This window comes from Microcystis sp. M_QC_C_20170808_M9Col (assembly GCF_007095495.1).
Taxonomy (GTDB): Bacteria; Cyanobacteriota; Cyanobacteriia; order Cyanobacteriales; family Microcystaceae; genus Microcystis; species Microcystis aeruginosa.
In genome coordinates this window covers 1-57,671 of sequence record NZ_SFBZ01000082.1, presented here as the reverse complement: position 1 = coordinate 57,671, position 57,671 = coordinate 1, and the positions used below count along the sequence as shown (strand labels likewise).

The window sequence follows — 57,671 nt, the reverse complement described above, 5'->3', positions numbered from 1 at the left end:
AAGGCTGGGAAAAATTAGAACCTTTCACTCAAGAGATTTTTTATGGTGCTTTAACTTTCTTTCTCCTTGATATGGGATTAGTGGCGGCGAAAAGAATTCGCGAATTAGGCAAAACTGGTGCTTTTCTCATCGGTTTTGCGGTATTCATTCCCGTCATCAATGCTATGGTGGGGATTCTCATCGCTAAGGTTCTCGGATTTGAACAGGGCAATGCTTTATTATTCGCTGTTTTGTGTGCCAGTGCCTCTTATATTGCTGTTCCTGCGGCCATGAGAATGACTGTTCCCGAAGCGAATCCTAGTTTATACGTTTCTATGGCCTTGGCTTTAACTTTTCCTTTCAATATCATCATCGGTATTCCTCTGTACCTAGAGATGATTAAAATCATTGGCTGTGGAGTCTAAAAGGCCCGGCGGTTTTTAAATAATTCCGGTCAAAATTGTTCTCTTGCACTTGTACCTTTTTTACTTAACTACCATGTTTGAATCCCCGCATCCTTCCCTACAAACTGTCAAAAAAGTGGACATAATTGTTAGTCATGCTCTTCTGGAAGAGACCTTAAGCGTTCTTGATGTTGTCGGAGTTTCCGGTTATACCGTCTTTGGCAGTACTTCGGGAAAAGGTGATCGAGGTTTATCCTGTGATGACTTGGATTGTGATTACAGTGGTAACTACATTATGACGGTTTGTAATAGTGACGAACAACTTGGTCGTCTGATCGATAAAGTTCAGCCTATTTTAAAAAAAGCTGGCGGAATTTTTGTGGTGACTACGGGCCAATGGCTAACTCATTAGACCTCTCGTAAAAATCAAAAATTGTCGTAAGTAGGGAGGCAAAATTATTTGTAGGATGGGTTAGCGGTAGCGTAAACTATGCGGGTGTTGGGTTTCATGCTTCAACCCAACCTACGTTCATCTTATATTTAATTCCTCCACCTACTTAGTTAATTAGGAGTCAGTCCCGATGAAAAAATTTTCACCCCCACAGATGAAAGAGGTTTCTTTCCCTACACCCCACACCCCACACCCTACACCCTCTTTTAAGTCAGGAGAACGATCTTTTCCGGTTTAGAATTTATCTGTATCTGGTCTGGGGCCAACAGCGCCGGCGGGATTAACAAAAAGATTACCCCCAGCTTCATTTTGGAAGATACAATCGATTTTCGGTTTGCCTTCCAAGGGGCCGGTATAACCAAAGGTATTCATCCGGTTTTTACAACTTTGTACCTGCTGTCCATCGACTAATTTTTGTTGTTCTAAAATTGACCAGTTATTGCGTCGCAAAACGCAACCGGGTTGCATGACTGGTTGGGTAACAAAAACATTAAAGGGGTTAAGAGTGACATAAACCCGCAAATCGGTGACAATGGCACTGGCCCCAAATTGCACGCATAATTCCGCATTGGGGGCGCTGCGATCGATTACTTCCCGGGAAGCGACGTTTTCGGGGCTAAAATTAGCGGTAGAACTGAATACCAGACCGAGACCCACCCCTAGTACAAAAATACCGCCAATCAGGGCGATCATGGCATAGTTTAATTTTGCCAATAGGCCTCCGGGGGACGAAGCGCGGGAGTCATCGCCATAGGATCGGTCATAATCACGATCGCGCGATCGGGGAGGAGTATAACGAGGTCTTCTATTCATAGAAATTTCTGATGTGGCCGCTATGGCGGTCAGTCGTTAGCTATTAGCTTATCATTGTTCTATCCTAGCAACCCGGGGGATAACCGACAGGATAGGTCTAGTATAGAGCTATATCGTTTTTTTTTGAGGTTAGTATGCTATGGTGGATGACTAAATAGAGTAAGTCAGCCTAATCCAAGTTTCTATGCTAGATATTAGCTAGACAAATTCGGAGCGGAGGAACCATATTTGGGGCGTATTTCTAGATTTTTTAGCCTAGAAAAGGATATCTCTCTATCCTAGCCCGTCAGCTAACTTCGTCGGCGTGGGGGGGAAGACTGAAACATCACTACATTCCTAGCAATGTCTTGATCGGTTCAGTTATGTCGCTGATACTACTTGATAGTCATAACTTACAGGAGACATTGTATATGGGGATTCTCATGCAGGTTCACCGATCGCAACAATTTTAAGATTTTCCGTAGATAACCATATTTTTTGTGAGTTTGCTATATAGTTCGGGCAAACTTTTAGTCGTATCGAGAAACCGAAAGTAAAAACAGGATCAAAAATGCTGGAATCTTTACCAATGTGGATTGCTGCAATGACTTTTATTGCAGTCATTGTGGTGATTATGTTCGAGTGGCTTCATATTACCGTAGCGGCTTTACTGGGGGCTTTAATCTTAGTTTTTACCCATATCATGACTCTCCAGGAGGCGATCGGTTATATCAGTCGCAGTTATGCCACTCTCGCCCTATTTTTTGGGGTAATGGTGTTAGTGAGAGCCTTTGAACCAACGAAAATTTTTGATTATTTAGCAGCACAAATGGTGCTTTTAGCCAAGGGACAGGGCAAATTATTATTAATAGGAATTGTCGCCATTACTACCCCAATCTGTGCGGTGTTACCCAACGCTACCACGGTGATGTTATTAGCCCCGCTGATTCCCCCCTTAGCTCAAGATATCGGTGTGGATTTTGTGCCGCTCTTAATCCTGATGGTTTTCGTGGCCAACAGTTCCGGGTTATTAACGATTGTTGGTGATCCCGCTACTTATATCGTCGGTGATTCTATTAATATCACCTTCATGGAATACCTACAGCGTTTGAGTTTAGGTGGTGCCTTGGCAGTGATTACCATTCTGGTTATGTTACCTTGGTTATTCCCGAAAATCTGGCGGACAAAATTCGAGCATTTAGAAGAATTACCCCATCCGAAAATTAATCATCCTCGTGTCTTAGCTCTGGGGGGAATTATCGTCTTTTTAGTCTTATTTTTATTCGTCGTCGGTGAATCTTTTCCCGTACCCCTTGCTCCCGCGGCCGTTGCTTTGATGGGGGCAACTTTAGCCCTACTTTTAGCCCAGCAATCGAAAATCGATACGGTGCATAATATTCTCCGGGATGTGGACTGGAGTACCCTATTATTTTTTATGTCGATTTTTGTCCTAATTGGCGGCTTAGAAAAAACTGGTGTAGTTAATAGTTTATCGGGATTTCTGGCGATAATTTTAGGCAAAAATATCTTTTTAGGTTCTCTAGTCTTGCTGTTTTTTGTCGGTTTTATTTCCAGTGTAGTTCCGAATATTCCCCTAGTGGTGGCCATGGTTCCACTACTGAAACAGTACCTTGTTAATGTTAATTTAGTCGGGACAGAGGTTCTTTCTCCCGATTATGCCGGTTCTTTTCCCCCGGAAGTTTTACCGCTTTTCTACGCGATGATGTATGGGGCCACCCTAGGGGGTAATGGTACTTTAGTGGGGGCTTCTTCTAATATTGTCGCCGCCGGCATCGCTGAACAACACGGGGGCAAAATTACCTTTCATACCTTTCTGCGCTACGGTTTACCAGTGATGTTTACTCAGTTAGTCGTCTCGGCAATGTATATGTTAATTTTCTTTGTCTAGTCTATCTCCGGTGGCATTAATGTTAAGTTCGCCTAAGATTGACAAAAACGTTAACATTGATTAACATTCTCCTATCGTGCTAGATAATCTGGATTGATCGGCGATCATGAACAAAAAAATCTCTGTTTTAGCACCAGATTTATCCGGTGGTGGTGGCACAAGAGTCTATTTGATTGCTCAAGTCTTGCAACAGCTAAACTGTCAGGTGACGGTCTATGGCCCGATTTTTGGCCGGGAAATCTATCCAACCCCACCGGGGAATTTACCGGTGGTATCGGTCAAAGGCAATAATTATCCCCAGTTTTTTGGCCAGATCAAAACTTTACTCGATCGCCTCTCCGGAGAGATTATCTATGCGGTTAAACCCCGTCCCACCAGTTTCGGCATCGGTTTACTGAAACGTTTTTTTTTCCCACGTCCCCTAATTCTCGATATTGACGATTGGGAAATGAGTTGGTTTGGTGGCGATCGATGGTCCTATCGTCCTCATCCCCGACAATTAGCTAGGGATATCCTCAAAAAAAATGGTGCGCTTAGGGACCCGAATCACCCTCTCTATCTGCGTTGGATGGAAAATTTAATTAACCGCGCCGATGCGGTGACGGTTAATAATCAATTTTTGCAAAAGCGTTATGGGGGGATTTATTTACCGAATGGCAAGGATACGCAACTTTTCGATCCCAATCTCTACGATCCTGTCGCTTGTCGTCAAAAATACGGTTTATCTGCCTATAAAGTCTTAATGTTCCCGGGTACTGCTAGACCTCACAAAGGTTTAGAAGATGTCTTAATCGCTTTAGATCAAATTGGTGATCCTGATTTTAAATTGGTGGTGGTCGGTGGTCGCCAAATCGGGGATGGCTATCTGGATAGTTTGCTAGAAAAAGGTCAACCTTGGTTAATTCATTTACCTGCTCAACCGCTCGAGCGAATGCCGGAAGTTGTGGCCGCTGCTCATGCTATTATCGTTCCCCAGAGGGATGAAGCCACGGCTAACGCCCAATTTCCGATTAAACTCACCGATGGTATGGCGATGGCTAAACCGATTATTTCCACTAAAGTGGCAGATATTCCCGAAATTTTAGCTGATATTGGCTATTTAGTCGAACCTCGATCGCCAGGGCAACTAGCTGTCATAATTAGAGAAGTTTTTAATCATCTCGACTCGGCTAATGCACGAGGACTAAAAGCGAGAGAGCGCTGTATCGCCTCCTATAGTACCACCGCCATGGCGACAACTCTCTCTGGCATAATTACTTCTCTGGAAGGGAAATATTAGATTGTAGCGAGTAGGATAATTGACCGTTGACTATTTACTTTATTACTTATAGCGATGAATCCTAAGCAAATTCTCCTTAAATATACGCTGAAACACTGGATATTAGTGGTTTCCAGTATTGTTATCGGCTTTGTCAGTACCATATTTAATGGGGTAGGAGCTATTTTAGTTATCCCCTTACTAATTTCTTTTATTAATCCCGAAAATGATATCTTAAAAAATGCCCCCCAAATTATCAAAAAGCTGCTCTCAGTTTTCGAGGTTTTCTCGGTCGAGACTCGTTTTTTCTGGATGTTTGCGGCGATATTATTGATTTTAATTCTCAAGCACATTACCAATTTTGTCAGTAATTTGCTAGGCACTTACTTGTCTTTAATTATGGCAAAAGATATGCGAATTGATTCAGTTATTCTGCTGCTAGAAGTGGATATAGATTATTATGTAAAAAGTAAAATAGGAGATATTTTTAATCGTTTCATGTCGGAGATTAATCGGGCTGTAGCATCAATTAGAAATTACATAAACCTGATTAAGATTATCGCTACAGCTTTCATGTACTTAGCTATTTTATTATCAATTTCTTGGCAATTAACTATTCTTTCAAGTGTTTTGGGTGGCTTTTTAGGTCTGCTTAATCAATACTTTGTCAAGAGATCGAAAAAGTTTGGAGAGATTATCACCGTAACGGCTAAACAGCAAACTAATAAACTGTTGGAACTGTTAACGGGAATTCGCCTAATTAAAGCGGTAGGCAATGAGAGATACGAATTAGAATCTATCGTGGAAGATATCGAAGCCCGGGAGAAAGCGGGTTTAGATGCCCAGATTAATAATGCTGTAATCGCTCCGCTCAATGAGATCGGTGGGGTAATTATTATTGCTTTAATTATCATTGCTGGTCGTTATCTTTTTAATGAACAAATCCAAGCTTTAGCGACGATTTTATTAACCTATCTCTATGTACTTTTCCGGGCCCTGCCGATAGTTAGTCAAATTAACAGTGCTAGGAGTAGTCTATTGGGTGATGTTTCCGCAGTAGAGGTGGTAGCGGACTTTCTCATTCGAGAGAATAAACCATTTATGAGCAATGGCTCTATTCCCTATCAAAGATTAGAGACAGGTATTCATTTTGATAACGTCCAATTTTCCTATCCTGGTCATCAAGAATTAGTTCTCAAGGGCATCGATCTTTGGATTCCAAAAGGAAAAATGATCGCTCTTGTTGGTGCTTCGGGGGCGGGAAAATCGACAATTGCTGATTTATTACCACGCTTTTATGATCCTACAGCCGGGAGGATTCTTTTTGACGGTCACGATTTACGGGATTATGAGATCAAATCTCTGAGAAAAGCCATGGGAATAGTCAGTCAAGACACTTTTCTCTTTAATAATTCTCTCCGTTTTAATATTGCCTACGGATTAAGCGATGTGAGTGATGCAGAAATTTTAGCAGCGACAAAAAGGGCGAATGCCTACGAGTTTATCTCCAAACTGCCAGAAGGACTGGATACGGAAATTGGCGATCGGGGAGTGAGACTTTCGGGGGGACAAAAACAAAGATTAGCGATCGCTCGTGCCTTACTGCGAGATCCGGATATTCTCATTCTCGATGAAGCCACCAGTGCTTTGGATACAATTTCTGAGCGTTTAGTACAGGAAGCGATCGATGAACTCTGTCGCGAGCGGACTACTCTTGTGATCGCTCACCGTCTTTCCACAGTTCAAAAAGCCTATCAAATTGTGGTGCTGGACAAGGGAAAAGTGGCAGAAATCGGCAATCATGAGGAATTATTAGCTCAAGGTGGTCATTATGCCCGTTTACACGCTCTGCAATTCAGTGATAGCAAAGGGGCTGACTCTAAGAATAGGGAAGATGAGCAAAAAAGAAAAGCTTATTTATCCTACGAAGCGAGAAGCAGTCTTAATAGTCTTTTAGGTTCTCTGCGTCTAGTATCTGAAGATTTAATCGATGATTCTCAGGAGAAACAGGAAATTTTAGAAGAATCCTGTAGTTCAGCCATGCGACTTCTCCATATTATCGAAGACTACGAGTATTCCTCGACTCGATAGCTCTCCTGCAAAAATCAAAAATTGTTGTCATAGTAAATCCGGTTATTAAAAACTGATTATTTATTCTCCCTTTTGCATGAGTGCCTGTCCTAATATGTAGCCTATACTCAACGGATTTAGTATTAGTTGAATAATCGTTGCAGAAAAGTGCTTCGATCCCGCAGGAAAACCTGAGCGCAATTGCGCCCCGGCATTCCCGAAATTGAGCCGCCGGGGTGAGTTCCTGCCCCAGTTAAATAAAGGTTTTTAATTGGGGTTTTGTAGTTAGCTATTTCCGGCAAAGGACGCAGGAAAATCATCTGATCTAAGGTCATATCCAGATGATAGTAATTACCTTTATAGGAACCCAAACGATTAGCTAATTCGGCCGGACTTTCCACCCGACGGGCAATAATGGCGGATTTGAGATTTGGGGCATAATCGGCCAGTTTATCAAGAACTCGATCGGCCACGCGATTTTTTAATTCTTCCGTCCATCCCGTGCCGTTTAATCCTGTTCCCTCGGCCCCGGCAATCTGATAGGGGGCAAAAAATTCGATCCAGAGGGTATGCTTACCTTGGGGAGCCATGGAGGGATCGAGAATAGTGGGTACATCTAGGTACATCGAGGGATTTTCGTCGGGAATCTGCCCCAAAATCGTTAAAGCGTGGGCCTGTTCAACGTGACGCACGGAATCGGCGATGAGAATCGTTCCCTGTAAATACTCCTCTTTGTGATCGTAAGCCTCGAACCTTGGTGCTTCGGCGAGGGCGCAATCAATTTTAAGAATTGTTTCATTGTTATTGACAATTCGCCGTTCTACCCTTTCTCGCAATTCTGGATCGGCGGCATCCACATCGGCGGGGGCGACTAACTGTAAAAAGACTCGTCTAGCGTCAATATTAGAGATAACACCCGCTTTTGCCAGATATTCTTGTCCAGAGTCCACTCTAACCCCGATCGCTTGTCCTTCCTCCATTAGAATCTGTTTAACCTTCTGCTCGGTTAAAATTACCCCACCGAGACTGACAACACATTTCACCAGAGCCTCAGTTAGTGCGCCCGTACCACCACGAGGGCGAGCCACTCCGGGAGAATGACGCATCGCCATCATCATCATCCCGGAGGTAATGCCTTTTTGGGAGGGAGGAGCGCCAATTTCCGCCGCTAGACGAGCCAGGGGTGCTTTCACAAATTCGCTCTCAAACCACTCATTGAGGACATCTTCGGGGGAAGTAATCATCGTGCGGATGAAGTCGAGCAGTTTCTTTTTCGAGCCGATCGCATTCCAGACACTAGCTAAGGCACTAGAGTTATAATTGCGGGCGATTCTGAGCAAATCTTGGGGCGGAGCGTTAAACCAAGGCCCAATCGCATTCATCAACTGTCCCCAATAGTCGATAAACTGAAGGTAGCGATCGGCATCTCGCGGACAAAACTGGGCAATTGCGGCGTGAGTTTTTTCCAGAGAGCGATAGGAAAGAAAATATTGGCCGGGGGGATGGGGACAGAAAACGGTAGGATCGAAGAATAAATACTCTAATCCGTGGCGTTTTAGCTCTAATTCCTCAATTACCGGTCCTAAAAAGATAAATTCGTGATCGATCGCACAGAGATTAAACTTAAAATCGGGGGCCAGATCTGGGATAACCGCTTCTGTGGTAGCCGCTCCTCCTGGTACGCTACGCTGTTCCAGAAGGAGGACGCGATAACCGGCTTTGAGGAGATAGGCGGCACAAACTAAACCATTATGCCCCGCACCGATGAGGATGACATCGTAACTTTCCATACAGTTTCAAAAATTCCTATTTTTAATTTTGCGCTTTTCTTGGCCTTAATATGTTAAAAATAGTTAAAGATTAGCTGCTGTCAGCAGATTTCAGCGAGCAGTTATGAGTGAGCAGGTAGAAAACATTTAATTTTTCCTTTTTTTTATGAGTTCTTCCATCAAAGTTATTCAACCATCGGGTATTTTAGATGCCAACCAAGCTGGCCAATTTCGCCAAGAAATTGCCGAAGCCGTGCAGGGAGGTTCAGAGGTTATTATCGTTGATTTCAAGAATGTCACCTTTATGGATAGTTCTGGTTTAGGGGCGCTAGTTTTATCCTTAAAAACCGTGCGTTCTGCGGGGGGTAAACTATTGATCTGCTCGATTAATGAGCAGATAAAAATGTTATTTGAATTGACCGATATGGATCGAGTTTTTGAAATTTTTAATAACCGAGAAGAATTAGAACAAAAAATCCTCGGAAGTTAATTAACGAAAATCCACCTGCATGATCGAAAGATCATCCCTAAAATTACCATCAAATTGTAAAGCTTGAATTTTTTCAATAAAATTATCGAGATTTTTAGCATAATTACCGTGATAATTTCGCAAAGATTGAATAAAGTTCTCCAGTCCCCACATCCTACCATCAACACAATCGATCTCGTAAATTCCATCGCTAAAAAGATAAAGGCTACTGGGGAAATTCAGGCATTTAACCTGATTAATATATTCCGCTTCCGGAAACATTCCGATGGGAAAACCGGGGGCTTTCAGTCTGGTTTCAATCATCTGGCCAAAAGGTTTTTGAGTCAGGAGAACTGCCGGGGGATGACCAGCACTGGCATAGGTTAACTGTTGTTGTTTCTGATCATAAATTCCGTACCAAATAGTAAAATATTTATCATTCTTAGGGCTGATTTGATAAACTTGATTTAACCCATGTAAAACCTGATTAGGTTGATAGTAATTCACCTGAGTTAAACCACGAGAACGGAGTAAATTAATCACCGAAAGGGAAGGTAAAGCCGCTCGCAAACCATGGCCAGCCACATCTAAAAGATATAACATCAAATGGTCCTTATCTAACCAATAATAATCAAATCCATCCCCCCCCAATCGACGAGAAGGAAGGAAGCGAAAATCGATAGCAAGTTTTGGAGAAATGAAAGGTTCTGGTAACAGCGATCGCACATATTCCGCCGCTTCCGCTAACTCCATTTCTAGTAATTGTTTTTGCGCTTGCAGATCATGACTTAATTGATGCAAACGAATTCCCGCCCGCACGCGCGCTCTTAACTCATTAATCTCGATCGGTTTACACAAAAAATCATCTGCCCCCGCATCCAATCCCTTGACCCGATCCTCCACCGATCCCAAAGAAGTTAAGAGGATAAAAAAAGTCGTTGACAGTTGGGGATTGAGCTTAATTTGCCGGCAAACTTCCAACCCATCGATCCCCGGCATCATCCAATCACAAATAATCATCGCTGGTTTTAGTTGCCCCGCTTGCTTTAATCCTTCTTCCCCATCACTGGCAATAAAAACCTCGTATTCCTTCCGCAAAGCGCGGCTCAAAAACGTTTGAATTACTCCATCATCATCAATTACTAGAATTCGTACCATCTTTTTTGTGACTTGATTATCTCAATCTTACTGCCTACCCCCGACTCCCTGACAGATGACTTTGCTTGTCCCTCAACCAGGGATTAAATCCAGAATCGAGCTAACACATCAGTCATAGTTTGGGAAAAATGGTATAACTTCTAGCGTAAGGCATTGGAGAGGTAAGCCGGGGGTGAAGATTTCTTTTCAGGTAGATAGCGATCTCAAGTCCTTAGATACCGTTTTAAAATATTTTGAGCAACTTGAACCAGCGGGCATTCCCCAAAAAGACTGGCTCCAGTGTCAGCTTGCTCTTGCCGAAGGTTTTACCAATGCAGTCCGTCACGCTCACCGACACCTACCTCCCGAAATCCCGATCGAGATCGAGATCGAGATTACCCGATCCCAGATGCGAATTTCCATCTGGGATCGGGGTTCCGCCTTCGATTTAGAGGACTTTATCGAGAAAAACGCCTATCATGACTATAGTTTCTCTGGTCATGGGCAAGGACTGCCGATCCTCCAAAAAATCGCCGATCAACTCAGTTATACTCGCAGCGAAGATCAGCGCAACTGTCTGTTAATTATTAAACAATTTTCCCGCCATGAATCCGATCGCGCCCCTCGTTTCTCCTAGTTGGTTAGTGACTAATCTCGATCGCCCCGATCTGATGGTTATTGACTGTCGTTTTCAATTAAATGATCCCGATCTCGGTTATCAAGAGTATTTAGCCAATCATATTGAAAATTCCTTCTATTTACACCTAGATCGCGATTTATCGGCTCCCGTTGCCCGTCATGGCGGCCGTCATCCTTTACCGAATCCGCAGACAATAGCCGCTAAATTAAGCTCTTTAGGGGTGATTTCTGGTGAAACCCATGTGATCGCCTACGATGCCTCCCGTTTTGCCTTTGCCAGTCGTCTCTGGTGGTTATTACGTTATCTGGGCCATGAACGAGTCAGCATTCTCGATGGTGGTTGGCAAAATTGGTTAAATGCCGGTTATCCCGTCTCTAATCAGATACCTGTGCCGAAAACCGGCGCTTTTCTCCCCCAAGTTCAACAGGATTGGGTAGTCACAATCGAGGAGGTAAAAAGGCAAAAAGAGCAAGCGGGAGTGGTGTTAATTGATGCCAGGGAAAGCGATCGCTATCGGGGCGAAAGGGAACCGATCGATCCGATCGCCGGCCACATCGAGGGGGCGCTTAATTATCCCTGGTTGGAAGTCACCGATAGTCAGGGTTTTTCTCAACCCCTGGCCCAGCAAACACAACGTTGGCAAGAGCGGCAAGGCGATCAAGAAATTATCCTCTACTGTGGTTCGGGAGTGACAGCCTGTGTCAATATCCTTTCCCTTACCCTAGCCGGATACGAGAATGTTAAGCTATATTCTGGAGGTTGGAGTGATTGGTGTTCCTATCTGATCTAACCAGCCTTGTTGATACCCATCTATCAAGAAAGATTATCAAAATGACCTAATTACTGTACAATCCCCCTATTATCACTTTTAATTATTCCGATGGGTGGGTGGAATTAAATATAAGATGAACGTAGGTTGGGTTGAAGCATGAAACCCAACGCCCGCATGGGTTACGCTACCGCTAACCCATCCTACAAATAATTGTGCCTCCCTACTTAGACAAAAAAGCTAATTTTTATTTTAGTTGCTATCTTTTTGCTCTCAAATCACCGCTATTCCTCAAAGAATAGTCGTTTTCCCCCGTAAAATTACTTTTTAGTAATTTTATAGTTAAACTCTATAAAAAATTAGGTATGTATTTTGTATGACAGAAGCCGGTCTTTGTCATTGTAATGGTGGCGGCCGTCCGAAGGATCGCCTTTCGATTTTTGTGGATGGCAATAATATGTTTTATGCTCAACAAAAAAATGGTTGGTTTTTTGACCCGCGCAAGGTGTTAAATTACTTCACCAACGACCCGAATATTATGTTAATTAATGCCTTTTGGTACACGGGTTTAAAAGATTCCCAAGATCAAAGAGGTTTTCGCGATGCTTTAATTAGTTTGGGTTATACGGTGAGAACAAAAATTTTGAAAGAATATTATGATGATAGTTCCGGTCGTTTTTCCCAGAAAGCTAATTTAGATATCGAAATTGTCGTCGATATGTTTAATACCGTCGATCAATACGATCGAGTGATTTTATTTAGCGGTGATGGCGATTTTGAACGAGCGATCGAACTATTGCGCTCTAAAAATACTCATATTACCGTAGTTTCTACGGAAGGGATGATCGCTAGGGAATTACGCAACGCCACCGATCGCTATATTGACCTGAATGATATTCGCAAAGATATCGAAAAAAGTGATTATTAACCGGCCGTTTTCTCTTTAAACCGGCTATTTATCCCATTTTTCTTTATTGGTAGTCCTCACCCCAATCCTTCTCCCAGAAGGGGATAGGTGAGGGAATTAACCATCTCTTGTTTATTTTTCCTTGAGTCGAAATAGTAAAAACTGATTGACCTGATTCGGATTAAAATTATCATCACTGACTAAAATCAAAGAGCGACTGCCATCAGCTAATCTTGGACCGAGGGTCATTCCTTCCAAATTATCTAAATCAATCCCCAAAGTCCCTAAATCTAGTAATAATTTTTTCCGCAAGGGTTGCACCTGTAAAGCTTCTAATTCTCCCGGTATCCGAGCAATTTTCGAGGTATCAGTGGCACTCCCATTAACTACCTGAAATAGTTTCGCTCCAAAACCTTCTAAACCAAAAGTTCGCTCTAAACTGAGAAAATAACCCTCTTTTTCTAAAGCTAATAATTCCGTTAAACCGTAGTATCTCGCACCACTGGGTGGCTCATCTAACACATACAATTGTTCTGATACTAACACAGGCGCACCAATCGGATCAATAACATAATGAAGAAGTCGCACTCTGAGATTTTCTGCTCTTTTTCCCGTGGGACTATCTTGAATTAAAGCGTTTTCTGTGGCAGTAAACAAACGAAAAGGATCGTCTTTGAGAGTGCTGGTAATCCCTAAAGTTAAGGATTCAAACCCTAAATTATCCTGTATTCCTTTTTGATTGCTATCATCCGGTAAAAAGCGATTAGAAATTAACAAAGACTCCTTTAATTGTCCCTGCAAATCAAATTCAGCAATAAAAGGAGCAATTCCCTGTTTAACCGCACCTTCACTGGAAATAAACAAAGTTTGTCGGGGCGAAAAAGCGATACCTTCCGGGTCGATCGATCCCTTTTTAAACGTTTCTCCCTTGCCATCTTTTAGGAACGTGACTGCCTCTAAATTCACTTTTTCGATTTTTTCACCATTTATCTGCAAACTAGCTCGATAAAAGCGGGCCGGAGCTTTCTGAGAACGATCATCACTGAGGAGATAAAAGCGGTTATTGGCACGATCATAGGTAATTGCCGATAATCCCCCCACCCTTGTCCCTTGATAATCCGCTTGTGGCAATTGATATTCTCCCAAAAACTCGACCGAGAGGGGTAGAAACATTCGTTGTTCTGCTAAAACTTGCGGGGAGACACCACAGGCCCCCAGACTAAAGGTTACAATCAAACTAGCAATTAAACCCAAAATTGGGAAACGCAAATTTTCGGCAGTCAGTGTCTTATAGAATCGATCGATCACAAAATATCATCCTCTACTACGCTCCTATCAATCTATTATGCTACGTTTTTCTCTCAGTTTATGGCTCTGTTTGATCGGTACTTCCCTTCCTCTCCTAGCACAAACAGAAACCCCTGCACCCAATCCCCTCGAAACTCCCCTACAAAGTCCTTTATTACCCGGAATCGATCGCCCTTTAACGCCCTTGGAGCGTCGTCAACTGTTATTATACATCGATCAACGCGATGCTGAAGCTCAAGCTAAATACGATGCGGGATTAAATGAGGAAGCTTTTCCTATCTGGTATGAAGTGATTAAATTAAATCGTTATTTAGGAGCAAAAGAAGAAGTAAAATCTTTGGGAAAAGTGGGTTTAGCAGCTTGGAATCGAGATCGAACCGAGGATGTTAAATTAATTACTGCTCGTTTAAAATCTCTGCAACAAACCGCAGAAAATAACCAGACAATGGACGGGGAATTATTAGCATTACTAGGTACATCATATCAACAGGTACGAGCTTTTAATGAGGCGATAATTATCTATGATAAAATCCTAGCTAATGCCAGACAATCTGGTGATAATCTGGCAGTAGAAGCAACTTTAAATAAACTGGGTCAAATTCATTTATCCCGTTTTGATTATCAAAAAGCCGCCCCAGTCTATGAGGAATTATTAACTATTTCTAAGGCACAGAATAATTCTTTAACTCAAGGGATTTATCTGCAAAGATTAGCAGAAATTTATCGAGAATCTCTGCAACCAGCTAACGCCGTAAAAATTAAAGAAGAAATAGCTGAAACCCAAATCAGAAATCAGCAAATACAGTTAATCCCCGCTCTAAAAATTCAAATTGGTTTAGATTACCAAGCTTTAAAAGATGCAAATAAAGCCAGCCAAAACTTTCAAGAAGCCTATTCTCTCGCTTTTGCTTTACAACAGTACGGCACCGCAGGAGAAGCTTTAAATAAGTTGGCCGAACTCTATAAAAGTTATCAACAGGTGGATTATGCTTTACAAATCTATCAAGAATTAATTAAAGTCCATGAATTGGGTTATAATTACTACGGTTTAATGAATACCTACGATCAAATCGGTCAAATTTATCTAGAGAGAAAAAATTATCCCCAAGCTTTACTCGCTTTCCAAAAAGGTGCGGAATTAGCCCAAGCTATCCGTTATCGTGAACAATATTTTCAAACCCAAATCACCCAAGTTAATCAAGCCATAAATAATCCTGAACAGTGATCTTTAAGTCTTTGAATAGTTAACTAATGGACATATAAGTAGGTGGGTGGAATTAAATATAAGATGAACGTAGGTTGGGTTGAAGCATGAAACCCAACGCCCGCATGGGTTACGCTACCGCTAACCCATCCTACAAATAATTGTGCCTCCCTACTTAAATGGGGAAATGGGGACTAAGAAATATCTTCCCCAACACCCTAAAACCCCCCGCAACGCGCACGCAGTGACCACCCTAACACCCAAAACCCAACCCACCAATGGAAAATTCCTATTCTGAATTAACCGAAGACTTGCTGAAATTGGTGCAACATTTACCCCACTTGAAAGATGGTAAATGGATTCAAAGAGCTCTGGAAGCAATAGTCAGAATTGCCGAGGAGGAAATCGATCGCCTGGATTGGAAAATTTTAACCTACGCGATCGAAGATCTAGAAAAGGGATTTCAGGTATTTTACCCCTACCGTCACATTCGTAAACTTACCATTTTTGGCTCGGCACGCATCAAACCCGACAGCAGTGAATACCGTCTGGCAGTGGACTTCGCTCGCTGTATTAGTCAATACGGTTTTATGGTGTTAACCGGCGCTGGGGGTGGCATCATGCAAGCAGGGAATGAAGGCGCCGGACGGGAAAATTCCTTCGGATTAAATATTCAGCTACCCTTTGAACAGGGGGCTAATCCGCATATCATAAATGATGCCAAATTAATCGATTTTAAATATTTCTTTACCAGAAAACTATTTTTTCTGCGGGAAAGTGACGCAGTAGCTTTATTCCCCGGTGGTTTCGGCACCCAAGATGAGGCCTTTGAGACGCTTACCCTCTGTCAAACCGGTAAATACGGACCTGCACCCCTAGTATTAATTGATGAGCCTGATGGGGATTACTGGCAAACTTGGCAAGAACAAATTAGTGAAAATCTGCAAAAAAGAGGACTGATATCCGCCGAAGATCGGAATTTTTATACAATTACCAACGATCTAGACTACGCTTGTCAAAGGATTCGCCACTTCTATCGGGTGTATCACTCCAGCCGTTTTGTGGGAGAATCCTTTGTTATTCGTCTTAACCACGAACTAAGCGGGGAACAGATCGAACAAATTAACCAAAACTTCGGCGATATCCTAGTTAAGGGGAAAATCGCACCTAGTCAAATTCTAGAACGAGAGAATCGGGATTCCACCCACCATTTACCTCGTCTAGTTTTTTACTTCAACGGCAAGAGTTACGGACGCTTGTATCAATTAATTGATCACATCAACGATTTAAGTCCTGTAGTTGCCCTAGAAGAGCATCCCGAAAGAAAATAAACCCTAGGCCAGAGTTTCCGGACAGTATCCTAAACCCTTAGTAAATTGTTGCCGAAAAGCCTCTATATCTTGCTGATCCGGGGTACCATGGGACACGATCGCCACTTGATAACGACGCATGACATCAATAGGAGATTGTCCCGTTTCCAAACTCCAAAAAACCATCTGGAGACGCATTTCCGGTTGATAGGTAATCCCTAACTCATTCATGTAGGCGCGAAAATCGCCGTGTTGGCAAGGAGTCAGCATTTGATTAAACTTTACCTTGACCACCCAACCGTTAATCTGATGGATAACCGTCATCACGGAGGAAGGCAGATGAGTCATCGATCGCAGGTATTCGGTGACTCGTAGCGTTAAACTAGCATTAGCAAGAAAATAGAGATAGTCCATAGTGGCCGCCGGGCTATTGGCTAATAGTCACGATTAGTGTTATATATCTAAGTCTGACGATAAACCGTTCTCGATACCAAGGGGAGAAATCCCCGATTTAGTGAAGTTCGCCTGGGTAGGATTACCCAACTTTTGCGAAGATCTTTATGATGATAATGATGATGCTCCCTGACCAATTACTCTCCAGCTACGATTATCACCTTCCTCCGGAGTTAATTGCCCAAAATCCCGCAGAAACCCGGGATAGTTCCCGTCTTTTGGTGGTAGATTCTCCCAATAGTCATAATTTAGCTATTTTTCGGGATTTACCCACTTGGTTAGAGTCGGGGGATTTGCTGGTTTTCAACGATACCCGCGTGATTCCGGCCCGTTTATTTGGACGTAAAACCACGGGCGCACCCGTAGAAATATTACTATTAGAAGAACAAGATGACCATCGTTGGTTATCTCTGGTGAAACCGGGAAAACGCTTTAAAGTCGGTTCAGAAGTCCTTTTTTATCCGAAAACAGGGCCGACGGAAGACCAAGAAAAATTATGGTTAGCGAAAGTAATCGATCGAGATCTGAACACCGGTGGTCGTCTGCTGCAATTTCAACGTCATCCCAGGCGCAGTTTTTGGGATATGTTGGAGGAGTACGGTCATATTCCTTTCCCCCCCTACGTCACCGAATCAGAGGCGGAAGAAGACCGTTATCAAACAGTTTACGCCGATAAACAGGGTTCTGTGGCCGCTCCCACGGCAGGATTACATTTTACTCCCGAATTATTCCATAAGCTCGCCCAGAAGGGTATAGATACCGCCTATATCACCCTTCATGTGGGAGTGGGAACCTTTCGTCCCGTGGAAGTGGAAAATATTACAGAACACCTAATGCACCAAGAATTTTTGCAGATTTCCGCCGAAACTGCCGAAAAAATCGCCCAAACAAAGGCTAGAGGTGGCCGGGTTATCGCCGTGGGGACCACGGTAGCTCGCGCCTTGGAAGGGGCAATTAAAGAAAGTAAGAGCGAGAAATTAACCGCTTTTCAGGGAAAAACGAATTTATTTGTCTATCCGGGTTATCAATGGCGAGTTATCGACGGCATGATCACTAATTTTCACCTACCCAAGTCCAGTTTGATGATGTTAGTCAGTGCCTTAATCGGACGGGAAAGACTACTGGCATTGTATCAAGCAGCTATCCAAGAGCGTTTCCGTTTCTATTCCTTCGGTGATGCTATGTTAATCCTACCCAGCGCTCGCAGCAGTAATCGGTAAGTAGTTAGACAAAATTACATCCATACCCTAGAAAGAAGGAGGAGCAGAACTGCGGAAAGGGCAACAGGAAAAGCAAAAATATGTGTAAGCGGCCCGCGCATCTAAATTGGTCTAGGGCGATTATCGAACCACCTCTGGCCTGTTGTCTATCCTAACCAAGAAATGAAAAGAAAAGAGCTTAAAATCGGTCGCCGCTATTCTGGCAAATCTTGGCAAATATTTGTAATTATTGCCTTCATCGCCGCCGCTCCCTTTGCTATTTTTTATCTTATTGCCTTGGCTTATCTCTGGCAAGGCGATCGACTTTTGGCCGCGGGGGAAAAGGAATCGGCTCTGTCTGCTTACCGAACCGTTTTATCTTTTCACGAAAATTCGTCCCAAGCCCATATAAAAATCGCTCAGGTCTTACAAAGTCAAAAACGCTATTCTGAAGCCTTAAAAGCCTATAATCATGGCTTTATCGTTAACGATAAACCACCGATGGAACCCTCCCAAAGTAGTTATTTAGTGGCTTTGGGAGACATCTTCGCGCAGGAGGAAAAATGGTCAGAGGCACTCGATGCTTACCAAAAAGCAATTATCATTAAACCAACTTTTAAAGCGCAATTTCAGCTAGGAAAAGCTCTCTATAGTTTACAACGTTGGGATGAGGCGGCGAAAGCTCTGCAAGCAGCGGTTTTTCTCGATCCTACTCAGGGAAAAGCCTATTTTTATCTGGGAAAGGCCTACAGTGAACAGCAACTCTGGGAAGAGGCCAGTTATGCCTATCAGCAAGCTCTAGAATTGATACCTAATCAGGGTGAAACCTACAAAAAATTAGGAGAAACCCTAGCAAAACAGGGAAAATGGCAGGAAGCAGAGCAAATATATCGACAGGCTTTAATTTACACCCCTAAAGATGGGGATATTTATAATTATTTAGGCAAAGCTTTAGCGGAACAGGGAAAACTAGGGGAAGCGATGGCAGTTTTTCAACAGGCGCGCCAAATTAGCCCCAAAAATGCCGAGATTTACGAAAATCTCTGTTATATCTATATCAATAGCGGTCAGATCGATGAGGGTCTAAATTGGTGTCGGCAGGCCGTAGAAATTGATCCCAATTTATCAGAAGTTAGATTTATTTTACAGGAAATCCAACGGGGGCGATTAATTCACGACAATCCCGAATTATTAAAAATGCCAGAGATAATTCCCAGTGTTAAGAGTGATCCTCTGGTGAATTTAAAACGCTCAATTGTTAAAATTGTCATTCGTGGCAAAAATAACAATGGTATCGGCACTGGTTGGTTATTAAAACGAGATCAAGATACAGCTTGGATCGTGACTAACCGCCATGTGGTGACGAATTACCGTCAAGAAATCGATGCAGGGGCGCGCATTTTTGTCGAGTATTATAGCCAACCACCCAAGGGAAAAATTCCCAAGCGTTCAAAAGCTAAAATTCTCCACACTACCCCCGCTAACGACTGGCTCGATTTAGCAGTATTGGAGGTAAAAAATCCCCCCCCAGATTTAAAACCTTTAGCTTTAGCGCCCCTACCAATTGCCGCTAATCAATCAGTAATCTCGATCGGTAATCCTTTTAATCAAAAAGATTGGACTGTCAGCAAAGGCACTGTTAATGATAATGACGAAAAATCCTTAAGTTTATCCATGTTTGTCGTTTCTGGACAGTCGGGAAGTCCAGTTTTAAACGATAAAAATCAAGTGGTGGGAGTGATGTCTCAAGCGGGTTTATTTTGTGCCAATCCCTCTACTCCTAAACCCCTAGAAAATGCCGTTAAATTGGGCTGCGGTTTCGCAATTCCCATTGACAGGGTGCGAGAAAGGTTAAGGGAGTGGGAATTATGAATTGGGAAGTGGGGAAGTGGGGAAGTGGGGTGTGGGGAGGTGGGGAAGCGGGGTGTGGGGTGTAGGGTGTAGGGTGTGGGGTGTGGGGTGTGGGGTGTGGGGTGTGGGGTGTGGGGTGTGGGAAGTATAAATAAAAATAATCTCCTGTCTCCTGTCTCGGAGTCTCCTGTCTCGGAGTCTCCTGTCTCCTGATAACTGCTATGCTAGTCTAGGCAGAAAACCAGTCGATCGAGATCACCGTGGCTAACCAAGAAGCAACTTCCCCCGCTATTCGTACCCCTTTATACGAGCTAATTGCCCAACAAACCAGCAAATTTACCCCTTTTGCGGGTTGGGAGATGCCGATACAGTTTAGCGGCCTAAAAATCGAACATAATGCTGTCCGCAACGGTGTGGGGATGTTTGACATTTCCCACATGGGCAAATTTATCTTAACTGGAGATAATCTGGTTCAATCTCTCCAAACCCTAGTTCCTTCTAATTTAGCCCGTTTAAGCGCAGGAAAGGCACAGTATAGCGTTTTACTTAACCCAGACGGTGGCATAATCGATGATATTATCTTTTACTACCAAAGCGAAAGCCAAGGCGTATTAATTGTTAATGCCTCAACCACCGATAAAGATCGAGAATGGATTTTAGGCAATTTAGAGGGATCGGGGGTTAAATTAAAGGATTTATCCCGAGAAAGGGTCTTAATCGCCCTGCAAGGACCCAAGGCGGCCACAATTTTACAGCCCTTGATCGGGGAAAAATTAAGCGATTTTGGCCTATTTAATCACTGGGAAAGCCAGCTTTTCGGGGAAAAAGTTTTTATCGCTAGGACCGGTTACACGGGAGAAGATGGTTTTGAAATTATGGCCGCTCCTGAAATCGGGCAGCGACTTTGGACGGAATTCTTAAATTTAGGGGTGACTCCCTGCGGTTTAGGAGCGCGGGATACCCTGCGTTTAGAGGCAGCTTTAGCCCTTTATGGACAGGATATCGACGATAGCACGAGTCCCCTAGAGGCAGGCTTAAATTGGTTGGTTCATCTGCCAGAAAAAGGCGATTTTATCGGTCGTGATGTCCTTGAAGACCAAAAACTTAATGGTGTGAATCGGCGGTTGGTGGGATTGCAGATGTCCGGCAAACATATCGCCCGTCACGATTATCCGGTAGTATTCGCTGGGGAAGTGGTGGGTAAAGTCACCAGTGGCACTTTATCACCAACTTTAAACACAGCGATCGCTTTAGCCTATCTTCCCACACCTTTCGCCTCGATCGGACAGGCGATCGAAGTGGAAATCCGCTGCATCACCTACCCCGCTACCGTAGTCAAAAAACCCTTTTATAAAAGTAAAAAGTAGGGTGCGTTGCTAACGCACCCACCAGGTCAATCCAGTAGGGTGCGTTACGCTGCGCTAACGCACCAAGAAAAAAGGAGCAATAATTTGGTGGGTTACGGCGAACACAAAATCAATACTAAACTGTAGCAGTTACCGTCGCCTAACCCACCCTACAGCTGAATCCTGAAAATGCAATCCGTAGACTTTACCACCCTCAGCGCCACTTGTGCCGAAATTGCCGCCACTTGGCTGCCAGCGAGACTAGAACAAGTGTATCAAATTGATCGCCAAACGATCGCCCTCTATTTACGAACCTTCGATCGCAAGGGATGGTTAATTATTTCTTGGCATCCCCAAGGGGCGCGGCTGCATATTGGTGAGCCACCGCCAAAAGTCCCTGATACCTTCACTTTCAGCGATCAATTGCGTCATCAACTCAATGGTTTTGCGCTAACAAAATTAGCATTTGTTGCCCCGTGGGAAAGAGTCATCGATCTGCAATTTGCCCAACGTCCCGATGATCCGGCCCTGGGGCATTTGTATATAGAAATTATGGGCAAATATAGCAATGTTATTTTAACTGCGGCTGATAATCAAATTGTCACCGTTGCCCATCAAGTCAATGCCACCCAGTCTAGTGTTCGCACCGTACAAACGGGACAAATCTATCAACTACCCCCCGTTTTATTGGCAACAAATCCCAGTTTAGAAGAATCCTTGAGCAGTTGGCAAGCCAGAGTTAGTTTAATCCCTAAAACTATCGAAAAACAGTTAGTTAGTACCTATCGTGGTGTTAGTCCGGTCATCGCTCGATCGCTGTTGCAAAAAGCCAATATTAACCCGAAATTAAACACGGATCAGTTAGATACTAATGATTGGGAAAAGCTCTTTTCGGCTTGGCAAGAATGGTTAAAAATCCTTGAAAATAAAACCTTTCAACCCGGATGGACAAGCGAAGGTTATACAGTGATCGGTGGGGAGATGCTGGCGGCGGCTAAAAATGTCCAAGAATTATTAAACCGTTATTATAGCGACCAAATTAATCAAGAAAGTTTTCGACAACTACAGCAAAAATTAAGCCAAAAAATTACCTCTTTACTGACTAAACTGCAAACTAAAGCGGCGGGATTTCAAAGAAGACTAGCAGAATCTGCTCATGCTGATCGCTATAAAGAGCAAGGGGATTTATTAATGGCAAATCTGCAGCAAATACAGCAGGGAATGACTAGCATTAGTTTGGCGGATTTCCAGACAGGAACACCTGTAATTATTCCTCTCGATCCCGAAAGAAATCCCGTGCAGAATGCCCAATATTTTTATAAACAACATCAGAAATTAAAAAGAGCGCGGTTAGCGGTGGAACCTTTATTAGAGGAAGTGGTTAGTGAAATTAATTATCTCGAACAAGTGCGATCGAGTTTAAGTCAACTAGAAAATTATAACAGCAGCGAAGATTTACAGGCCTTAGACGAGATACAAGAAGAATTAATTCAACAGAAGTATCTAGAAAGCAATTACCAGCGTAATCGGACGAATAACAAAGAATCCGAACCCATGCGCTTTACTACTCCCTCTGGAGTAGAATTATGGATTGGCAGAAATAACCGTCAAAATGATCGGCTAACTTTTCGTAGCGCCAGCGATTACGATATCTGGTTTCATAGTCAAGAAATCGCTGGTAGTCACGTTTTACTCCGTTTAACCCCCGGTACAGTTCCAGAAGCCGCCGATCTGCAATTTGCCGCCGATTACGCCGCTTATTATAGCCGCGCTCGCCATAGTGAACAGGTTCCCGTCGTCTATACCCGTCCCAAATACGTCTATAAACCCAAGGGCGCCAAGCCCGGTATGGTGGTTTACAAACAGGAAACGGTAATCTGGGGCTGTCCTCAGAGGGTTGAGGATTACCGCAAAAAATAATTTTTTACCAAATTGTTTACTTTTTTTTACACAAAATGGGTATTGTCTGTTACAATTGTTACTAGAGAGACAAATGCAGTTCAGGCGCTTGGGAACGCAAGAACTATATTTCCTCGGATTACAACAACAAACAACAGCAAACCAGTGGTAGCAGCCGATAGTCTCGGGAAAGACACAAAAAACCGACTATTCAGGTGATATTAAAGCGACCACTGGTATTTTATCGCCTCTACTTAGGGTTTGCGGCAAAAAGTTTTTCCTGGGTGCGGGGTGTAGGGTTTTACCGATTTTCAGGTGGTCAATTACCTAATTTTCAGGGAAAAAGTCCCTGAATTTTCCCCCCGCTCACTCCCATGCCAAGCACTTTTGGATTTCAAAAAGGTCTAAAAGTTTTATCCAACAAGGTTTTTAGATTTATTCAGCAAACCCTACTTAGGGTTTGCTGAAAAAGGCCTAGGGTGGGGACAGGCAGAAGGCTCCGAGGCTGCGAGGCAGGAGTTTCAGGCTTTGTTGCCCTCCTTTTTTTTGTACTAATTTATGTACTACAACAAGGGTAATGCCAGGTTTTTGATGGTCCCAATCCGATTTTCGCAGCATGAACATCGGATTTTAACAGGTCAAAAGCCTTATTTTAAAAGGGTTTTACCATTATTCAGCAGACCCTAAGTAGCCATTTTTCAGGAGAAAAGCGCTCAGGGCAGTGGGAAAGTCTGGATATTTGCCGATCGCTGTACTTTCGCCATAGATATCGAGACCCCAATCGGAGTTTTTATCGTAATTAGCGAGGAGAAATTGCCAAGCTTCTTCGTATTCTCCCAGGAGAATTTTTTGGGCGACATAACCGGCCAAAATGCCATTGACTTCGGCTTTTTCTTTTTTAGCTAACTGAAAGGCTTTCAACATTGCTGCTAAAGTTTTCCTTAATTTTTTGGGATATTTTCTAGTGACATCCGCTAATTTACCCTGTTGAAAAGTATAAACTTTGGAGGGAGGAAAAGAGGCGGCGTAGGAACTAAAAGCGTACAAAAAAGCATTATCAACGGTGACAAATTCATAATTATTATCTCCATCTAAATCTTCAAAGGAACCACCACTACCATCTAAAAAACCCGTTTCTTCTCTAATAAATTTATCTTTTTGCCAAGTATAAATTACCAAAGATGTGCAGCAATGTGCGCCGCCGCTATAGGTGGAGACGATAATCTCATCGATGCCATTATTATCTAAATCTCGTAATTCGACATAGCCGGATCCAAAGGCACTATACCCGCTATTTTCCTGATAAATTTGCCCGTTATAAAAGATTTGATAAGAAACATTATTAATATCAGAATTATCATCAACTTTCTCGTTTAGGTCGATGGGTTGATAGCTAACTTGTACCTTAATTTTCCCCGATCTAACCACTTGATTTGTTAGGGGTTGACCGGTATCAAAATCGAGTTTAGTCACGGCTAAACTGGCAGCTGCATTGCCCAAAAATTGAGATAATAAGCAGAAAATAAAGCAAGTTTTGCTAATATTCATCGGCCGATTCACAGAGAGATTAATTTCAGTGTATCTTACTTATTCCCCCCGACAATCAGCCGTTAACTTTTCGAGAAAAACTATCTATTGCAAAGTTTTAACGCTCAAAACTTGGGGGGGTGTGGCATCGGGGGGATAGAGAAAATCGAGATTAATGTCGCGTCTGGCTCCGGGGGGAAGTTCCACCTGTACTAAAGCTTCTCCCTGTTGTCCTTCCCGTTGAACGAGATGGAAAAAACGTTCCTCGGTGCGTCCCAGTGCGTTACGATAGGTAACGCGCACTGCACCCCGGAAAAATACCGGTCCCTGGACGGGTTCAACAAATAGCAAGCGATCGAGATAATTGTCTTCTTTGATGGGGGTTTGAATACTCAAAGCCACCACCTGGGTTTTGCTGGTATTGTTATATAGAGGTAAAGTCAGATAGTAGTGAACACCGTAGTTACCGTGAGCTTTGAAAGCCGTATCGGGATAACGCACTAACATGGGAGCGCTTTGAATTTGTCTGGTTCCGAAAGTAGCTGCTGTCACCGTACTTAAAGGATAGGCAAAAGCTTGACCGGGTTGAGGAATGGTGAGATTAATTCCCCCTTTGGGATCGACAATGCGGGTTGCCCATTCCGAACCGACAGAAATTCCGGCCACGCGACCATAAAAATTTCTTCTTCCAGGGAACCATTGATCGGGGGGAGTGGGGGGAAAATCGCGAGGAGCGGCTAAATCACCTCTAACCAATAGGGTACGCCATTCCTCTAGGGTAGGGGGACGAAAGGTTTCTATTTCCCGATCTTCGATTTTGACTTTTTGGGGAACTTCGTAGAGGGCTAAATTGGCCATATAGACAGGTCCATCGCTGTAGAGACGCAGGAGGGTCGAGCGGGCGCTACTTCTGGGGATAACCAGATCGAATAGCATCCGACTTTGGCCTGGGGGAATGACGATCTGGGCGGGAAATTGGGTATCATGGCGACGACGCATGATATCGCTGGCTAAACGGGAACCGGGACCAGAAAAAACCCGGCCATTGGGATCTTCCACCAGAGAGGGTAAATCGACAAAAGGGGCATCGGCGGAGGTGACGTAACTGACTCCTTGCAGGATGCGGATAACGAGGTTTCTGGAGGTGGGATTAGTAACGATCAGGCCCTGGTGTAGGTCGCGATTGGGATCGGTTTGACGGGCGATGTGGTGGGTGAAAACGTCAAAACGTCCTTGTAGCGGATGATTGAGATGGGCTATGGGATAACGTTTTCCTTTGCCGGGGAAAGTAGAGAGGAGAATTCCCTCTTTTTCTACGATTTCGGGACTATTGCTATTAAAAACCAGCACATCATTCAGTTGACCGGGCAACTGACGCACTTCCTGATATTGGGTGATTAATTTCCTCTCTATCTGGGGCAGAACCGAGGCGGACTGAGCTAAAAGAATGGTGGGTAAGAAAGAAAGCATGGAGATTTCATATTTATAGGATCTAATTAAGGGTGAGTCGATGGAGATATGAAGTTATACAACAATATAGGCGAGTGTGTCCGGGCGATCGATAAAGAATCTTAATATATTTTTCAGGCCCGATCAAGTCATGTCAGGGGTGATGTGAGCTAGGGGCGGTTTTCTCGGTTAGCAAGGGAGAATAACCCTTGCTATTGCCGATTTTAGCCTTTAAGTTGACAGTGACGGGAACTGCTCACCCTAGCTTTAAATTTCGCCGCGAATTTCTTCGACTATGCCATCTCTAAGGACGAGTTCCACATTCATTTTGGCTACTAAGTTATCGCCTTTTTCGACCCGGAAAAAGCTTTCTAGTTGTGCTTGGGCGACTTCTTGATTGAGTTCCAAGAGTTGTACCTGTTGCAATTGTTGCAGATACTGGTTTTTTTGTTCGAGAAACTCACTTTTCTGTTGATTGACTTGGATTTGAATATTGTCAATCTGTTGGGCAGCCGCGGGGGGTAAGGGGATCAGGCTCTGACGCTGAATTTCGGCGATCGCTCTTTGGCCTTGGGTTTCTAATTGTTGAATTTGTGCGTCAATTTGAGCCATTTGTGCTTGTAATTGCTGTTGTGCTTCTTCTTTCCAGCGCGGAGTCACGATGACTTTAATTGTCACCGGGCGCTTCAGTAATAAACTGGTTTGTGCGTCATCCATGATTTGCTTATCCTAAAAAGGTCTTTTTGTCAAGGGGTTAGGGAATATTTGCCAGAAATATTTACTTGGCAAACATCTCGTTAATCATATCGCGATAGCGTTGCGTTACTACCGGTCGTTTAATCTTTAAAGTTTGGGTCATCATGCCGTTTTCTTGGGAAAAAGGCTCTAAAATTAACTCAAAGGTTTTAATCTGGTCATCGGCACGATAACCGGGCCGATTTCTTACCTCGCGCTTTAATTCTTGTTGGTAGAGATCTAAGACTTTTTTGCTGTAGAGATCGCTAGCAAGAATCGTTGAGCGATCGCTGTGAAGATCGGGTAAATTTAAGGATATTTTCTGTTCTTGGCCCCAATTGACCAGTATATCAAGATTAGGAACGATCAAAGCCCCCAAAGCTTTTTGATCCTGTCCCACTAGCATAATTTGGGAGATAAAGGGACTGCGTAAACAAGCATCTTCAATCGGTTGCGGTTCGATATTTTCACCATTGCTCAAAACAATTGTATCTTTGGCCCGTCCGGTTAAGACTAAATCCCCGGCAGCGGTTAACCAACCAATATCACCGCTATCAAACCAACCATCGGGAGAAATCGCTTTTTCGGTTGCTTCGGGTTTTTTATAGTATCCCTGCATCACCTGCGGACCGCGAATCAAGACTAAACCGTGTTTTTCTGTCGGTAAGACTTCTTTGCTGTGTAAATCGACAATACAGATTTCTGTCTGAAGGACGGGACGACCGGCAGACCCGCGCAGGTTATGATCGATACGACGGACGGTAGCGACGGGAGAAGTTTCTGTCAGTCCATAACCAACTAAAATCGGGATTCCGGCAATCTCATAGAAAGTATCTAGATGTCTGGCTAAGGAACCACCGCCACTAACCAAGATTTTAACTTTATTTCCCACTGCTTGGCGAATTTTGCTATAAACTAGCTTATCACCGATGGCATGGAGGGGATAGAGTAAGAGGGATTGAATTCTTGCTTTTAGTCTTTCTCCGGGGGAAGCGTGAAGATGATCTAGACTGAGATTATCAGCGATACGTTTAGCAATAACGTACTTTTCCGACTTTTCTAGCAAAAATCGCACTAATTTCTGTTTTGTGGTCGATTGTTCGCTAAATTGCTTTTGGATACCCTCGTAAAGAGATTCCCAAAGACGGGGAACTCCCACCATTAATTGCGGACTAAATTCCTTTAAATCCTGCTTAAAAGTGCGAATACTGGTATAAATCTGGGTGCAACCTTGAGCTAGACTGAAATACTCACAACTGCGCTCGTAGGAATGCCATGAAGGTAGTATACTTAAAACTCGATCGCCAGGATCCGGTTGAAAGATAGCATTTAAGTTGCGTACCTGATGCAGCAGATTACCGTGACTTAGCATCACCCCTTTTGGTTGTCCCGTCGTTCCCGATGTGTAGATGAGGGTAGCCAGATCATTTTCGCTCTTGGTGATGGGTTTAAGGGTGTTCTCAGCCCCGATCGCCATTAATTGCTTGAAATTTAAGGTCTGCACGGAAATCGCCCCAGTAGCCGGGTCTTCGTCGGTGAGCAGCACGATTAATTTTAGGGGCAATTCAGGGATTTTCGCCAGCAATTTCCCTAAAGCTTTGTTATTTTCGACAATCAGCGTCTGACTGTCACTATCGGCCAAAATATAGGCTAATTCCTCTGCATCTGCTTGAGCAGATCGTACCGCGTTGGCGGCCCCGGCTGCCATGGAACCTTGGTCGGCAATAAACCACCGGGGACTATTATCGGCAAATAAAGCGACATTTTCGGTTTCTGTGACTCCTAATGCTTGCAAAGCGGCGGCAAATTGCTGAATTTGTTGATAAAGTTGCCGATAGGTGAGAATTACTTCCGGTTTACTGTGGGGATCCTGCAGAGCGATAATATTGGGGAAACGTTGGGCAACTATTGACCAAACTTCGGGTAAAGATTGAATATTTGAATAGTCAATTAGGGTTGTCATAGCAGTAGTTATAGAGAGTTACAAGGGTAATAGCATATAGATTAACCATTCGAGGCTCTTTTTGCCAGTTCTCCTAGACAGTATTTCAACAGGTATCTAGTCCTGCAAAGTTGATTTCCTAGTCGAGACTCGGAGAGTGGAGACTTTTCGGTTATCAGTGAAAGGTGAACGGTAATCAGGGAATGTACTGTTACTTAATACTGCTTACTGATTACGGAAAAGGCTAACGGCTTAGATGTATAATTAATTTGGCTTAGGTACTTGATATAGTTGTAACTAGCAGAAAAAACGATGATTGCTTTATCTAACTATAATAATCTCACTCCAGAAGAATATCTTCAGTTTGAAGAAAAAAGTCCCATTAAACATGAATATATCGATGGACAAGTTTACGCCATGGCAGGGACGACTGATACTCATAATATTGTTTCGGGGAATATATACACAATTATTCGTAATCATTTGCGGGGTTCCGATTGTCGGGTTTATTTTTCCGATGTGAAAGTCAGATTAGAGAAACGCAATCACTTTTATTATCCCGATATTCTTGTCACCTGCGATGACAGAGATAGAGAAACCGCTACCTACAAAAGTTTTCCTAAATTGATTGTTGAAGTTCTCTCCGATTCCACAGAAGCTTTTGACAGGGGTGATAAATTTAATGATTATCAAACTCTGGAAAGTTTAGAGGAATATGTCTTAGTCAATAGTAAACACCAACGAGTAGAAACTTTTCGCAGGGGTGAACAGGGTTTATGGATTCTGCAAACCTATCAGCAAGAAAGTTTTAGTTTACAGAGTATTAATCTGACGGCATCTTTTCGGGATTTATACGAGGATGTCACCCTAGAAACGGTTAATGATACTCCCGAAATTCCTGAAAAACCATGATTGCTTTATCTAACTATAATAATCTCACTCCAGAAGAATATCTTCAGTTTGAAGAAAAAAGTCCCATTAAACATGAATATATCGATGGGCAAATTTACGCCATGGCAGGGACGACGGATACTCATAATATTATCGGACTCAATTTCACTTTTATCATTCGCAATCATTTGCGGGGTTCCGATTGTCGGGTTTATTTTGCCGATGTGAAAGTCAGATTAGAGAAACGCAATCACTTTTATTATCCTGATATTATTGTCACCTGCGATGACAGAGATAGAGAAACCGCTACCTACAAAAGTTTTCCTAAATTGATTATTGAAGTTCTCTCCGATTCCACAGAAGCTTTTGACAGGGGTGATAAATTTAATGATTATCAAACTCTAGAAAGTTTAGAGGAATATGTCTTAGTGAATAGTAAACACCAACGAGTGGAAACTTTTCGACGGGGTGAACAGGGTTTATGGATTCTGCAAACCTATCAGCAAGAAAGTTTTAGTTTGCAGAGTATTAATCTGACAGCATCTTTTCGGGATTTATACGAGGATGTCACCCTATAGGGAATGAAAAATAATTAAGGTACAACCTCAAAAGGTTGATTTCCATACCGTCGGTAAATATAGAAATCGCTATCGAGAGTGAATATTTGTTTTTGATTAAGAACTTCAGCCATGGCTACTAAAGAAGCATCTGCTAAATCCATAGGAACATCTTGATATTGTATCATTAAGGTTTCCATTCTTTTTAGTTCATCTGAATTATGATGGTGTATTACCAGTATTTCATCTACCACATAACCCCATAATTCTTGTTGTGCGAACCAACCACCATATCGACGCAATAAATACATTGCTTCGGTAAAACAAGCGCAAGTCGTGACAAGGGGGGCCGATAGCGAAGATAAAATGTCAACACAACGCTGATGATTTTTATCAGCTTCATTAATTAAGGCAATAAGTGGAGAAGCGTCGCAAAGAGTCATTGATGTAATGCTGATTAGTCTTGAACATCTAAAATATTTGTAAAAACTTCTTCTACTCGCTCAGATAAATCTGATGGCTGAAAATAAACTCGTCCAACTCTTCCTTTTAATTTTTGGTCTAGGGTTTCTGGAGTGGAAGAATTGGAAGATTGATTAGATAGAATGGTCAATCTCACTCGCTGACCTGCTAATTTAGCACTATGCTGTAAAATTTCTTCCCAAGTCCCCTCTAAAGTGTTTTGTTCCATAGATATTGATTTGAATTTCGTTCTTTCCTCAGTGTAACAAGCAAAAGATAAAAAAACAAATTTCTAGAATTTTTTTGTCTTATTGTTTTTTACCGGGGGGAATAAAACGGATTTCAATTCTGCGTCTGCTTGCATCTGCGTCACGATTAACCGCAGCTAATTTACCCGAGGGTAGGTATAACTGTCCTGCAGAAAAAGCTCGAAATTTGACGTTTTTGAGTTTACCTGTGCTTTCGATTTCTTGCACTACTGCTAAAGCTCGCATTAATCCTAAATCAGTGTTAGAACCGGGTACTAGCATTTTAACAGATTGTTTTCTGCTGGCAACCGATTCGATATTTTTATCGAGATTACTTGTCTTTTGTATTCCCTGTCCGTCGGTGTGTCCAATTACTTGAATAAAGTCGATTTCTCTGTCTTTGGTAATGGTTTCGATAGCGGGAATAATGCGCTGACGAATATAGGTTTTTAAAGCGGGGTTTAATTCAGCACTTCCCGACTGAAATTTGAATTTTCCTGATTTTTCATCGATAACTATCGGGGTTGCTGTTTGCAGTTTTCGGTTAGCTTCCTCCAGTTTGCTGATGAGATTATAGGACTGAAAAAGTGCCAAGAGGAGAAATAAACTCAGAATCATGAAAGCATTGGACATTAAATCGGTAAATGCGGGATAAACATCCACCGATTTATCTTCATCCCGGTAGTAAGTACGTCTAGACATAATTGCTTAGAATTTGTTAGTGAAGTTATCAAATATAGTCTTAATCCCCTTCTCAACATCTTTTTGAGGAGGATTAGGGATTGTCTCAAAAAGTTCTTCCATCTCATCCTTAAGTTTTTCTATCTTATCCTTTAAGTTAGAAAATTCAGAAAGTTCTTCCATCTTATTATTTAAGTTAGAAAAGTCAGAACGCATATCGTTAATTTTCTCCAGTTCTGCTAAACATTTGTGAATTTCTCCATAGATGTGTTCAATCATTTTTTGATTTGATTTATTTTCCTTAGCGATAACTTTCTCTAACTTATCTCGCAAAGATTCTAAGTTAGCAGTTAATTGACTGGTGTTGGTGTTCACTGCGTTAATTACTTGAGAAAAATCTGATTTAAGGCTGCCAAATTGATTGGCTGTTTTCTCAATAGATTGGGAAACTGCTTTTAATTGTTCTGAGTTCTTAGTTAATTTATCATCAACTACCATCCCTAAGTTATTGCTTAAAAGGTTTAAATCAGACTGTAAGCTTTCCTTGACTTGAGTAAGTTGCTCTGTCACTGTACCAATTAACTGAGACAAGTTAGCATTAGTCACATCGAGATTATTACTAGAGCGCTCAATCCCATGGGAAGCAGTGAGGATTTTATCGGAGGTTTGGGAGAGTCTTTCATCGAGACGATTGATAAGTTGGTTTCCTAATTGTTTCGACTCGGAGTTAAAACTGTCTTGATAGGTTTTCACGGTTTCGATTAATTTTACTAATTCTCCCTGAATGTTGGATAACTTTTCTTGTTCGGTGACTGAGCGTTGCTGATTTTGTTCTAGGATTGTCTCAGATTTTTGATTCAAGTCAGTAATTTTTATTCCTAACTCAACCATAGTTGTCATGGAACGCTGGAAGTCTTGAGTTAAAGAAGCTAGAGATTGAGTTGATTGGTTTAAATCTGTAGTAGAATTGGCAAACTGTTGATGAGCAGTCATTAAATCTGCGGTTGCTTGCACTAACTTATCGGCAAATTGACTACTTTCGATTTTTTCGGAAGCTTCCAGAAAACCTAGCGCACTATTTTGTAATTTTTGAGAAGATTCTTGGATATTTAAATACACTTGTTCTGCTAAATCGTTAGCTCTTTTATTACTGCTGATAATCTCCCCGATATTCTGCTCTAGTATTGCAGTGGATTGAGAAAATCTCCCTTGGGTTTCTGCTAAACTAGCGGTAAACCTTTCGATATTACCAGAGAAGTTACTTTTTTCAATTAACTCTGATGCTTGTTTAAAAAGCAGTACACTATTTTTTAGTTCCTGAGAGGATTGTGTAAACTCTCGGTTTGCTTGCGTGATAATTGGTACTTGCTCGTTAAGTTCAAAAGCTGAACGCTGAAAAGTCGTCGCACCGGTAGATAAAGTTCCCGCAGTTTCAGTTAATCTTTCACAAACCTGGGTGACTAACTTAGCGGTTTCCTGATTACCATCAGCAATTTCTTTGGCAACTTTTCCTAAAGAAGATTCTAATACTCTCGTCACCTCAGTATGAAAGTTAGTCAGAAATGCTTGCTGTTTATCCACCATGCGATTAACCGCTTTATCCAAGCGACTATTACCTTCTACAGTCGGCTGCAAGATGTTATCTAAATAGTCTTCTAGGGAACTAATTAGATTTACTTTAGCAAGGTTGGTATTAAAGATTAAGTTAATCACAGTCAGTAAAGAACTACAAGCTAAACCAATTAAGCTAGTGATAAAAGCAATCCCCATACTTTCTAGGGGAGTTTTGAGCTTTTCTCCTAAACTTTGCACATCGACATTATTGATATCGATAAGTGTGCTGATTCCCGTCAGATTGAGAGTAATTCCGAGGAAAGTTCCCAACAAACCAAAAGCGAGGAGGAGATTGGGTAAGACTCTTACAAAATAATCCCATTTCTCGCAGCTAAGAGATTTAGACATGAAAGTAAATTGTTCTTCATGGTATAAACCATCTACCAAAGCTGCGGTATTAACATCATCTAGTTGACTACTGGCTATCTTAAATCTATTCTCTAGATTAGAGATAATTTTAGGTTGAACCCCGCGACTTTCTCCCCGAATTAAGCGCTTGACTTTTACAGTTGACTCTTGGAGATGTTTATAGAGAGCAATCCGGATTCCCAGAGTTAAGACGGTGGGAAAAATAACCAAGACTAGAGTTAAAACAATCAGATAGGGGGGAAAAAGGTTAAGTAATGCCATGATAGTTATTAGATACCTCGAATTGTGGTTGATAGAGAGAGTTGGGGGTGAATGTTTCCTCAGATAGCTGGGGAAACATCATTAAGATTGATTAATTTTATCATTCATCAGTAGTGCTAACCTCTGGGGGTAAACTGGGTTGACTAATGTTATTGTTTGTTCCCAGTAAAGTTTGTTGCTTTTGCTGTTGTTTGTCTAGTTTTTTCTGTTCAGCAGCACGTTTTTCTAGTTCCATTTTCAGTTGATTAACAAAACGGGTGATAATTCCTTCTTTTGCCTCCTGTATATGATTTCCATCTTGTCCAGCTACCTTATTTTTGTAGCGATAATTGGGGTGATGGTCAGGTAAATTTTTGACATTGTTGACAAAATAGCTGACGTTCTGGAAATAATCACCCTCGTTAGTAAATAATAGAGGAGGATTAGCCAAAATCTCATTTTTTGCCTGATTAAGCAGTACCTGCAAAGCATTAATCATGTCCTTACGAGAAGCAAATTGTTCTAAAGCAAGTCGCCAATTACCGCTAATGTCAATGATGGACTTATTGTTAAATAAATCGCCTTCGATGACTAATTGATAAGTATCATCTTCCTCATCGTATTCTAGTAAACCGAGAGCAATTGCGGGATAGAAAATAAACTCTAATTCCTCAATTAATTTGGCAGGTGGTGGGATAATATCAGCAAAATCTATCCTGTAATCATTGTGTAAAATGCTGATTCTCTTTTGGTCTTGATAGATTTTTTGCAACCCAGATAAATCAGTAATGATTCTTAGGGGAAACCCACCAAACTCGTAGGTAATTAGGATTTCTTCGTCCGTTTGAATTGATTCAAAAGAAGTCCCCCGATTAATATTTAAATCAGATTCAATAGTCTTCATAAATCTTTGCATGGTGGGTGAATTATCGTCCTTAGTCCCAATTAGTAATGCTTTATCTGTATGCAAACGATAGTAAGCATCATTAACATTTATGGGTAACATTAAATCAGCTTCTCGCAGAATTTGCGCCAAGCGTTCAGGAAAATCATGGGGTTTATATTGACCCATAAATCGCTTAATTACTGCATCAATTTTATTAGTGCTTACCGATTGAAACTGTTTCTCTATTGTTGCTGTTAGAGTCTCTTTGAGAGTTTCATTGTCAATAACAAAAGATTGGCTAAATAAACTGAATAGGGAAGCATTATAGCCTAAATTATTGGTGACTTTTTGGCTAACGGAAATGTATTGAGTTCGGGAGTTACTGTCAGGGATACAGTTATCAATATTCTCCTCTGGGAAAATACCTTCCCCAGTCATCTCGTCGAGATTTAACTGCATTAACTCCTGTTCGTATTTATCGTATTCTGCGATTAGCTGATATAGGGATTCTTTCAGTTGTTGTATCTGCAGCATTCGACTGGAAATATGCTTGAGAATCGCTTCAACAATCTTTCTGGATTCCCCATTGATGCTGAAATTAAAGTTCTGCTGAATTAATTTTTGTCCGCTTTGAACGTAGTCTCTTAACTCGGCCTTGATTTTCTCGCTATTGGCATTTTTATTAAACATCTTGAAGACAGACTTTTTCCCGTTTATATCTTCGAGAGTTTGTTTAACATTTCGCCAAATGTTATCAATTTTTTCCGAGGAATGAAACCCTTTATTATCTTGAGATAATTCCTCTAGATTCCCCTTGTAGGTATTAATATGTGCTTGTAAAGCGACCAAAAAAGATAGGCTATTTTCCAAAGAAAATTCTAAGCTATCAGGATTAAGAAGAATCTCCAAAAATTGGTCAATATCTGACTTAAATTTTTCAATTAACTTGGGTTGAGTTTGTTGGGTCAGAGTTAACCAGATTCCGCGACTGCTATCTGTTTCTCCCCCTTGTACTTTGCGAAACTCTTTTTCTAGGGATTGCTTGACGGTTTGGGGTAAATTCTCCAAATCTTGACTATTAGATATTTCTTCCTCTAGGGAATTTTTCCAAGAGGTTAAAGTCTTAGAAAAAGTTTTATTATTCTCTAGGGTTGCCTCTTCCAATCTGGCAGTAAAATAATCCTTATTACTTTGGGTACTCCAATTAGCTAGGAACTTACTTAATAACTCTTGTCCACTGGGACTTTGACCGTATCCTTCTAACCAAAATTTAATTAATTTGAGACTAAAACGATTGAGACCAATCTGCACAATTCGGTCGCGAGTAAAATAAATCCTCGCTAGTCCAAAGGACATATAACCTTGACACATCTGAAAAGGATGATTATCTTTACGAATCATCGGGTCTTTATGGTTATCCCGATTTCTTTTGATGGGGAGAGATAACTCATCGGCAAAATCCAAGAAAATCTTGTAAGCAATGACATTACATAATTTACTTTTGTTATTAATCCGGTAATCTCCCGCAGTGCGATTAGAAACTAAGTAGGCAAAATCAAAAGGAGAACGTTTTTCATCGATGTTGACGAAATTTTGTTTATCATAACAGGCTTGAAAGGAATTACTTTCATTGGTATAATGATCTAACTCTTTCAAAGCTGCATAGGTATTAGCTCTCATAATTGCCCCATCACCATAAAGTTTAGGACTAATTACCAAATAACCAAAGGATGTATATTCGGCGGTTTGTTGTAAAATATGACGCAAAGTGTAGGCCACATCGAGGAAAATACCGCTACCAGTTCCCCCACACAAAGAACCGACCACAAAGACATTTAAACCCTCTTGGACATTAAAACTTTGACCATTAACTTTACCGCTAAACATAAAGGATTCATGACCAGAAGTTCGTCTTTCCGCTGCTTCAATTGCCTCTTGAATTTTTTGATAGTTATGGAAGAAAGCTAAACGACCGACGGGACGAATACCTCCCGCACCATTTTCAATGGCAGTTATTTGTTTTTTTAGTCTTGGGTCTAACCAGCTTGCAATATGGGAAAAGGGACTTTCAAAAAGGGTTTTGTGTTCAAGTTCATAGGTGAGATTGTTAACATCCTGAGCATTCATATTAATGAATACTCTTTCAGCAGCTGATAAAAGAATTTCTTCTCCGTGATAGCTATTTCCTGTGGGTAAACCCGAACCATTGAAGGCATTTTTGTCTGTGTCAATATGAACAAAACTGACAACGGGTAGGTTAGATAACTTCCCGTATTTATCAATAATAAAGCGACGAATTCTCATTAACACATCTCGACCAGTACCACCTAATCCGATGATAATTGTCCGTTTGATAGCGCGGGTTTGACTGGTGTTAGCCATGGTTTAAATCTCCTGAGTTATTTTTTGCTAATCTGAATTTGTAGGTCGAAATCTTGATGGTTATGGTGATAGGTTAAAGTTAGGTAATTTTTATCTATCTTCACCTCCTGAGTTAGTTGATTACCTCGATAAAAAATCTCTGCTTGTTTAGTGGGTTTCAGATATAACTGATTGCCGCGTCTTTCTAAATAGCAGCGAATTTCTTCCCCAGGACAAGGAATGGTATTCTTATGATATTCATCACCACCGATGTTAATTCTTTCGGATGTTTTTAAAATATATTTTTCGGTTTCATATTCATCCTGATAAGATGAGACTTCAATAGTCCAAGCAGTATTTAACAGCAACCAGTGACGAATTCCCAAAATACTCGCTACTATTCCCCCAATTCCCATTAATGTAATTACCAATGCTGGCAACCATAACTGACTCAAGAGATAAGAATTAATCAAACAGGTTTCTTGTCCTCCCGGTGCGGGAGTGCAAAACTCTTGTGCTGTGGGAGCAATATCGACAACTGATAGTTTATATTTATTGCCGTTAGTGGCAGTAATTTCTTGGGTTCTTAGATTAATTGGTAGGGAATTAAGCCAGTTTTGTCTTTCCAAACTTTCGGGAGAATTAGCAAGACGAAAAGGGCTATTTTTTGGGGTTTCTATCCACTGTTGTGAAGTAATCCCCGCAGCAGTAGAAAGGGGTGCATCGGTAATCCAAACTACCGACTGGGGTTTGATAGCTTGATTGGCAGTTAAACGACACTGATTTAAGCGTGCCAGTTGGGGATAAACGTGCCATTCTGCTCGCTGAATATCGGTATTTTTAGCACTTTGGCTAGATTGCCAGGGAATCGCTTTTAAAACCGCGTCTATATCTTCCCTTCCGCGAATTAAAATCGGTTCTGTAATCGGTTGGACATTATCAGCAAAGGGGACTAAATAAACGGAATCGTTATTTTTTAAACTATCGCGAATAATTTGACCAAGGCGCGTGCGTCCTTCATCATTAAAGTTAACACTACCGGTAAGATCGATCGCTAGGATAACATCTCGTCCCTGCCAACGAGCCACCAAATCTAATCCGAGTTTTTGCCAATCAGTAAGCGGTTCACCGGGGGATACCGTTAAACATTCAGCACTTTTCATCTAACCTCGTCCGAGAGTGAAAAATTGAGCTTATCCCTATTCTTCCGCCATTGTACTAAAAAAGTTAATACTTCTTAAAAGTTTTTTTCGCTTTTATTCTCGATTTGCTCTAAGTTATTGTCAATAGTAACCATAGACTAAAATAAATTTTAAAGTTAAGCTGCCCGCGCATTTAAATTGCTTGTTGAGATAAGGCACTCTTGCAAGGGGGAGATTCAGAGGTTAAAATGTGTCCTAGCTTATCATCTAACCACCTAATCCTAATTCTCGTCTGAGCAATTGAATTGATTTATCCCCAATATAATTATCACTACAGATAATTTCTGGCAGACGAATTAAATCCGATCGCACTTCATTAATCAGATTTTTAATTAAAGTATAACTCGCTTGATCACTGATAATTGTCTGGGAAGTTCGAGCTAAAACTTTTAACTTATCCGTTTCATGAATTTGGGCAGACATAACTAATAAATCATCGCCCCGTAAACTATGAATTAAAATTTCGGCCACCTTAATAATACCGGTGCTAATACTGACAATCCCCAAACGGCTATCGGTGGGTAATTTTTTGATTAATGCCAATTCCTTGCTGTAATCGTAGATATCGATGGGAATGACTCGTAGGTGAAAAGGAGCGGCAATTTCCTCCGCCACACTGATAAAATAGCGACTGGTGACAACAGTGGCAGATTTAGTATTGGCTAAAACTTGGGCTAAATCCTCCATTGCCACTAATTGGACGGGAATTTTGAGGGATTGCTCTAATTCTCTCAACATTAGTTTTCCTGCACCCAAATCGTGACGGGGAATGGTGACAAGAACTTGAGAACGACACTGCGATCGCCAATCGATTTCCGCCAGTAATAACTCGCGAATTTGCTCTAAAGTTAAACCTTGAGCGAGAAAACCAGCCAAACTCTGGCGAATTAGTCGGCCTATTTCTGGATTTTGTTCCAATAGGGGCGAACCCAATAAATTATCGTTTTCATGCCCGCGAGCCTTGACATAAATCCCCGAACCTGCTATGGATTCTACTAACCCATCGTCTTCCAGTTGCTGATAAATTTTACTTATCGTATTACGGTGTAATCCCGTGATCATAGCTAGTTGACGGGTGCTAGGTAAACGATGGCCCGGGGGATACTGACGAGAGGCGATAGCGAAGCGAATTTGGTCAAATAATTGCTTAGAGGCGGGTATTTCACTGTCTGGCTGGATTTGGAACTGCATCGGATCACTTCGCTCACAAACTACTTTCGCTGATGCCCATTCTATCATTAGACCCTCTGCTGTAATCGGACATCTTCCCTGATCTGATGGGTTTCCGAGGCAGTATTCAGGAGCTAGAAGCAGAAAAAAACAAGATATTATTTATTTAAACTAGAAAAGCTACTTTTTTACTTAAAAATAGTTAAAACAATCATTTTAATCCATCCCCGAAATCCCACTCATGCGGTAGATAGTCATACCAAATCCGTTTTTAATAGTGTGATTAACTCTCAAGTTATGAATTGTTTCTCCCCACACCCCACTTCCCTATCACCCCATTTCCCCCCGCAACGCGCACGCAGTGACCCCCCGACTATACTATACTTTTTGAACAGGATTTAGTATCAACAGCTGATTAAGGGGATTGATCCTCGTGGAGAAGTTTTAAGCGATCGCTCAAGGTTTTGGTTAAGCGGACAGTTTCCCGTTTTAGCGAATTTTGTTGATAATCAAGCACATTAATCCCTTGACCGATGTTTACTGTCGCTTCGCTTCCCCATCCGGGGTAAGGCTGATTATAACTAATGCTTACCGGCAAAATCTTGATATCTGCATCGGGTTTCATGATCTTAACTTCCAACGCGATCCGCGCTACCCCCGGTTTAAGAGGATGAACCACTCGATCGCGACAGATACCCCCTTCCGGAAAAATCGCCACCATTTCCCCCGCGGCCAAAAGTTCGACGCTATGAACCAGACTACCCATACCGGGGTGATCGGTGTTGACGGGAAAACCCCCCAAACGTCGGATAAACCAACCTTGCACCCCTTTCATCTCGTTAGCGGAAACCATAAAGCGCAAATCGCGTCTACTAACTAAGCGTCCCACCGCGTAGGGTAAAATCAGCGCATCCCAACGGGACCGATGGGTAGGTGCAAGGATGACCCCCCCCGTTAGGGGAATATTTTCTTGGCCTGTCACCGTTATTTTGCCGAAAAAAGCCGGTAAAACCAGATAATTTCCCAGAAAATAACAAAAGCGAATTAAACAGGGATTAATTCGGGAATTGACAGCAGGACTTTTTCTAATGGTGAGGGACTCGTCAACGATAGTGCTTTGAGACATCCGAGTGTTAGGAAAGATCGAGACTTTCTGACCACTTCCACTTTAGTCTAGTTGTCTGGGGGTCGCTATCTTATCCTGACCAGTTCGGTAATTGTCTTGGGGGATTAAGGGTTAGGATTGGGGTTGTACTCCCGATCCTACTGGTGCGATCGAGTTTAATTGCAAAGAGGGATGATCTTCTTTGACTTGCTGTAAATTCCACTCATTTTTGAATAATAAGACGGGACGACCCCAGTAATCTTTGACAGTTAGAGTATTAAAGAGTTTACCTGCTTTTTCTAAAGCGGCCCAACCCCCGGCTACCCAACGGGCTAAACTATAGGCTAGGGGTTCGAGGGTAGTTTCGACTCCGTACTCGCTTAAAAGACGGAATTGCACCACTTCAAACTGTAATTGACCGACGGCGGCTAAAATCGGGTCGCGTTTAAATTCATCGATCGAGGATAATATCTGTACGGCCCCTTCTTCCTGTAATTCCGAGACTCCTTTTTGAAACTGTTTGAACTTGGAAGGGTTAGGATTTCTGAGATAGGCGAATAATTCCGGAGAAAAACAGGGAATACCTTCGTATTCGAGCTTTTTACCCATATAAATCGTATCACCGATCGCAAAGACCCCGGGGTTATTCAATCCGATCACATCTCCGGGATAAGCTTCTTCAATAACTGCGCGATCTTGGGCAAAAAGCTTCTGAGGACGGGATAAACGGATAGTTTTACCGGTTCTAGCGTGGTTTACTACCATATCCTTCTCGAATTTCCCCGTACATACCCGCACAAAGGCCACCCGGTCGCGATGTTTGGGATCCATGTTTGCTTGCAGTTTGAAGACAAAACCGGTGAAATCGGGATAGGTGGGATCAAGGACACCGAGGGAGGAATTGCGTCCTCTGGGTGGTAATCCATAGTCGAGGAAGGATTCTAGGAATAATTTCACCCCAAAATTGGTCATGGCGCTACCAAAAAAGATCGGGGTCATTTCTCCTGCGTGGACTGCTGGCAAATCCAATTCCGCACCCAATTCCGAGAGCAGTTCTATATCCTCTTTTAACTGGTAATACAGGTCTTTTTCGAGATAATCCTCAATTTTGGGGTCGCCAAGCTCGATCACGGTTTCCTGCGCCTCCTGAGAGCCGTGGGAGCGACGTTCAAACAGGTGTATGGTTCGGGTGGCTCGATCAAAAACTCCCCGAAAGCGATCGCCAATTCCGATCGGCCAATTGACGGGATAGGTTTGTAATCCTAATTCTCGCTCGATTTCGTCCAATAAATCCAGAGGTTCGCGGCCGGGGCGATCCATTTTGTTAACAAAGGTAAAGATAGGCAACTGTCGCAGTTTGCACACTTCAAAGAGTTTTCTCGTTTGGGGTTCCAAACCTTTGGCCGCGTCGATTAACATCACTGCATTATCGGCAGCGGCCAGGGTACGATAGGTATCTTCGCTAAAATCTTGGTGGCCGGGAGTATCGAGGAGATTAATCTGAAAATCACGATAATCGAACTGTAAAACCGTGGAAGTAATCGAAATTCCCCGTTGTTTTTCCATTTCCATCCAGTCGGAGGTGGCTTTGCGTTGGTCGCGTCTTGCTTTGACTGCACCCGCTTGATGGATTGCACCCCCGTATAGTAACAGTTTTTCGGTCAGGGTGGTCTTTCCTGCGTCAGGGTGGGAGATAATGGCAAAATTTCGCCGTTTTTCCAAGACAGCTTCGCTGGTTTCTAGTTCTTTTTCAATTTCGGTCGTCATTCTAATTTCGATCGCTTTCCTATCTTTCTATTCTAGTTTAGCTGGGGAGTTAGATATCTTTATGGCTCTGATTCTAGGTTAAACTCAATCCGGCTCTGTAAAACCATTTCTGCAATTACCGCTCCTCCTTTACCTTGAGCTAAAACCCGCTCAAAACGGTTGATTAATTCGGGAATATTGATCACTTCCTCTACCGATTCTAGATATCTTTCGACAATTGCCCTGATCTTGTATCTTATCTTAGCTTGCTCCGCAACTTTTTCTAAAATTTCCTCGCAAGTCTGCTCGGTTTTAACCACAAAAGTAATGGGATATTTTTGCACTTTATCAATATCTAAAAAATATTTATCAGCAGCTATCGTTTCCGTAACTTGAAAAAATCGACCTAGGGGTTTCATGACAAAATCTATCCCCCCGTCATTGGCATTTGTTCGACCAGTTTTATATAAAAGTAAGTATTCAGAGTTTAAGCGTTCAGGCGACCATCCCCAATATATTTTCTGTTCCCCATAATACTCTTTAAGAATTGCATAACTGACAATCTCAAAAACTCTAGCATCAATGTTTGGTCTGAGTAAACTCCGAATAAATTCAATGGCTCTCTGGGGATCTTGCTGTTGAATATCAATCATCTGTTGACAATAGCTGATAAATTGATTAAATGCTTTTTGTCTTGTTTGCACATAGGCATCAATTATATCTATAATGACCAGGGCAATATTAACTTGATTACCCTCTAGATAAAACTTAATTAAATTCTCATTAATCCAGTATCTATTGGTTTTAACATCTCTAATTATCGGCAGATAAGATAAAGTGGGAAAATACTTGTTAAATTCCTGATTTAATCGATGATTGAGAGCATGATTTTGTAATTTATTGCCAAAAGGAAGCTCCCTTTGCCTGCGAAAAAGTGTCATATACTGAGCGCCTTGATACTCGTCGTATCCATCCTTAAGATGAAACTCATTATTAATATAGTCTTCCACTAAAACATAAATGGCATAATGGTTAGCCAATCCTGCTCGGGATTTAGAACCTCGATTAGCGGCTCTAGTTTTAATGTTCAAATATTGCAATAACTCACTAGCATTTAAAATGCTATTTCCCTGATTGGGAAAGTAATTATCGATAATTTTAATAATTATCTTGGTGAATTCATGCTTTACTATCGACATCGAAAAGACTCTCCTGTACAAAGTTAGATTCTTGTTTATTTTCGCTTTTTCTACTATAGCTTTTTTGAGGAGGGAGTAACTTTTCTTCCTTGTATTCTTGCCATCCGAGAATCCGTCGAAGACCAATTTTTAAATACTCCTCTTGTAATTCTATACTAATAGAAATTCTTCCCAAACGTTTAGCTACAGCTGCAGCTGTAAAAGTTCCTGCAAAGGGATCAAGCACAATTCCACTCTTGTCAGTGCTGGCCAAAATAATTCTTTCTAGCAATGATTCAGGTTTTTGTGAGGGATGATTTTCGTATTCATCCATGCGATATCTTACCCTAGGGAAATACCAGACATTGCCCGGTACTTTCTCTGTATTGTATTGACTGGGAATCGCTTTTCTATAATCAATTAGTTTTCGTTTTGCTCCGGTTTTTGCTTCTATCTTAATATCCTTTGAATTAAAAGTGTAATTATTTTTATCTTTCACACAGTGAAGTATTGGTTCATACATCGAACCAAAATATTTTGTTGCTTGTACTCCTGAACTATCATAATGCCAGATAATGCGACTAAGAATCGTCATTTTTTGTCTTAAGTAAAGATCAAAGTAAGGCATTGCTTGAGTGCTGGCCATAACATATAATGTTCCCTGGGGTTTCAAGATGCGAAGGCAATGATCAAGAATTTGATTTGCCCAATTTATATAATCATTTTCCGATTCCCATTTGTCGTAAAAATCGGCAAAATGCTTACCTATATTATAGGGAGGATCGAGAAAAATAAGATCTACAGAATTAGAGGCAATCTCACTGGATAAAATCGGCAAAGAATCACCATGAAATATAACTTGCTCATTAGCTTCGTATCGTTTAAACATGATCATTTTTTAAATTTAAAGTAGTTAGATTTTTACTAGGAAATGTCTCAATTTTTAACCTCCTTAGCGATTAGGATAATTGACAGACTTTATCATAAATATGAAGTATAACCTAATTTGGTATTGATGACCGACTTCTGACGACAGACTCCCCACAACAAAAACTTGGATTTTTAAGCCTTTAAATATTTTAATATGAGTCAGTATCCCGCAGTCTAATAATCAGTCCGAATTATTTCTAGTAAATTTCTTGCTACTGCCTCCACCACTGGTACAGGAACAGCGTTTCCGAATTGTTTTTTAGCGATGGCTGACTGTGGATGATAGATAAAATTATCGGGGAATCCTTGTAATTTACGCGCATCTTGGGGAGTAATTTCTCGAAACTTTTTGGGTTTATAGATTTTCTTTAAAAACAATTGTTTGTATTCTTGGGGATGAGTAGCGGTAATTGAAATAGTGGCAATATAATCTTTAGCACCCGTAGCGGTTAGGGTAGGAATAATATCGGCCGTCGGTAAAATAATCCGATAAATGCCGTTAATTCCCGTCATATTTTTCGAGTTAATAAATTCATACTTACCCTCCTGCGTTTGCCAACAAATACCGAGAGAAACTAACTGATTTAGTTCCTCAATTTTTAGGTCGGGTATAATTTCCAAAAAAGTAGAAAAAGCCACGGGATGACCATCTTTTTCGCCATACTTTTTACTGCGTCTTAATTTCAGCAAAGCTAAACAGATACTTTTTTGTCGTTCCGTAGTTTTGATAATATCCCAAGAATGAATAGTTGTGTGGCCATTTCTTAAATCAGAAAAAATAAAGAAGTCATTTAATTCATCTTCTTTTTGGAAACGAGTTCTCGATGGAGGAACAAAACCATTAAATAAAGTATCCGCAGATAACTTGACTTTCTTAACTGGTTGAATATTCTTGATGTCTTCTAAAATATCCAAAACCTTCGGATGGATACCCAAAGGTAAAGGAAATTTAAACCGATCATAGTTGTCTATATCTTTTCTAATTCCTACGATAAAAACTCTCTCGCGATTCTGGGGTAAACCAAAATCGTAGGCATTTAATAACTGCCAGTAAACTTGATAACCACAGCCGGTTAATTCATCGATAATTAACTCTAAATTCTCCCGATTGCGAGGACTAGCTAACCCACTGACATTCTCGAAAATAAAGCTTTTCGGTTGACTTTTCTGGACTAATTTAATCACATCAAACCAGAGTTTTCCCCGGGGATCTTCAAATCCCCGTAAACATCCCGCCACCGACCAAGGTTGACAGGGAACGCCGCCGACAATAAAATCGAGATTATCGGGTAAATTGCTAATTTTACTCACATCTCCGAAAGCAATTTCATCGCTGTTGAGATAGCTAATAAAATTTTGTTGATAAACTTGGATGGCCTGTTTATCGATTTCTGAATAGCCTAAACAACGTCCTCCCAATTTCTCCAAAGCGATTCTAAAACCACCGATTCCCGCGAATAAATCGATAAAACGATACTGGGGATGGGTGATAACCAGATGTAGGGGTAATTGGGTTTGTGTGCTGACTTTAACTGTGGTTTTCAAGGGTAAATAATTCCTTTTCACCATCTGGGAAGATGTGTGTCTGTATTAATTATTTTAGTATAACTTAAGAGTTTTTTTTCGGTATTTTCAGCCGATCGAGGCACGACAATAATAGACCTCTTGTAACCCACATTCTGCACTTCCAATTGTAGTAAGCTGTACTGAATTTAAACTGCGTATTCAAAATTTTAGTACAAATGCTCAAACTTCCTCTCCCTGCTCCTTCTCCCTTGCAGTCTTAACGAGCAATTTAGATAGTCAACAGCTTATGGCTGGTAGCATATAAAATGAAAATAGCTTAAGTATTTAGGGTTTGCTGAAAAAGCTTTTCGGTGGTGGCAGGGTGTGGTTTCAGGGAAAAAGTACCTGAATTTTCCCCCGATCCCCGCAATGGCTGGCACTTTTTGAGGGGAAAAAAGTCCAAAAGTCTTATCCAACAAGGTTTTTAGATTTATTCAGCAGACCCTATTTATACTTATGCTCTTGGGGTAGAAAAAGTGAGAAACTAAAAAAGTTCTCAAAAAATATTCAAGTCAAGAAAAATGTCAAAGATAGAAGTAAAAAATCTAGACCACTTTTGTAGAGCGAAAACAATTGACAAAAATCGCCGAATGTCTTTCTCTATAAGGGTTTCATCCCTCGAACCAATTTTTGCTTCCAAGCCAGCTGAACAAGATTTCTTTGACCGAATTTGGTTCTCTCGCATCCGTGTCTTAACCTGTCGGTGATTCACCAAGATGTGTCAGGCAGTCAGATAAAAAACTTGTTTCTGGGCGGGGAATCCCTACAATAGGAAACAGGATAATTAGTAGTAGATGAAAACCGATGGGTCAGTTTTTTAAACAAACTTTCGCTAGTTGCTTGGGAACTTTATTGGGATTATTGGTATTTTCGTCCCTAGGTGTGGGGGGATTAGCATTTTTACTGCTTTCTTTCCTGATTTCTAGCGATAGCTCCTCAGTTAAGGAAAAATCAGTCTTAGTCTTTAACTTAGCCACCAATATCAGCGATGCTCCCCCTAGTTCAAGTTTAGCCGATAGTTTGACCAGTGAGAGTCGGATCACTTTAAATTTGCGACAGGTGATAGCGGCGATCGAAAAGGCCGCCCTTGATGATAGTATTGTCGGTCTGTTACTCTACGGTCGCGGCACTGTCGGTGAATATGGCTATGCTACCCTGACGGAAGTGCGGCAAGCTTTGGCAAAATTTCGCCAATCGGGTAAAAAAATTATCGCCTACGATGTGGAATGGACGGAAAAGGAATATTATCTCGCTTCCGTTGCTGAAAAGGTGATTATTAATCCCGTGGGGAGAATGGAAATTAATGGTTTAAGTAGTCAACAAACCTTTTTTGCCGATGCACTAGAAAAGTATGGTGTGGGGGTACAAGTGGTAAAAGTGGGTTCTTTTAAAGGTGCGGTGGAACCCTATACGCGTCAGGATTTAAGTGTCCAGAATCGTCAGCAGCTGCAAACCCTACTCGATACAATTTGGTCTAATTATAGTGCCACAGTGGCCAAAAGTCGCAATTTAACCCCCCAACAAGTGCAAACTATTTCTGATACTCAAGGTATTCTGGAAGCAACCACGGCGAAAAAGGCGGGTTTTGTTGATGAAGTGGCCCATTTAGATCGAGTAATTGCTTTAGCAAAGGATTTGACAGGAGAAGCAAAAAATAAAACTAATCAGGAGGAAAACTCTGGCTCCTTTTCGCAAATTTCTTTAGCTAATTATGCTAGTTATCTCGATGATGAGGGGGGAGATAGTAGCGATCAAATAGCGATAGTTTATGCAGAAGGGACAATCGTAGAAGGTCAGGGAGATAGAGGTGAAATCGGTGGGGATAAATTGGCGAAGGAATTGCGAAAATTACAAGGGAAGGAGCAGGTAAAAGCGGTAGTTTTGAGAATTAATAGTCCGGGGGGAAGTGCCACCGCTTCTGAGGTGATTCTGCGAGAAATTAAGCGTTTAGATGCGAAAAAACCGGTAATTATTTCTATGGGTGATGTGGCAGCTTCTGGGGGTTATTGGATTGCGATGGGTGGTCAAATAATTTTTGCCAATAATGATACAATTACTGGTTCGATCGGTGTGTTTGGATTATTGTTAAATATCCAGAAGATTGCTAATAATAATGGCATCGATTGGGATACGGTGAAAACTGGACAATTAGCCGATCTATCTACTATTACCAGACCGAAAAATCCCCAAGAATTAGAAATTTATCAAGCGGCAGTTAATCGGTTCTATGATTTATTTATCGAGACGGTAGCCAAGGGGCGAAAATTATCCCCAGACAAGGTAAGAACTGTGGCCCAAGGTCGCGTCTGGACGGGAAAAGATGCGGTTAAAATTGGTTTAGTTGATCAAATCGGTGGCCTAGAAGCGGCAGTACAATACGCGGCCAAAACAGCTAAATTAGGAGATGATTGGAGTCTTAAAGAATATCCTCGCTCGCAAAGTTGGCAAGAAGAACTTCTCTCTAATTTATTGCAAACCTATCTTCCTCCTCTCACTAAAAATAATCACCCTTTGACGCAGGAATGGCAAAATTTTCAGCAGGAATTATTGAAGTTACCTACATTTAATGATCCCCATAGTGTTTATGCTAAGTTACTTTTTAATCTCGATTTTCGCTGATACTTAGGTAAAAATAATGCCCGCTAATTCTGAAATTATTTGACGACAAAAATTTCTATGAATCGCCCTAATAGCGTTATTCTCGGTTTAGCCTATATTTTGGGATTGTTATCTACAGGTCTGGTAGATTTTAGTCCCCAGTTAAACCGATGGCAAGAAGTGGTAATTAGAATTGTTATTCTTAGTCTAATTACCCTATTAACCACGATTTTTATCCGTCGTTTTTGGTGGCAAAGTCCCCCTAGAAAAATTTGGCTGATGGGGGGATTAATAGCTATATTTGCCGTTGTTTATCTAGAAATTCGTACTCCTTACCCCGCTGGGAATGATATCAGTCATCTTTTAAAAAATAATGTGGTTAACTCTATTGAAATCACGGGCAGTATTATATCAGAAATTCGTCTCAATCGCCGAGAAAATTTACAATTTTGGTTAGAAGTAAAAGAATTTAGCCTCAAGAATTTACCGACAGAAAAATCCACGGGTAAACTATACGTTACTCTACCAAATCTAGCAGAAAATGAGGTTTATCCCGGACAAGAAATAACAATTAAAGGATTACTTTATCGTCCACGTCGTGCGAATAATCCCAATGCTTTTGACTTTGCTAATTATCTGGCGCGTCAGGGTGCTTTTGCTGGTTTAAAAGGGGAAATAATTATCGATAAAAAATCACCAACTTGGGGAATTTGGCAGATTCGTCAGCGCATTGTTGAGGCACAAATTCAGGGAATAGGCCGAGAAAAAGGCACTTTATTAAGTTCGATTACCCTCGGACGACAAGCGGTTAATTTGCCAGCAAAAATCACCGATTTATTTATTAAAACTGGATTAGCTCACATTTTAGCAGCTTCTGGCTTTCATGTGGCTATTTTGTTGGGATTTGTTTTAACTATTACTCGCAATTTATCCCCCAAACAACAGTTTATTATTGCCCTCACTGTCTTAATAATTTACGGTACTCTAACTGGGTTACAACCTTCAGTCCTGCGAGCGATTTTGATGGGAATTGGGGCATTAATCGGTCTGCTTTATAATCGACAAGTTAATAGTTTAGGATCCCTGTTACTAGCGGCTACAATTATATTATTATGGCAACCTCTCTGGATTTGGAATTTAGGATTTCAGTTAAGTTTTTTAGCGACTTTGGGATTAATTATTACCGTTCCTTTGCTGAAAAATAAAATTGACTATTTCCCTAATTTAATCGCTGAACCTATAGCTATTAGTCTAGCTGCTACTCTCTGGACTATGCCTTTATTAATGTTTACGTTTAACTCGATCGCTCTTTATAATATCCCCATTAATATTATCACAACTCCCCTAGTTACCCTGATTAGTTTAGGAGGAGTTTTTACGGCCTTTTTAGGCTTAATTTATCCCCCTTTGGGCAGTATCAGCGCTAGTATTCTCTATTACCCTCTAGAGTTATTACTGCAAATTACCACCTTTTTTAGTCTGCTTCCTTTTAGTACCTACTCCACAGGTAAATTATCTTTAGGAGTGATGTTAATTATTTATATTTGCCTTACCTTAATCTGCTTTAATATCTGGTTTCGTCAACGGTGGCATTTAATCGGTTTATTTATCCTCACTTTAATTTTAATACCGATTATTTATCAGCATTTAACTTTAACTCAGGTGACAGTTTTAGCCACCAAATCGCAACCGGTAATCATTATTCAAAATCGAGGAAATACTCTCTTAATTAATGGGGAGGAACCCGCAACAGCACGTTATACAGTTTTGCCCTTTTTGCGACAGGAGGGAATTAATCAAATACAAGGAGCAATAACCGTCAATAATTCGGCGCAATTCTCAACTATCAGTGAGAGCATACCGATCAAAAAAACTATTAATTTATCCCAGTTAGAAAAATTTAATCTTGGCGAAATTACTGGACAATTGCTCGAGAAAAATTTATTTAAATTTCAGGTAAAAAATCAATCTTGGCTATGGATTGTCAACCCGAAAATTCCCGTTAATTTATCCCAAGAATTCAGCCCCCTAGTGTTATTATGGCAGGGAAGTAATCTAGATACACAATGGTTAGAGTCAATTCGACCACAAACAGCAATCGCTGTCACCACCAATCTCTCCCGTAATGCCAGAAATCAACTGAGAAAGGCCCGGATTAAGACTTACTGGACCGGGAGAGATGGGGCAATTCAATGGACAGCAAAAAATGGATTTCAACCCTTTCTAATTAATGAGTGATGTGTACCACCAAAACCGAACAGGGAGCATGATGTACCACATAATTACTGACACTACCTAAGATTAACTCAGATAAACCCGATCGACCGTGACGACCAACAATAATTAAATCTATCCCCTCTTGCTGGGCAACTTGACAAATTTTCTGTCCCGGATCACCGATATAATAATCAGCCTGGGCCGTGATATTATCTTCCTTAGCTCGATCAACTAAACCGTTTAACCAGGCTTGTAATTCCGCTTGCATTTCTTCGGTGATTTGTTGTTCTAAGGCGATCATATCGGAGGGATAACCGCCACCATAACCGATCAGATTACCATAAATAAAAGTTTCCGTGTAGGGAGTCAAAGGTTTAGACAGACTATAAACAATTCGCAACTCACTAGCGTAGGTTTTCGCTAAGAGAATAGCCGTATTCAATACCTCTGGAGTGACATCTTGATAATCCACAGCCACGAGAATTTTATTATAGAGTTTGTTGGTATCCCGATCGACTGAGAGTGTTTCCGTATTATTCATAGAATTAGCCTCCTCGATAGCAGATAACGTCAGGGTTGAAGTTAATCTTTTTTCCCATCGGCTGCCAGCAATACCCCGGGGAAATAGCCAAAAATTGCTGAAAGCTGATGACTGATAGTTGACGCTCCCCTACCTCTAGTGTGACATTTTTCGGATGATGTAGCTAAATCCCCAAAAAAATTAACAATTTACCCCACTGTCACCCTCTGTCCGCTCTCTCTGTCAATCTCTTACAAATACACTGTATTTGTCAATGTCAGTTCTTTTACAGGCCTTTTTGCCCTTTTTAACCCCAAATCCGTTTTTAAGCAGAAGCTATTCAAAGAGGGCGAAGGCAATTCGCCCCTACAATAAATAATACTAAATCTGGTTATTAAAAACTGATTATTTATTTCCCCTTTTGCCTCTTGCCTGTTGCCTTTTGCCTCCCCTCTATAAGTAGCCTATACTCAACGGATTTAGTATAATATTATCGCGCCAATGGTAGGGGCGCACCGTGGTCAGTGAGTTTATCGAACTGCGTGCACCCAAAATGTCATCTAGATATTTCGACCAAATTGAGATACAGCCTTTGCCAAGGGCAGCTGCAGTATATAATCCAATTAGAGCGAGTTCTAAACCAACAACTTATGATTAGTCGCTACATTGTCGCATGGCTACCGATGATCGTAATAGGAATTAGTAACGGTATCCTCCGAGAAACCACCTACGGAAAATATCTCGATGAACTACGCGCTCATCAAATTTCTACCCTGACAGGAATCATTTTTTTTAGCCTTTATATTGGCACTCTTGTCTATTTTTGGGGTCTAGAATCGTCTGGTCAAGCAATTACTATCGGTTTAATTTGGTTAGTATTAACAGTGGGTTTTGAGTTTCTGTTCGGTCATTTTATCGCCGGTCACTCTTGGTCAAGATTAGGGCAAGATTATAATCTTTTAGCGGGACGAGTTTGGATTTTGGTTCTCTTGGTCATTACTTTTGCTCCTCTACTATTTTATCAACTTTTTTCTTAATTATGAAAGCTATTATCATTAATCGCTATGGCGATAGTAATGTTCTCCAATACATAGACATAGAAAAGCCAATTCCCCAAGCTAAGGAAGTCTTAATTAAGATTATGGCAGCGGGAATTAATCCGATTGATTGGAAGATTCGTCGGGGGATGCTCAAAATAGCCACAGGTAATAAATTTCCCCTGCAATTAGGTTTTGATTATAGTGGAATTATCGTTGAAAAAGGTAGTCAGGTGGAACAATTCCAGATCGGAGATGAGGTTTTTGGTTTTCTCAATCAATTACCCGGTAGAACCTATGCTGAATATGCAATTATTCCCGCTTCCCTATTAGTTAAAAAACCGCATAATCAGAGTTTTATTGAAGCTGCCGCCACTCCTTTAGCCGCTTCTACCGCTTTGCAAGTCTTGCGGGATTTTGGCGGTATTCAAGCAGGAAATCGGATTTTAGTGAATGGTGCATCGGGAGGAGTGGGTAGCTTTGCCGTGCAGATAGGAAAAATTTTCTCCGCGCAAGTAGATGGAGTTTGTAGTAGTAAAAATATCGATTATGTCACCTCTTTAGGAGCCGATAAAGTTATCGATTATACCCAAGAAGATTGGAGAAAAACCGAGCAGAAATATGATCTAATCTTCGATGCTGTGGCTAAGTCTTCTTTTTGGCACTGTCGTCAGCTTTTAAAACCCCAAGGCACCTATATAACCACCCTACCAAATCCCGGAATTATCCTCTTAAATTATCTCGGTGCTTGGTTGCCCCAAAAAGGGAAACTGATATTTTTTGCTCAAGCACAAGCTTCCGACTGGCAATTTCTCAAAGAAGCGATCGAATCGGGAAAATTAACTGTTAGAATCGATCGCACCTATACTTTTTCCCAGGTGGTAGAAGCTCATAATTATAGTGAATCGGAAAGAGTGCGCGGAAAAATAGTCCTGATCCCCGATTAAGGATAAATAGTTAGGGTTTGCTGAATAAATCTGAAAACCTTGTTGGGTAACACTTTTAGACCTTTTGTCAATCAAAAAGTACCAGATATGGGAGTGATCGGGGGGAAAATCCCTGGACTTTTTCCCTGAAAATTAGGTAATTAACCCCCTGAAAATGGGTAAAACCCTACACCCCACACCCCACACCCCACACCCTGTCCCCACCAACAAACTTTTTGCTGCAAACCCTAAATAGTTAGGGATTTTCCCGATTTTTTGGGGAACGAGTAAATAGTTTTAAGTAGGTAGAAACAGAGAATTCTTTAATTGGGAAGGTGATAAAAGTCAAGGGATTAATAGTAATAATAATGTTGCGGCTATCTCTTTGTACCGCCTTGATAATCTGTTTAGCCACCCAATCGGCGGACATAATACCCACAGGATTTAAATTACTCTTAAAAGGGCCAAGAATTAGCTTTCTTACCACACAGGGGGCATCTAAACGACGCAGGGTAATCATATCACCGATCGCCCGTTTACTGAGTTCGTAGAGGGGACTAAAGGCAGGATTAACCTCCGCTTCCGAGGTATTCACCCAGACTTCCTTGCGGGCAATTTGCTCGTTAGTGCGGACAGTTTTGAAGAATAATTCCATTAAACGCCAGACGGAAAAAGTATTCACTTGGTAGGCTAATTCGATCGCTTCTGGGGTTCTTTGGCCGTGGACATTAACGCCATGATTTAAAATCAGTATATCTACAGACTTAAATAGGTCCTCAAGTTGCGTTTCTTCACCGATTTGCCATTTCACAGTTTTTACAGGTACTGATTCGCCGTTAATTTCAATAGCGATCGCATTCTCCCCAGAAGTGAGCGCGATCACCTTGGCTCCCTTCAGTTGTAGGTACTTTAACAGCGATCGCCCTAAGGTTCCATTCGCTCCGCTAATGGCGATCGTTTTGCCCTTGAGAGAAAGTGCCGTCCCCATCAATTTATCCATAAAGGTGAAAGTTCCACAATAATAAGCCTTTTGGTTATCAAAATGGTGTCGCCAGTGGTAAGTACGATTAACGCGCCATTGAGCGGGAAAACTCTCAAATTGCCCCGGACGATGGGTTAAATCGGTTAATTCCTCCAGATTGGCGATACCTAAACCTCGACCGATCGCCGTACTGAGAAAAGCCAAAGTATAAAGGGAACCTAACCAACCCAACCAAGGGCGATCGAAACCCCAAGAGTAGGCCAGTAGTACCGGTAAAACACTGGCAGCCAACATGACCAAGGCCTCTGGTACATCATTGTACCAGTGCGCCCGACGATAAATTTCCTCGCTCATTACCGACAGATCGGGACGAAAAACCCGATGATGCCAGACGTGCAGACGATAAAGGGGCTGCCAATGGTGGGCCAGAGCATGATAGCTATCACGCACGATCTCCACCCAAATAATTGAGCCACAAATCAGTCCGACACAGAGGAGCAGGTTTGACATAGGGGATAAATGTTAAATTTTCTCAACGAATGTAAACAAAGTAATCTTAGCCCAAAAAAGCGCATTTATCGGGTAAAAGGAACCAATAGCCTGAAAAACTGGGGTTTCTTTCCCGAAAAAAACTTAAGATTCCGTTAAAAATTTTAACAATTTTCGGTAAGATAAAGCAAGAAATAAGCTTCTATTTGAACAGTTACTTAACCTGAGTCGATTATGGCAGAAAATTATTGGTCGCGAGAGGATGATAACGAAGAATTAGACCCGATTGGTTCCCTCCTATCTGACTGGTCCGATCCCGAAGACGAGGAGGACGAATTTAGGAGCGAAATTTTTCAAGGCCGATCGGGACGCAGACAGAAAGCGGCTTTTAGCCTCATGGCGATCTGGACAATAATTATCGGACTTCATTGGCTTAGTTGGGGTTATTGGGCAATTATCGCCCTAACTATGGTACTATCGGGGCAAGCTTTGCGGCTGCTGTTCACGAAACCAGAAACGCCGCCAATTCCCTTACTGGATAAGGATTTAGCCTCTGTACCTAGGGTTTCCCTCTTAGTAGCGGCCAAAAATGAAGAAACCGTAATCACGAAACTGGTTAATTATCTCTGTCATCTAGACTACCCCCAAGATAAATTGGAAGTTTGGATCGTCGATGACTATAGTACCGATAACACGGGGGCGATTCTCGATCGCCTTGCTTTAGAATATCCCCAATTACAAATTCTCCATCGTCCTGCTAATGCCGGAGGTGGCAAATCCGGCGCATTGAATCAGGTTTTATCCCTGACTAACGGGGAAATTATCGGCGTATTCGATGCGGATGCGGGATTATCCGCCGATTTACTGCGTCATGTCGTCCCGATGTTCGACGATCGAGAAGTGGGTGCGGTACAGGTGCGAAAAGCGATCGCCAATGCCGCCGAAAACTTCTGGACAAAAGGACAAGCGGTAGAAATGATCTTTGATAGTTGTTTCCAACAGCAACGGATCGCGGTGGGAGGGCTCGGAGAATTGCGCGGAAATGGTCAATTTGTCCGTCGTAGTGCCTTAAATCGTTGCGGGGGTTGGAATGAACAGACGATCACCGACGATCTCGATTTAACTATTCGTCTCCATATCGATAATTGGAAAATTAATATCTTAAATTTTCCCGCAGTAGCAGAAGAAGGGGTGACAACTGCGATCGCTTTATGGCATCAGCGCAATCGTTGGGCCGAAGGTGGTTTTCAGCGTTATCTCGACTATTGGAAAGCAATTTTAAAGTCTCCCATGCCTTGGCCGAAAAAGTTTGATTTAATTGCTTTTTTGATCGTTCAATATATCTTACCTGCGGCCGCTATTCCCGATCTTTTAATCACTATTACTCGTCATCAAGCTCCGATTTTAACGCCTTTAACTGGTTTGGCTCTTTCCCTTTCTCTCTGGGGGATGGTGACAGGATTAATCCGAGTCAATACGGGTAGAAAATTCACTTTCGCTCTCGGTTTAGACATCCTTGCTCAAACCATTCGTGGCATGATTTATATGATGCACTGGTTTATTATTATTCCCAGTGTCAGCCTGCGGATGGCTTTGCGTCCTAAACGTTTAAAATGGGTGAAAACCGTTCATCTGGGGGAACATCTCAGGGCCGAAGTTTAATTTTCGAGGATAGACTCCAAAAACTTTGGCCTTATCAGGCCGGAAATCCCCTGTCAGTAAAGGTTACAGCCTTTGGAAACCCCTTTCGGAAAAATTTCCAATTTCCTTAATTATGCTTGCTGCCAATAATGTGTTAATTTAGATACAGAATTGAATTCCGTGACAGCACTGGGGTAGCGAAAAGCGCTCGCTCCAGTTTTTTTTCTCGAGAAAACGGGTTTCTTCAAGAAACCTGTTTTCTGTGGGGTTTTTTGCGGGAAGCATCCCCCTCTCCTCGTAAGTTAAGGGGGTAAGGTCATAACAATCCGTTGCCAAAACCGACTTCTCAGAATATAATAGAGCTTGCTGAATAAATCTAAAAACCTTGTTGGGTAAGACTTGAGGAAGTTGGGAGTTAGAGAGCGTTCGTAAATTAATGTAAAGACGGTGGACAGAATCGAAAAAGAGGTTGTAAGCAAGAAATAGAGACAAGGAGAGTACAAGTAAATGGAAAGACAACCCTATCCATCCGATCTGACTGATGATGAGTGGGCAATCCTTAAACCCTTGATTCCCGAGCATCAAGGAGTCGGTCGTCCGCGCACCGTAAATATTCGAGAAATTCTCAACGCGATTTTCTATTGGGTCGATAACGGGATCAAGTGGCGAGCCATGCCCCACGATCTACCACCGTGGTCAACGGTATACGATTACTACCGTCGATGGGTCAAAACAGGTCTCTGGCCAAAAATCAACGCTCATTTGGTCAAACTGGTCAGACGTAGTGAGGGCAGAGACGAAGAACCGAGCCTAGCTATAATAGACAGCCAATCAGTAAGAACGGCGGAAAAAAGGGGGATGAACAAGGCTTCGACGGTAATAAGAAGATAAAAGGTCGGAAACGCCATATAGTGGTGGATACTCTCGGATTAATCTTAAATTGCTTTGTGAGTGCCGCCAATCTAGCCGATGTAAAAGCGGTCAGCACCGTTCTCGAACCGGTTTTAGAAGTTGTGGTCAGACTCGAAAAAGTCTTGGCCGACGGGGCTGATCAGGGAGAGATCAAAGCCAGGCTTGAAGCCGCCCACCAATGGGTACTAGAGAGCGTCCCGAAGTTGGGGGAAGGCTTTGTCGTCGCACCGTGGCGATGGATAGTAGAGAGAACCTTGTCTTGGTTGGATAAATCGAGACGATTATGTCGGGATTACGAGGAACTACCAGAAAATCACGAGGGAGCCGTTTATATTGCCATGATACGTCTTATGCTTCGCCGTTTAA

General features: G+C 41.7%; 45 protein-coding genes, 1 pseudogene and 1 riboswitch (1 of these 47 running past the window's edge). Of the genes and pseudogenes, 23 read left to right on the top strand and 23 right to left on the bottom strand.

The window, feature by feature from the left end:
* Positions 1-404, top strand: partial view of a sodium-dependent bicarbonate transport family permease gene (locus EWV68_RS05355; RefSeq protein WP_061430428.1) — the final stretch only. Its footprint begins 577 nt before the window's first position; the window shows 404 of its 981 coding nt (coding positions 578-981); its start codon lies beyond the left edge, outside the window; the stop codon is at positions 402-404.
* A gap of 73 nt (positions 405-477) precedes the next feature.
* Positions 478-795, top strand: a complete 318-nt coding sequence (locus tag EWV68_RS05350; RefSeq protein ID WP_287169082.1) for a P-II family nitrogen regulator — start codon at positions 478-480, stop codon at positions 793-795.
* Between the two features lie 273 nt (positions 796-1,068).
* On the opposite strand, the gene EWV68_RS05345 is transcribed toward EWV68_RS05350, so the two are convergent.
* The gene (locus tag EWV68_RS05345) at positions 1,069-1,647 is read right to left on the bottom strand and encodes a DUF3172 domain-containing protein (protein WP_002733879.1); all 579 of its coding nucleotides are present in this window, start codon (positions 1,645-1,647) and stop codon (positions 1,069-1,071) included.
* A gap of 190 nt (positions 1,648-1,837) precedes the next feature.
* Positions 1,838-1,967, top strand: a riboswitch (cyclic di-AMP (ydaO/yuaA leader).
* A gap of 230 nt (positions 1,968-2,197) precedes the next feature.
* Here EWV68_RS05345 and EWV68_RS05340 point away from each other — a divergent pair.
* From EWV68_RS05340 to EWV68_RS05330, 3 genes are all read left to right on the top strand, one after another.
* Positions 2,198-3,535 carry an ArsB/NhaD family transporter gene (locus EWV68_RS05340; protein WP_061430430.1) on the top strand — a complete coding sequence of 446 codons (1,338 nt, stop codon included), beginning with the start codon at positions 2,198-2,200 and terminating at the stop codon, positions 3,533-3,535.
* Between the two features lie 106 nt (positions 3,536-3,641).
* Positions 3,642-4,814: a glycosyltransferase gene (locus tag EWV68_RS05335; protein ID WP_061430431.1), complete on the top strand. Its 1,173-nt coding sequence runs from the start codon at positions 3,642-3,644 to the stop codon at positions 4,812-4,814.
* A gap of 54 nt (positions 4,815-4,868) precedes the next feature.
* A complete protein-coding gene (locus EWV68_RS05330; protein ID WP_287169080.1) occupies positions 4,869-6,884 on the top strand; it encodes an ABC transporter ATP-binding protein in 2,016 nt (671 codons plus the stop codon).
* A gap of 122 nt (positions 6,885-7,006) precedes the next feature.
* Here EWV68_RS05330 and crtO read toward each other — a convergent pair whose 3' ends face one another.
* Entirely contained in the window at positions 7,007-8,653 is a 1,647-nt protein-coding gene (gene crtO / locus EWV68_RS05325; protein WP_061430433.1) for a beta-carotene ketolase CrtO, read from the bottom strand.
* Positions 8,654-8,798: 145 nt separating this feature from the next.
* On the opposite strand from crtO, the gene EWV68_RS05320 reads away from it, so the two are divergent.
* Complete coding sequence (locus EWV68_RS05320; protein ID WP_287169078.1) at positions 8,799-9,122, top strand: STAS domain-containing protein; 324 nt, start codon at positions 8,799-8,801, stop codon at positions 9,120-9,122.
* On the opposite strand, the gene EWV68_RS05315 is transcribed toward EWV68_RS05320, so the two are convergent.
* Positions 9,123-10,259, bottom strand: coding sequence for a PP2C family protein-serine/threonine phosphatase (locus EWV68_RS05315; protein ID WP_287169076.1), 1,137 nt, complete (start codon positions 10,257-10,259; stop codon positions 9,123-9,125).
* 172 nt (positions 10,260-10,431) lie between these two features.
* Here EWV68_RS05315 and EWV68_RS05310 point away from each other — a divergent pair, with 172 nt between their 5' ends.
* The 3 genes from EWV68_RS05310 (at position 10,432) to EWV68_RS05300 (ending at position 12,575) form a co-directional block, all read left to right on the top strand.
* The gene (locus tag EWV68_RS05310) at positions 10,432-10,875 is read left to right on the top strand and encodes an ATP-binding protein (protein ID WP_287169075.1); all 444 of its coding nucleotides are present in this window, start codon (positions 10,432-10,434) and stop codon (positions 10,873-10,875) included.
* Positions 10,844-11,668: a sulfurtransferase gene (locus EWV68_RS05305; RefSeq protein WP_287169074.1), complete on the top strand. Its 825-nt coding sequence runs from the start codon at positions 10,844-10,846 to the stop codon at positions 11,666-11,668. The genes EWV68_RS05310 and EWV68_RS05305 overlap by 32 nt, the downstream gene beginning before the upstream one ends.
* A 355-nt stretch (positions 11,669-12,023) precedes the next feature.
* Complete coding sequence (locus EWV68_RS05300; RefSeq protein ID WP_002764933.1) at positions 12,024-12,575, top strand: LabA-like NYN domain-containing protein; 552 nt, start codon at positions 12,024-12,026, stop codon at positions 12,573-12,575.
* A 111-nt stretch (positions 12,576-12,686) separates the two neighbouring features.
* On the opposite strand, the gene EWV68_RS05295 is transcribed toward EWV68_RS05300, so the two are convergent.
* The gene (locus EWV68_RS05295) at positions 12,687-13,862 is read right to left on the bottom strand and encodes an esterase-like activity of phytase family protein (RefSeq protein WP_287169072.1); all 1,176 of its coding nucleotides are present in this window, start codon (positions 13,860-13,862) and stop codon (positions 12,687-12,689) included.
* A 37-nt stretch (positions 13,863-13,899) separates the two neighbouring features.
* On the opposite strand from EWV68_RS05295, the gene EWV68_RS05290 reads away from it, so the two are divergent.
* Positions 13,900-15,087, top strand: coding sequence for a tetratricopeptide repeat protein (locus EWV68_RS05290; RefSeq protein ID WP_287169070.1), 1,188 nt, complete (start codon positions 13,900-13,902; stop codon positions 15,085-15,087).
* Between the two features lie 257 nt (positions 15,088-15,344).
* Entirely contained in the window at positions 15,345-16,397 is a 1,053-nt protein-coding gene (locus EWV68_RS05285) for an LOG family protein (RefSeq protein ID WP_061430440.1), read from the top strand.
* 3 nt (positions 16,398-16,400) lie between these two features.
* On the opposite strand, the gene EWV68_RS05280 is transcribed toward EWV68_RS05285, so the two are convergent.
* The gene (locus EWV68_RS05280; RefSeq protein WP_002796539.1) at positions 16,401-16,790 is read right to left on the bottom strand and encodes a hypothetical protein; all 390 of its coding nucleotides are present in this window, start codon (positions 16,788-16,790) and stop codon (positions 16,401-16,403) included.
* 161 nt (positions 16,791-16,951) lie between these two features.
* Here EWV68_RS05280 and queA point away from each other — a divergent pair, with 161 nt between their 5' ends.
* The 4 genes from queA (at position 16,952) to EWV68_RS05260 (ending at position 23,145) form a co-directional block, all read left to right on the top strand.
* Positions 16,952-18,049, top strand: coding sequence for a tRNA preQ1(34) S-adenosylmethionine ribosyltransferase-isomerase QueA (gene queA / locus EWV68_RS05275; protein ID WP_287169084.1), 1,098 nt, complete (start codon positions 16,952-16,954; stop codon positions 18,047-18,049).
* A 162-nt stretch (positions 18,050-18,211) separates the two neighbouring features.
* Positions 18,212-19,900, top strand: a complete 1,689-nt coding sequence (locus EWV68_RS05270; protein ID WP_287169068.1) for a serine protease — start codon at positions 18,212-18,214, stop codon at positions 19,898-19,900.
* Between the two features lie 239 nt (positions 19,901-20,139).
* On the top strand, positions 20,140-21,246 hold the full coding sequence (gene gcvT / locus EWV68_RS05265) for a glycine cleavage system aminomethyltransferase GcvT (RefSeq protein ID WP_287169066.1): 1,107 nt from the start codon (positions 20,140-20,142) through the stop codon (positions 21,244-21,246).
* Between the two features lie 168 nt (positions 21,247-21,414).
* Complete coding sequence (locus EWV68_RS05260; RefSeq protein WP_287169065.1) at positions 21,415-23,145, top strand: Rqc2 family fibronectin-binding protein; 1,731 nt, start codon at positions 21,415-21,417, stop codon at positions 23,143-23,145.
* Between the two features lie 648 nt (positions 23,146-23,793).
* Here EWV68_RS05260 and EWV68_RS05255 read toward each other — a convergent pair.
* From EWV68_RS05255 to EWV68_RS05240, 4 genes are all read right to left on the bottom strand, one after another.
* Positions 23,794-24,672 (bottom strand): hypothetical protein, encoded by an 879-nt coding sequence (locus tag EWV68_RS05255; RefSeq protein WP_061430445.1) that lies wholly within the window; start codon positions 24,670-24,672, stop codon positions 23,794-23,796.
* Positions 24,673-24,756: 84 nt separating this feature from the next.
* Positions 24,757-26,121 carry a DUF3370 domain-containing protein gene (locus EWV68_RS05250; RefSeq protein ID WP_287169064.1) on the bottom strand — a complete coding sequence of 455 codons (1,365 nt, stop codon included), beginning with the start codon at positions 26,119-26,121 and terminating at the stop codon, positions 24,757-24,759.
* Positions 26,122-26,367: 246 nt separating this feature from the next.
* Complete coding sequence (locus tag EWV68_RS05245; RefSeq protein WP_002756613.1) at positions 26,368-26,817, bottom strand: YlqD family protein; 450 nt, start codon at positions 26,815-26,817, stop codon at positions 26,368-26,370.
* A gap of 61 nt (positions 26,818-26,878) precedes the next feature.
* Positions 26,879-28,798, bottom strand: a complete 1,920-nt coding sequence (locus EWV68_RS05240; protein ID WP_287169062.1) for a long-chain fatty acid--CoA ligase — start codon at positions 28,796-28,798, stop codon at positions 26,879-26,881.
* Positions 28,799-29,089: 291 nt separating this feature from the next.
* Between EWV68_RS05240 and EWV68_RS05235 the strand changes: the two genes are divergently transcribed.
* Positions 29,090-29,689: a Uma2 family endonuclease gene (locus tag EWV68_RS05235; RefSeq protein WP_287169060.1), complete on the top strand. Its 600-nt coding sequence runs from the start codon at positions 29,090-29,092 to the stop codon at positions 29,687-29,689.
* Entirely contained in the window at positions 29,686-30,246 is a 561-nt protein-coding gene (locus tag EWV68_RS05230; RefSeq protein WP_287169058.1) for a Uma2 family endonuclease, read from the top strand. The genes EWV68_RS05235 and EWV68_RS05230 overlap by 4 nt, the downstream gene beginning before the upstream one ends.
* A 14-nt stretch (positions 30,247-30,260) precedes the next feature.
* Here the strand turns inward: EWV68_RS05230 and EWV68_RS05225 are convergent, their stop codons facing one another.
* The 12 genes from EWV68_RS05225 to EWV68_RS05170 all read right to left on the bottom strand — a co-directional run bounded on the left by EWV68_RS05225 (position 30,261) and on the right by EWV68_RS05170 (position 45,986).
* Positions 30,261-30,668 carry a type II toxin-antitoxin system VapC family toxin gene (locus EWV68_RS05225; RefSeq protein WP_002801652.1) on the bottom strand — a complete coding sequence of 136 codons (408 nt, stop codon included), beginning with the start codon at positions 30,666-30,668 and terminating at the stop codon, positions 30,261-30,263.
* A gap of 14 nt (positions 30,669-30,682) precedes the next feature.
* Positions 30,683-30,916, bottom strand: coding sequence for a hypothetical protein (locus EWV68_RS05220; RefSeq protein WP_061430451.1), 234 nt, complete (start codon positions 30,914-30,916; stop codon positions 30,683-30,685).
* A gap of 79 nt (positions 30,917-30,995) precedes the next feature.
* Entirely contained in the window at positions 30,996-31,637 is a 642-nt protein-coding gene (locus EWV68_RS05215) for an OmpA family protein (protein ID WP_002777405.1), read from the bottom strand.
* 6 nt (positions 31,638-31,643) lie between these two features.
* On the bottom strand, positions 31,644-33,860 hold the full coding sequence (locus EWV68_RS05210) for a methyl-accepting chemotaxis protein (protein WP_287169056.1): 2,217 nt from the start codon (positions 33,858-33,860) through the stop codon (positions 31,644-31,646).
* A gap of 100 nt (positions 33,861-33,960) precedes the next feature.
* On the bottom strand, positions 33,961-37,107 hold the full coding sequence (locus tag EWV68_RS05205) for a tubulin-like doman-containing protein (RefSeq protein WP_287169054.1): 3,147 nt from the start codon (positions 37,105-37,107) through the stop codon (positions 33,961-33,963).
* 17 nt (positions 37,108-37,124) lie between these two features.
* Positions 37,125-38,249 (bottom strand): vWA domain-containing protein, encoded by a 1,125-nt coding sequence (locus EWV68_RS05200; RefSeq protein WP_287169052.1) that lies wholly within the window; start codon positions 38,247-38,249, stop codon positions 37,125-37,127.
* Positions 38,250-38,495: 246 nt separating this feature from the next.
* Entirely contained in the window at positions 38,496-39,527 is a 1,032-nt protein-coding gene (locus EWV68_RS05195) for a GntR family transcriptional regulator (RefSeq protein WP_061430455.1), read from the bottom strand.
* 346 nt (positions 39,528-39,873) lie between these two features.
* Complete coding sequence (locus EWV68_RS05190) at positions 39,874-40,584, bottom strand: lysophospholipid acyltransferase family protein (RefSeq protein WP_287169050.1); 711 nt, start codon at positions 40,582-40,584, stop codon at positions 39,874-39,876.
* Between the two features lie 111 nt (positions 40,585-40,695).
* Positions 40,696-42,330, bottom strand: a complete 1,635-nt coding sequence (gene prfC, locus EWV68_RS05185; RefSeq protein ID WP_147068784.1) for a peptide chain release factor 3 — start codon at positions 42,328-42,330, stop codon at positions 40,696-40,698.
* A gap of 59 nt (positions 42,331-42,389) precedes the next feature.
* Complete coding sequence (locus tag EWV68_RS05180; RefSeq protein WP_061430456.1) at positions 42,390-43,508, bottom strand: hypothetical protein; 1,119 nt, start codon at positions 43,506-43,508, stop codon at positions 42,390-42,392.
* The gene (yhdJ, locus tag EWV68_RS05175; protein WP_061430457.1) at positions 43,489-44,376 is read right to left on the bottom strand and encodes an adenine-specific DNA-methyltransferase; all 888 of its coding nucleotides are present in this window, start codon (positions 44,374-44,376) and stop codon (positions 43,489-43,491) included. Before yhdJ ends, EWV68_RS05180 begins: the two co-directional genes overlap by 20 nt.
* Before the next feature lie 215 nt (positions 44,377-44,591).
* Entirely contained in the window at positions 44,592-45,986 is a 1,395-nt protein-coding gene (locus tag EWV68_RS05170; RefSeq protein ID WP_061430458.1) for a DNA cytosine methyltransferase, read from the bottom strand.
* Positions 45,987-46,787: 801 nt separating this feature from the next.
* On the opposite strand from EWV68_RS05170, the gene sppA reads away from it, so the two are divergent.
* Together sppA and EWV68_RS05160 are read left to right on the top strand one after the other, a co-directional pair.
* Entirely contained in the window at positions 46,788-48,602 is a 1,815-nt protein-coding gene (sppA, locus tag EWV68_RS05165; protein WP_061430459.1) for a signal peptide peptidase SppA, read from the top strand.
* Positions 48,603-48,659: 57 nt separating this feature from the next.
* A complete protein-coding gene (locus tag EWV68_RS05160; protein ID WP_287169048.1) occupies positions 48,660-50,819 on the top strand; it encodes a ComEC/Rec2 family competence protein in 2,160 nt (719 codons plus the stop codon).
* On the opposite strand, the gene EWV68_RS05155 is transcribed toward EWV68_RS05160, so the two are convergent.
* Positions 50,809-51,339 carry a universal stress protein gene (locus EWV68_RS05155; protein WP_287169046.1) on the bottom strand — a complete coding sequence of 177 codons (531 nt, stop codon included), beginning with the start codon at positions 51,337-51,339 and terminating at the stop codon, positions 50,809-50,811. The genes EWV68_RS05160 and EWV68_RS05155 overlap by 11 nt on opposite strands.
* 629 nt (positions 51,340-51,968) lie before the next feature.
* Between EWV68_RS05155 and EWV68_RS05150 the strand changes: the two genes are divergently transcribed.
* Positions 51,969-52,355, top strand: coding sequence for a hypothetical protein (locus EWV68_RS05150; protein WP_061430462.1), 387 nt, complete (start codon positions 51,969-51,971; stop codon positions 52,353-52,355).
* 2 nt (positions 52,356-52,357) lie between these two features.
* The gene (locus EWV68_RS05145) at positions 52,358-53,302 is read left to right on the top strand and encodes an NAD(P)-dependent alcohol dehydrogenase (RefSeq protein ID WP_287169044.1); all 945 of its coding nucleotides are present in this window, start codon (positions 52,358-52,360) and stop codon (positions 53,300-53,302) included.
* Positions 53,303-53,537: 235 nt separating this feature from the next.
* Here EWV68_RS05145 and EWV68_RS05140 read toward each other — a convergent pair whose 3' ends face one another.
* Complete coding sequence (locus tag EWV68_RS05140) at positions 53,538-54,773, bottom strand: bifunctional sterol desaturase/short chain dehydrogenase (RefSeq protein ID WP_287169042.1); 1,236 nt, start codon at positions 54,771-54,773, stop codon at positions 53,538-53,540.
* Positions 54,774-54,986: 213 nt separating this feature from the next.
* On the opposite strand from EWV68_RS05140, the gene EWV68_RS05135 reads away from it, so the two are divergent.
* Both EWV68_RS05135 and EWV68_RS05130 read left to right on the top strand, forming a co-directional pair.
* Positions 54,987-56,414, top strand: a complete 1,428-nt coding sequence (locus tag EWV68_RS05135; RefSeq protein WP_287169040.1) for a glycosyltransferase family 2 protein — start codon at positions 54,987-54,989, stop codon at positions 56,412-56,414.
* Positions 56,415-56,900: 486 nt separating this feature from the next.
* Positions 56,901-57,671, top strand: a pseudogene (locus EWV68_RS05130) (IS5 family transposase); the annotation flags it as partial.

Bases quoted from the DNA above. Each gene is read 5' to 3' on its own strand.
- EWV68_RS05350 (WP_287169082.1), top strand. From the start codon at position 478: ATGTTTGAATCCCCGCATCCTTCCCTACAAACTGTCAAAAAAGTGGAC.
- EWV68_RS05345 (WP_002733879.1), bottom strand. From the start codon at position 1,647: ATGAATAGAAGACCTCGTTATACTCCTCCCCGATCGCGCGATCGTGAT.
- EWV68_RS05340 (WP_061430430.1), top strand. From the start codon at position 2,198: ATGCTGGAATCTTTACCAATGTGGATTGCTGCAATGACTTTTATTGCA.
- EWV68_RS05335 (WP_061430431.1), top strand. From the start codon at position 3,642: ATGAACAAAAAAATCTCTGTTTTAGCACCAGATTTATCCGGTGGTGGT.
- EWV68_RS05330 (WP_287169080.1), top strand. From the start codon at position 4,869: ATGAATCCTAAGCAAATTCTCCTTAAATATACGCTGAAACACTGGATA.
- crtO (WP_061430433.1), bottom strand. From the start codon at position 8,653: ATGGAAAGTTACGATGTCATCCTCATCGGTGCGGGGCATAATGGTTTA.
- EWV68_RS05320 (WP_287169078.1), top strand. From the start codon at position 8,799: ATGAGTTCTTCCATCAAAGTTATTCAACCATCGGGTATTTTAGATGCC.
- EWV68_RS05315 (WP_287169076.1), bottom strand. From the start codon at position 10,259: ATGGTACGAATTCTAGTAATTGATGATGATGGAGTAATTCAAACGTTT.
- EWV68_RS05305 (WP_287169074.1), top strand. From the start codon at position 10,844: ATGAATCCGATCGCGCCCCTCGTTTCTCCTAGTTGGTTAGTGACTAAT.
- EWV68_RS05300 (WP_002764933.1), top strand. From the start codon at position 12,024: ATGACAGAAGCCGGTCTTTGTCATTGTAATGGTGGCGGCCGTCCGAAG.
- EWV68_RS05290 (WP_287169070.1), top strand. From the start codon at position 13,900: ATGCTACGTTTTTCTCTCAGTTTATGGCTCTGTTTGATCGGTACTTCC.
- EWV68_RS05285 (WP_061430440.1), top strand. From the start codon at position 15,345: ATGGAAAATTCCTATTCTGAATTAACCGAAGACTTGCTGAAATTGGTG.
- EWV68_RS05280 (WP_002796539.1), bottom strand. From the start codon at position 16,790: ATGGACTATCTCTATTTTCTTGCTAATGCTAGTTTAACGCTACGAGTC.
- queA (WP_287169084.1), top strand. From the start codon at position 16,952: ATGCTCCCTGACCAATTACTCTCCAGCTACGATTATCACCTTCCTCCG.
- EWV68_RS05270 (WP_287169068.1), top strand. From the start codon at position 18,212: ATGAAAAGAAAAGAGCTTAAAATCGGTCGCCGCTATTCTGGCAAATCT.
- EWV68_RS05260 (WP_287169065.1), top strand. From the start codon at position 21,415: ATGCAATCCGTAGACTTTACCACCCTCAGCGCCACTTGTGCCGAAATT.
- EWV68_RS05255 (WP_061430445.1), bottom strand. From the start codon at position 24,672: ATGAATATTAGCAAAACTTGCTTTATTTTCTGCTTATTATCTCAATTT.
- EWV68_RS05250 (WP_287169064.1), bottom strand. From the start codon at position 26,121: ATGCTTTCTTTCTTACCCACCATTCTTTTAGCTCAGTCCGCCTCGGTT.
- EWV68_RS05245 (WP_002756613.1), bottom strand. From the start codon at position 26,817: ATGGATGACGCACAAACCAGTTTATTACTGAAGCGCCCGGTGACAATT.
- EWV68_RS05240 (WP_287169062.1), bottom strand. From the start codon at position 28,798: ATGACAACCCTAATTGACTATTCAAATATTCAATCTTTACCCGAAGTT.
- EWV68_RS05235 (WP_287169060.1), top strand. From the start codon at position 29,090: ATGATTGCTTTATCTAACTATAATAATCTCACTCCAGAAGAATATCTT.
- EWV68_RS05230 (WP_287169058.1), top strand. From the start codon at position 29,686: ATGATTGCTTTATCTAACTATAATAATCTCACTCCAGAAGAATATCTT.
- EWV68_RS05225 (WP_002801652.1), bottom strand. From the start codon at position 30,668: ATGACTCTTTGCGACGCTTCTCCACTTATTGCCTTAATTAATGAAGCT.
- EWV68_RS05220 (WP_061430451.1), bottom strand. From the start codon at position 30,916: ATGGAACAAAACACTTTAGAGGGGACTTGGGAAGAAATTTTACAGCAT.
- EWV68_RS05215 (WP_002777405.1), bottom strand. From the start codon at position 31,637: ATGTCTAGACGTACTTACTACCGGGATGAAGATAAATCGGTGGATGTT.
- EWV68_RS05210 (WP_287169056.1), bottom strand. From the start codon at position 33,860: ATGGCATTACTTAACCTTTTTCCCCCCTATCTGATTGTTTTAACTCTA.
- EWV68_RS05205 (WP_287169054.1), bottom strand. From the start codon at position 37,107: ATGGCTAACACCAGTCAAACCCGCGCTATCAAACGGACAATTATCATC.
- EWV68_RS05200 (WP_287169052.1), bottom strand. From the start codon at position 38,249: ATGAAAAGTGCTGAATGTTTAACGGTATCCCCCGGTGAACCGCTTACT.
- EWV68_RS05195 (WP_061430455.1), bottom strand. From the start codon at position 39,527: ATGATAGAATGGGCATCAGCGAAAGTAGTTTGTGAGCGAAGTGATCCG.
- EWV68_RS05190 (WP_287169050.1), bottom strand. From the start codon at position 40,584: ATGTCTCAAAGCACTATCGTTGACGAGTCCCTCACCATTAGAAAAAGT.
- prfC (WP_147068784.1), bottom strand. From the start codon at position 42,330: ATGACGACCGAAATTGAAAAAGAACTAGAAACCAGCGAAGCTGTCTTG.
- EWV68_RS05180 (WP_061430456.1), bottom strand. From the start codon at position 43,508: ATGTCGATAGTAAAGCATGAATTCACCAAGATAATTATTAAAATTATC.
- yhdJ (WP_061430457.1), bottom strand. From the start codon at position 44,376: ATGTTTAAACGATACGAAGCTAATGAGCAAGTTATATTTCATGGTGAT.
- EWV68_RS05170 (WP_061430458.1), bottom strand. From the start codon at position 45,986: ATGGTGAAAAGGAATTATTTACCCTTGAAAACCACAGTTAAAGTCAGC.
- sppA (WP_061430459.1), top strand. From the start codon at position 46,788: ATGGGTCAGTTTTTTAAACAAACTTTCGCTAGTTGCTTGGGAACTTTA.
- EWV68_RS05160 (WP_287169048.1), top strand. From the start codon at position 48,660: ATGAATCGCCCTAATAGCGTTATTCTCGGTTTAGCCTATATTTTGGGA.
- EWV68_RS05155 (WP_287169046.1), bottom strand. From the start codon at position 51,339: ATGAATAATACGGAAACACTCTCAGTCGATCGGGATACCAACAAACTC.
- EWV68_RS05150 (WP_061430462.1), top strand. From the start codon at position 51,969: ATGATTAGTCGCTACATTGTCGCATGGCTACCGATGATCGTAATAGGA.
- EWV68_RS05145 (WP_287169044.1), top strand. From the start codon at position 52,358: ATGAAAGCTATTATCATTAATCGCTATGGCGATAGTAATGTTCTCCAA.
- EWV68_RS05140 (WP_287169042.1), bottom strand. From the start codon at position 54,773: ATGTCAAACCTGCTCCTCTGTGTCGGACTGATTTGTGGCTCAATTATT.
- EWV68_RS05135 (WP_287169040.1), top strand. From the start codon at position 54,987: ATGGCAGAAAATTATTGGTCGCGAGAGGATGATAACGAAGAATTAGAC.